Genomic DNA, 57,671 nt, shown 5'->3' with positions numbered 1-57,671 from the left:
ATCTGCTACCAGTCTCTTTAGAGATTCATTGGATGAAGGTAGGAAACAGGATATTGCCACTAGAGCGAAAAAGGATATTGCAGTGCAGGGTCCGATGGTATCTCGTGCTCCTACTCTTGGCGGTGGGAGTGACGATTAACAATAGAGGGGAATCAATTGAATTCAAACCAACTGGCGATTGGTGTATTTGACTCAGGGATGGGCGGCCTAACGGTTTTGCGTGCATTACGTGAGGGATTGCCGCAAGAATCGTTTATTTATTTAGGGGATACTGCCCGGCTGCCTTATGGGACTAAAAGCCCGGATACTGTAAAACAATATGCGATGCAAATGGTAAAATTGTTAGTAGAGCGGCGGATTAAGGCTTTAGTGATTGCCTGTAATACCGCAACTACCGCGGCATTGCCGTATTTGCAAGAAATGCTACCTGACATGCCTGTGCTTGGGGTGGTTGCTCCAGGGGCTGCAGCGGCGGTTGCGGCAACTACAAACAAACGTATTATTGTTTTGGCGACTGAAACAACGATTGCATCGAATGCATACCAACAGCTTATTATCCAAAAATTACCGCAGGCCGAAATTAATACGCGTGCGTGCAGTGTCTTGGTTGCTTTAGCAGAAGAAGGCATGGTGAACAACCAAGTGGCTCGTGAAGCGTTAAAGCATTATCTGGATGGCTTTACTCACGAAGATACGGTGTTGTTGGGATGTACCCATTTCCCAGTGTTTAAGCCTTTGTTACACAGCTTATTGCCACAAGGAGTGACGATAGTCGACTCGGCACATGCAACATCGCTTGCACTGCAGCAGCTGCTCGAAAAGCAGGATTTGTTGAGTAATGTTCCTGCCTTGCATCGCAAAATGAACTATTTAGTCACTGATTCTATCAAGCGCTTCCAGATTGTAGGTGAGATATTTTTAGGGGAACAGCTGGCATCGGCTGATATTGAGCTTGTGGATGTTAGGCCTTGACATTGTTTGTGCGATTCTGAACCCTGCACCCAGGCTACATGTTACGTTGTATCGCTTGGGTGGAGGCGGAGCCGTAACCGTGGAGAGCTCATTCATCCTTTGGCGGTCTACTCATTAGATTTTGTACCACTTGTTTTGCACTAATTTTACCTTGTAACAGCGCATTAATCTGCTCACAGATGGGCATTTCGACTTGGTGTTGTTTGGCGATGAAGCAAACTTGTGAGGCGTTGTATTTGCCTTCTACAACTTGGCCAATTTGTTTTTCGGCATCGGTGATGCTGATGTTTTGTCCTACAAGTAAACCAAAGCGACGGTTTCGTGATTGATCATCAGTACAGGTCAACACCAAGTCACCAACACCCGCTAATCCAAGAAAAGTCTCTGCGCGTGCGCCCAATGCAAGCCCCAGTCGCTCCATTTCTGCTAAGCCACGTGTTATTAATGCTGCTTTGGCATTCGCGCCATAACCCAAACCATCACTGATCCCACAGCCTATAGCCAAGACGTTTTTAATCGCACCACAAACCTGGATGCCAATCAGATCGTCACTCATATAAACACGCACATTGTCGTGATGAAGTAATTCGCGAATGTTTTTTTGATATTGCGGATCATTGGAAGCCAAAGTCATCGCCGTAGGTAAAAAATGAGCGACTTCTTTAGCAAACGATGGGCCTGAAATAATTGCTTGCGGAAAGGAAGGGCCAAAAGTTTGACTTACCAGATCACTTAATAATTGATGGCTTTGTGGATCGATGCCTTTAGTCAGCCAAGCTAAACCTTGGGGTGGTTTTTTTATTTTTGTAATAATTTCCGCAAATGCATGGGAAGGAACCGCAACAATGACGTATTGGGCTGCGTTGATGCAGTGATCGAAATCAGCTGAAACCTCCAAAGTATCAGGAAAATTGATGCCTGGTAAAAAGCGCGGGTTTGCTTTTTTTTCTTTCATCAGCGCAATATGTTGAGGATCATGTCCCCACAACAAAACATGATGCCCTGCCTTAGCCAGGTGAATTGCAACGGCAGTACCCCAAGAGCCGGCACCTAATATAGCAATGGTTGTTTGGTTCATTTTTATATTCTTAACTAGAGTTAAATGAAGCTCGAAGCTGTGTCCTATTAAGTTAAAGTTAAAGCCTTGCACGTAAATTGTCATCCCCGCGAAGGCGGGATCCAACCCTAAAGTAAGGCCAAAGCCAATTTAGGAATGGATTCCCGCCTACGCGGGAACGACACGTTATTTAAGCAAGGTAGGCTGGGCTGTTAAGCCCAGCGTTTACAGAATTAATTCTTACTTTCGAAATGCTATCATGAAACCCATTAATGTAAGCCTAATTAGCAAGTATCTTTTTCATATGCTCCTAAGGAAAAATACTTTGGCGCGTTCTTGCGTGCTGGGCTTAGCAGCCCAGCCTACGTTTATTAAGCTATTTTTGTACGCTTCAATGTAAATTTTTAAGCTTGGGTTTCTTTTTGTTTTTCTGCAACTTGTTGCATGTATAGTGCATCAAAATTAATAGGTGCCAGTACCAGTTGTGGGAAGCTGCCACGAATTACTTGTGATGTAATTGCTTCACGAGCATAAGGGAATAAAATATTGGGGCAGAAACTATTTAATAAGTGATCCAGTTGATTCTCTGGAGCGCCTTGGATGGTAAAAATACCTGCTTGTTTTACTTCAACAAGAAATGCCGTAGCTTTCTTATTGGATACTGTTGCCGTAACCGTTAATACCACTTCAAAAACGCCTTCTTCCAGTTTGGTATTGGCGGTATTGAGTTCAAGATTCAGTTCAGGTTCCCATTGTTGTTGGAATACAGCAGGAGTATTAGGGGTTTCAAAAGATAAATCTTTAACATAAATCCTTTGAATCATAAATTGGGTTTCATTTTGATTTTGTTGCGCCTGGTTTTCTTGTTCATTCATGACTTTGTTATCCTCTTAGTAATGTATCGAGTTTCCCCTGGGCGTCCAGGGCATATAAATCATCGCAGCCACCAATATGTTGGCCATTAATGAAAATTTGTGGCACGGTACGTCTACCACTTTTGCTTATCATTTCATCACGTAATTCGGGCTGTACATCCACACGAATCTCGGTAAATGAAGCGTGCTTTTGCTGTAATAACTCTTTGGCTCTGACACAGTAAGGGCAATAAGCAGTACTGTACATGATGACTTCAGCCATAATCTTACTTTCCTTTAACTAAAGGTAACTCGGCATTTTGCCAAGCAGCAATCCCGCCACTCAGTACATGGGCTTGGTACCCTTGAGCACGAATTTTGTTGGCAAGAGACTGAGCATCAAAAGGGCGTGTAGCGATCAGAATAAGGGGTTTATTTTTATATTTATCCATTTTTTGTTGTTCAAAATCCTCGCTTTTCGCATGGATTGAATCAATAATATGACCTTTGGTATAGGCCTCTTTATCACGCAGATCAATGACCACCGCATTTTCATTATTGATTAAATCAACAGCAACTTGCGGCGTGAGTTCCTTGGCCTTCTTTTTTTGTGTGATGAGCTCGTTGATAAAGACTAAGAATAAAATCACGATAAAGGCGAGCCATAGCTGCCAATGATTTATGATGAATTGACCTAAATGTTCCATGTTCTCTCTTGATATTTTATTAATGTAGCGAATTATCCCCAGAATGGGGTCTTAACGCAAGTAAGGCAACCATTTAAATGTAGTCTGGGTGCCGTGCCTATCTTTTTCTTTTAAGCAGGACATAGACTGCGCCACTTCCCCCATCTTTGGGAAGTGCACTGTGAAAAGCCAGGACCTCGTCTAACTGGGGTAACCAGCGATTTAGCAAATTTTTAATGACGGGCGGTGCACCAAGATAACCGCCTTTACCGTGAATGATTAAGATGCATCTTTTGTCATTTTCCGCTTGAGTTTGAATAAATTGACACAAGGTCTCGCGCGCATTTTCACTTTTTAAGCCATGTAAATCCAAGCGGGCTTCCCAGGGGATGTGGCCCATTCTTAATGCTTTGAATCTTTGGTTGGAAAGGCTGGGATGAACATAGGACAGGATTGTTTCGGAAAGAACCGTATCGACAATCGTATCAGATAAGTAGTATGCCTTTTTTTCTTGTGTTGGTTGTGGTGTCTTTTTTTTAGGAATTGCAGGCTTAGGTTGCAACACCTTGACCTTTGCTTGTTGAGTCAACGGTTTTACGGAACGCATGGATTCTCGAAACAGGGCTTTGTCTTCATCCGACAAAAAATCGTCAGCCATATTTTACTAAAAATAATTAAGTGATAACTGAAGTATAACCCGGGTTACGCTACGCTGCACCCCAGGTTGCGCAGTATTTTGATATGGTTTCGTTGTGGCCGCATAGGCTGGGCTGTTAAGCCCAGCGTTTGTAGCATTAATTCTTACGCTCCAAAATGTGCATCATCAAACCTGGACGGTAAGCTCAGTTATCAAGTGTTTATCCATCTACTTAGAAAGAAATATTGGCTTGGTTACATGCGGGGCTTAGCAGCAGCTCAGCCTACGTTTATTGAGCTTGGTAACCAATAACACATGCAATCCGGAGCGTAGCGGGGGGATCTCCATGCACCTGGTTACTCAATAGGCTACTTTTGTTGATTAACATAGGGTACAATTTGTACTTTTTCTGGATGAGAATTGAAGCCCCATGAGCAACTATATACTTAAGGAAACGGAAGAATTAGTCACGATTTTAGATTTTTTACGTTTTAGCGTGTCTTGCGCAACTCATGCGAATTTATATTATGGCCATGGCACCGATAATGCTTGGGATGATATGCATTCATTAATCTTGAGAAGCTTGTCTTTGCCCTATGATCTAGATGCAAATTGGCTTAACGCACGTCTCACTACAAGTGAAAAGAAATATTTATATCAACAATTGGAAAAGCGCATTAATCATCGCGTACCAGTGCCTTATCTAATTAAAGAAGCTTATTTCTGTGATATTCCATTTTATGTGGATGAACGGGTTCTTATTCCGCGTTCACCTATCGCGGAACTGATAAAAAATGAATTTTCACCTTGGGTCGAGGCGGATAAGGTGCACCGTATTTTGGATTTGTGTACGGGAAGTGGATGCATTGCAATTGCTTGTTGTTATGCTTTTCCTGAGGCACAGGTCGATGCAGTTGATATTTCTAGCGAAGCACTTGCTGTTGCTGCCATGAATCGCGAAGAGTTGGGTGTTGAAGAGCAACTTACTTTAATTGAGTCGGATTGTTTCTCCAAAGTGCCAAAGGTAGGCTATGATTTAATTGTCAGCAATCCGCCCTATGTGGGTAAGGAAGAGATGCAGACTCTACCTGATGAGTTCCGGCATGAGCCTGTTTTAGCTTTGGAAACCGGTAATAATGGATTAGCTATTGTTAAAACAATTCTCCAGAATGCGTCTGACTATTTAAGCGAAGAAGGTGTTTTGATTGTGGAAGTAGGGAACAGTGAAGAGGCTTTATGTGAGGCTTATCCCGATCTTCCCTTCACCTGGCTTGAGATGAGCCATGGTGGCCAAGGTATATTTTTATTAACGAAGCAGCAGCTAGACGAGTACTTTAATGTCCGGTAACACATTGGGAACTTTATTTACGGTAACCACATTTGGTGAAAGCCATGGGCCGGCTATTGGTTGCGTGGTAGATGGCTGTCCTCCTGGATTGATGTTGCAGGAAGAGGATATTCAACCATTTCTGGATAAGCGTAAGCCTGGACAATCTAAATACACAACACAACGCAGAGAGGAAGACAAGGTACAAATTCTATCTGGTGTATTTGAAGGTAAAACGACGGGGGCACCGATTGCCTTATTGATTCATAATACTGATCAACGCTCGAGGGATTATGAAGAAATCAAAAATTTATTTCGTCCAGGTCATGCAGATTTTACCTATCATCATAAATATGGACATAGAGATTATCGTGGCGGCGGTCGTTCTTCAGCCCGAGAAACAGCAGCACGTGTAGCGGCTGGAGCGATTGCGCGTTTGTATTTGCAGCGTCATTTAAACTTGGAAATAGTGGGTTATTTGCAGCAGATGGGCGATTTGATTTTGGACTTTGTTGATGAGGCAGAGATTAATAATAATCCTTTTTTCTGCCCTAACACGACTCAAACTCAGGATCTTGCTGATGCAATTGAACGCTTAAGACGCCAAGGGGACTCTGTGGGCGCTCGGGTTAAGGTGATTGCGAAAAATGTGCCTGTAGGATTAGGCGACCCCGTATTTGATAGACTGGATGCTACCTTAGCTTATGCTATGATGTCCATTAATGCTGTTAAAGGTGTTGAAGTTGGTGCGGGATTTGCTGCGGTGAATCAGTTGGGTTCTGTACATAGAGATCAAATGTCGCGTCAGGGATTTCTGAGTAATCATGCGGGTGGTATTTTGGGTGGTATTTCCACAGGACAAAATATAGAAGTGAGTATCGCATTAAAGCCTACTTCGAGCATTATTACTCCAGGTAAGACGCTTAATACCTCTGGGGATGAAGTGACGATCGTAACTAAGGGACGTCATGACCCTTGTGTAGGAATTAGGGCTGTGCCTATAGCGGAAGCAATGATGGCTTTGGTGTTGATGGATCACTATTTGAGAAATAAAGCGATAAGTTCTTTTCCATAATAAGAGCGCAAATAATCCCTTTCCCCTAGGGGAGAGGGTGCCCGTAGGGCGGATGAGGGTAAACGATGTAATAAAACGTCCTTTCCCTAGCCCTCTCCCGCAGCGAGAGGGGATTTTTCCTTTTCCCAATAGGGAATAGATGATGATAGAATTTAGATGAGGTCGAGAATGAGCAGAGAATTAAATGTAGCCATAGTTGGTGCCACCGGGGCCGTAGGTGAAACGTTTCTAACCGTGTTGGAAGAGCGAGATTTTCCTATAAAAAATCTTTATCCATTAGCTAGTTCTCGCTCTGTTGGTAAAACAGTGCGATTCAGAAATAAGCAATTGGATGTTTTAGATCTGGCGGAGTTTGATTTTAGCAAAGTAGACATCGCTTTATTCTCAGCAGGTGGTTCTGTATCTAAAGAATATGCCCCCAAGGCGGCTGCCAGTGGATGTGTGGTTATCGATAATAGTTCTTGTTTCCGCTATGAAGAAGACATCCCTTTAGTTGTTCCTGAAGTCAATTCTCACCGTATTGCTGACTATAAAAATAGAGGCATTATTGCCAACCCTAATTGCTCGACGATTCAGATGGTTGTTGCGCTAAAGCCTATATATGATGCAGTAGGAATTGCGCGAATTAATGTGGCAACGTATCAATCTGTTTCAGGTACTGGAAAGAAAGCCATTAGTGAACTTGTGGCGCAAGTAGGGGATCTTTTGAATGGCCGACCTGCTAATGTTAATGTGTATCCCCAACAGATAGCGTTTAATGCGATCCCACATATTGATCAGTTTGAAGAGAATGGGTATACCCGCGAAGAAATGAAAATGGTCTGGGAAACACGTAAAATCATGGAAGATGACCACATTATGGTCAACCCTACAGCAGTGAGAGTACCGGTCATTTATGGTCATTCTGAAGCCATTCATTTGGAATTAAAAAAACCGTTAACTGCAGACGAAGCGCGTAAAATTCTTTCTAAAGCTCCGGGAGTAAAGGTTGTTGATAATGTGAGCAAGGCCAGTTATCCAACTGCAATAAAAAATGCTTTAGGACATGATGATGTATTTGTGGGGCGAATTCGCCAAGATATTTCCCATCCTAATGGATTAAATTTGTGGGTCGTTGCAGATAATATTCGTAAAGGTGCGGCATCGAATGCAGTACAAATTGCTGAAATTTTACAAAGAGAGTTTTTGTAATATATTGATGTTATTGTAATTATTGTAGCCTGGGTGCAGCGTAGCGTAACCCAGGGTTATTATTTATGCCTCATTCCTGGGGGCCGCTGCACTCAGGCTACAATAAGTCATAGTTTTTAAACAATAAGCAGAACTTTAAAAAAATCCTCCTACTTTTTACAACCTAAGTTATACTTTGATTAACACGATTGGATTTTTAAAATATGCTAAATGAATATTATTTGACTGATGATATTGAAGAGCCGGTTCTTGCTAGCAGTGTTTTGTCCTATGTTACTCCCTATGTTTCTGGTAAGCAGTTTCACGAATTAAAAACAGGACAAATTTCTTGGGAAGCAAAACTGGATCTCTCTAATTTAATGCCAGAGGATGCTCGTCAGGCTTTGTTGGGATTTATTCAAAAACAGGTGAAGAAGAACAAATATTCTTTGCTTATTGTTCACGGTACACAAGGTGCTACCAATGCTCCCCCACTACTAAAGAATTTAATTAATCACTGGTTGCCGCAAATTGAAGAGGTGGCTGCTTTTCATAGCGCGAAGCCTAGTGATGGTGGTATTGGTGCTGTATATGTTTTGCTAAAAAATGTATCGAATCTTCCTGTACTAACGCGTGCAGAACAAAGCACTTCTTTTTTAGTTGTTGAAACTAAAGACATGGAACGACAAAGACGGCTTGCCGAACAGCAAGGTGAACGACGGATAGCACTCGTGAAGGCGCGTGAGCACTCTAATCAGGAGTCTCAACCTGGTCTTGAAGGTGAGTTACAAAATAGCATTTTACAACATCCTGCTTTAGATAGTCAGCGTTTTGATGGTATTGATTCTCCTTTAAATCCAGAACCTCCTTTAAATACTGATGCGCGACGTGAATACGATAATGAACGACGTAATCAGGAACAAGAAAAGCAACTGCGCTTAGGTAATATGCCGAAATTCACTAATACGCCTAAACCTAGAGGTCCCTAATGACAATTGCAAGTGACATAATCAGCCATCGAATGCCTGATTTTGAAGCTTATCTTCGAGCAGGAGAATCGTTGGATGACATTGATGAATACGGTTTTACGCCCTTAATCGAGTGCGCTATCACACGTCAACTCGAAATTGCTGAACAATTAATTGTGCGTAAAGTCGACGTAAATAAAGGCGATGTGACCGGACGTACTCCCCTGCATTGGGCCGTAGATAATAATGATGTCGAGTTGGCAGAATTATTATTAAATAGTGGCGCAGACCCTAATGCTTATACACGTAATGGACTTTCGATATTGGTTTATCCTGTATTACGCAATCAAGAACCCCTCAAACATTTACTCTATCGCTATGGGGCGAAGCTTGATTTTGCTCTTGATTTTATTAATGGCAAACTCATTGGGCATCGTTTTGAATTACAAGGAGATGTCGATATTGTTAATGCCAAGGGTGAATTTATTGAACTGGATTATGAGGGGTTTATCCTTGAGTTTACTGTTGCTGTGATAAGAGATGCGCTCAGACGTTTTATCAGCAGCTATTCAACACGTCATTTACGTGATTATTTTCCATTGGCGCATGTGATTATCGATGCGTTTGTACTTGCGGAAGAACTGTTACAATATCAACATGTGCCTATTTTAGGGGAACAACACTTTAGACGTCTCAATGAATGTTTAAAGGCCCCAATGCTGATTCTTCCGGCAGCCAGTCGCGGTCATGCCATGGGATTTATTCGCTTTGGTTTATGGTGGGCTAAAATTGATCGGGGTGAAAACAGCTTACAAGAGGGCAGTGTTAATATCTATAAAATAAATAATCCTGAAGCTTTGAATGCGAGTTTTCTACAAAATTTTCTTTATAAAAAACAACCAAGACGTTATTTTCATCAGGTGATTAATCAACAATTAGGATTGATTCCCGTTGCAAAAATGCCAATTAGTTCGCAAATTAGTGGCAATTGCTCTTGGGCCAATATACAAGCGATTATAGCAGTTGCTTATGCCATTCAAGAGTTGGAAAAAAACAATTTTTTAAATCCCGATCCCGCGATGTTCTTTTATGATGAATGGGTATCCTGGGATAAGGAACGTGCCATAGATGAATGCATCCAGCGTTTTTATTTGGCCAATCCTGTTCGTAAAGCCAGTATTGCGGCAATGTTAGGTGGTGTTTTATATCAGGCCTGTAATTATGAAAACAAACGGCATTTGGAAATGGCGGAGAAAATACTCCGAATTCTCACTTTACCTGATTATGAGTATATTTTAAAAAGTTACCTTGAAGAGTACTGCATCAAACGATTAACCAAAAAAGGTAATAATTTACTGAAAATTCTCGATGATTGCGGTATTAATCCCAATATTGGTGTTAATCCTATTGCGACAGGGTTGTAAGCGTTGCCATAGTAGGCTGTGCTGTTAAGCCCAGCGTTTGCATTAATTGTACTCGCCAAGCCTACGATTGCTTACCTCATTTTTAATCCTCAGTTCTACACCCAGGCTACGCTTGGTGTTTTTCTTCGCCCTTATTTTTTCGACTATAATCAAAGGATAATCATGTCGCTTAAGATAAGGAGATCATCATGTTAAAGTGGGCGCTCATCTTTTTGGTTGTTGCCATTGTTGCGGGATTATTTGGTTTTCGCGGCATTGCGTCCACAGCAACCGGTATTGCTAAAGTGCTCTTCTTTTTGTTTATTGTTATTTTCCTGGCATTTTTAATTTTGAGTTTATTTGGAACCGGATCACTTACCTCGGTACCGTAGTTGCAGCGTAGGTGAGCCTTCGTTATCCCGAACGTAGGTCGGGATAACGAAGGCAAATTTAGAAACTATAGAGTGGCAATGTCAATGACAAAACGATAGCGTACGTCGCTTTTTACAACACGTTCATAAGCCTCATTAACTTGTTGTATGGGAATTAATTCAATATCAGACACGATGTTGTGCTTGCCGCAGAAATCAAGCATTTCCTGAGTTTCTTTAATGCCGCCAATTAATGATCCAGACAGACTTCTGCGTTTACTTATCATGGAAAAGGGATTAATTGGGATGGCTTCTTCTGGAATACCAACTACAACCATAGTTCCATCACGTTTGAGTAATTGGATGTATTCATTCCAGTCGATTTTGGCGGAAACGGTACAGATAATGAGGTCAAAATAAGTGTTTAATTTTTTGAATGTTTGCGGATCTGAAGTAGCAAAAAAATGATCGGCACCCATACGTTTGCCATCGGCTTCTTTATTGAGTGAGTGGCTTAACACCGTAACCTCTGCTCCCATTGCATGCGCTATTTTGACACCCATGTGTCCAAGTCCACCCAAGCCTAAAATGCCTACGCGTTTTCCAGGACCAATATGCCAATGTCTTAAAGGAGAATAGAGGGTTATTCCTGCACAAAGCAGAGGTGCTGCGGCATCCATAGGTAAGTTTTCTGGGATTTTCAGAACATAATTTTCATCAACAACAATTTTGGTCGAGTAGCCACCTTGAACCAAATTACCGTTAGCATCCAGATTGTTATAGGTTAATGTCATTCCACCTTCGCAAAACTGTTCCATTCCTTCATGACAACTTTCGCATTGTCGACACGAATTAACAAAACAACCCACACCAACGTGGTCACCTACTTTAAACTTACTGACTGATGATCCTACCTTGCTGACTACTCCAACAATTTCATGGCCTGGAACCATTGGGAATAAGGAGCCACCCCATTCATCTTTTATTTGATGAATATCTGAGTGACAAATGCCACAATAATGGATATCAATGAGCACGTCATTTTTTTCAACCTCACGACGTTCAAATGAGTAAGGTTTGAGTGGTGCTTTTGCGCTATGAGCAGCATAGCCTTTTACGGGTATCATTTAAAACTCTCCTTGTTGTGTCGCGTTAGTTCACTTTCGTCAGTGAATGAGGGAAATCCTTAATTCGAGGAGTAAACATGCAGAAAAGGATGTTTCTCGAATTTTAGAATTATAGCCTAGATGGAAGGGAAGTCGTAACTAGGGAACTTTTGCTGTGTCATCTTTTATTGCATTCGGATTGTATGTGTTAGGGTAATTCGTTGACAAAAAAAGCAAGTGCAGGCTTAGCAGCCCAGCCTACGCTTTATTGAGCTATTTTTGCCAACGAACTAGTTAACACATTCGTGGATGATGGGACGCAGCCCCTCATCCACGTTACAATTTATTCTTTTACAGCAGTCTCTCTTTTTTTATTGCCTTCTCCCTTAGGCGCTGCTTTGACATTTCCTTGTTGCTGCTGGCCTGTTTTTCTACGATTCTGGTTGGAGGCTGTTGCATTATTACCTGTACCTGTACCTGTTCGTTGCTGCTGGCCACCACTGGGGCGACGTCTTCTATTTTGTGGTCTTCGGTCACCACCAGAATTAGAACCTTTCGAAGTTCTTGTCTGATTTTGATTACGTCCTGGCATTCTTTTAGATTGGCTTTGTGGTGCTACAGCCGAGGAATCTGTGTGTCCACCAAATAAACTTGACCATAAGCGTTTGATAAAGCTGGCTTGCGTGCTTTTTATAGGCTGATGTTCTATTAATGGTTTGACTGCGGGTTCATCCCGTAAAGAGCCTTCTGCGTCACTACCAGTAATATGTAATTCTGGTTGTTGGATTAAAGTATAACTAGGCTTTTTCGATTTACCTACATTGTCTTCTTTTAGACGATTGATTGAGTACTGCGGTAAGTGCATGTAAGGATTAGCGATAATCATTACGGATACACTGTGTCTTTTTTCAATGTCTTTAATGAAATCGCGCTTTTCATTCATGATGAAGGTTGCCATTTCTGCAGGAAGCTGGACTTGGATTTCAGCGGTCTTTTCCTTTAGTGCTTCTTCTTCAATAAGACGCGTAATGGCTAGTCCATGAGATTGAATGTTACGAACAGTACCTCGTCCTTCACAACGTGGACATACTTCCTGAGCACTTTCACCAAGTGATAATCGCAAGCGTTGACGCGACATTTCTAACAGGCCAAAACGGGAAATACGTCCAACCTGAATGCGTGCTCTATCTGCCTGTAATGCTTCTTTCAGACGATTTTCGACATCTCGTTGATTTTTACTTGAGCTCATATCGATGAAATCGATTACAACTAAACCGCCCAAATCACGTAGTCGTAACTGACGAGCAATTTCGTCGGCTGCTTCAATATTGGTATTGAACGCTGTTGCTTCAATATCTGCTCCGCCAGTTGCTTTGGCTGAGTTGACATCAATTGACACCAGAGCTTCGGTTCTATCAATCACCAAAGCACCTCCAGATGGCAACATCACTTGACGTTGGTATGCAGTTTCTATCTGACTTTCAATTTGATAGAAATTGAATAAAGGGATACTGCTGTTATAGAGCTTCAAGTTTGGTAAGAATTCTGGTTTTACTCGCTCGATATATTGCTTGGCTTTAATGTAAGAAATCTGGTCATCTATGATAATTTCACTGATGGATTTGCGTAAATTATCACGAATAGAACGAATGATGACATCACCTTCTTGATGAATCAAACAAGGAGCTAGTTCTGTGTTATAAGCCTGCTTGATGGATTGCCATTGATTGCACAGCATATCCAAGTCATCTTGTAATTCTTCTTGGCTTTTACCAACACCCGCTGTACGGATAATAAGTCCCATGTCTTCGGGCAAAGTCAATGCATTGAGTGTCTCGCGCAGTTCATCACGCTCTTCACCTTCAATGCGTCGTGATATCCCACCAGAGCGGGGATTATTAGGCATTAAAACGAGATAGCAGCCTGCTAACGTAATATAAGTAGTCAGTGCGGCGCCTTTACTACCACGCTCTTCTTTATCTACCTGGACTAGTAATTCCTGGCCTTCACGGATTAACGAAGTGATTGGCGGTTTCTCATCGCCAAATTCTTCAGGATTTTTGCTTAAATATTCAGGAGCGATTTCTTTAAGAGGCAGGAAACCTTGGCGTTTCGAGCCGTATTCTACAAAAACAGCATCGAGGCTTGGTTCTCGTCTGGTGACGGTTGCTTTATAAATATTCCCCTTTTTCTTCACTTCACCAGGACATTCAATATCCAAGTCAAATAAATAACGGTCTTTAATGAGTGCAACACGAACTTCTTCAGTTTGCATTGCATTGATTAACATTTTTTCCATCTGGTTACCCCATAATTTAGGGCGCCCATCATTTAAGTTGAGATAGTATAAGGCTCAAAATACCTCAGAGGTTCAATAGGATTTACTGCTATTTCTACACTTTTGGCTGATGTCTGGATTTTCTGTGCTTTATGGCACACAACAGTATGCTTTGTTGCAATGTTTGAAAATCCGAGTGTTTTGCCGCAAGTAGATAATAGGTCAGTAGCACCTGGGATTGAACAATAAGCGATGTGATCTTTAAGCGAACCCATGGCCTCATAAACAGACTTTACGCATGCTCCCTGTTCAACAGACTCTTTTTGAACCGCTAGTGTAGAGGACAACTGTGCTGTTGGCCCGGTGCGCGAACTTTCATGTACTGATGGGTACACTCTAGTTCTGCGCTCAGCGAGTTTCGAAAAAGATCTAACGAGAGGTGCATACTGTGAAATATACTGGTTACAAATCAAACGGGTTGGAATAGATAGCCAAAGGCGTGCGAAGGCCCGGAAATAATTCGTAATCGGTATAAAGCATGTCTGGCATGCGTAGGTTTCTGTCAAAAATATGGTCAATTTATCTCTGGCATTGGGTCGCTTCCTTATATCTTTATGCTTAAATGGAAGCGCTATTTTTTATGTAACTCTATTTAACAAATAATCATTCATTTAGCTTGGCCAAAGCCTAACTTCCTCAATGATTGGCATATACTTTAAAGTAAATAGTCACGCTTTTTTTATTTAAATGCGTTATAATTCGGTTGCATGGAAATTTTCCCACGCTACAGGTGATCATATCAAAAAAATCACGCTCAGCAAACAGGTTTATTGACAATGAATGAAGTAAGTTATAAAGAAATTAGTAATGAAGAAGAAGGGCAACGTCTAGATAATTACTTGATTCGTATTTTAAAGGGCGTTCCCAAGAGCCATATTTACAGAATTATACGTGGTGGTGAGGTCCGTGTTAATAAAAAAAGAGCACAAGTCAGTTCACGATTACACGCCGGAGACAGCATTCGCATTCCACCAATTCGCTTGTCCGAGTCAAAAGAGGTATTTGTAGGTGATGCTTTAGCAAAACGACTAAAAGATTGTATTATTTTTGAAGATTCCTGTTTCTTAGTAATTAACAAGCCCGCGGGTATTGCTGTTCATGGTGGAAGTGGTTTAAGTCTTGGGGTAATCGAAGCGTTGAGAAAAACCAGACAAGATTTAACTTATTTAGAGTTGATCCATCGACTTGATAAGGACACTTCGGGTTGTCTTTTATTAGCTAAGAAAAGAAGTACTTTGAGAGCAATGCATGCACTGCTTGAGGCGCGTGAGGTGCAAAAAACTTATTGGACGTTATTAACTCATCGCTGGGAAGGCAAAAAACAAGTAATCGTCCGAGCCGCACTTGAAAAAAATACTTTAAAATCAGGTGAGCGTATTGTGTCTGTTAAAGAAGACGGCAAGGCATCTGAAACAGCATTTAAACTTCTTGAAAACTATCAGCAAGCATGTTGGGTTGAGGCTAGTCCTAAAACGGGTCGTACACACCAGATTCGTGTACATAGCGCACATTTAGGACACGTTATAGTTGGAGATAAAAAATATGGGGCACTTGCAGGAGAAGTAGAAGGGATAGATAATCAGCATCATCGCCTTTTTTTACATGCGCGATCCGTGCAATTTGAATTGAATGGCACGAAGCATTTGTTTCAGGCTGATGCAGATAACCATTTTTCTACCGCACTAAAACAATTACGTGCGAGGAGCGTAGTGAGCAATGAGCAATCCATATGATTTGGTAGTATTTGACTGGGAAGGTACTATTGCGGATACTTTAGGGATAGTGTTACATGTTGTTGCTACCGAAGCGAATGTGCTGGGATTTGGTGATTTTGATCCCCAGCAAGCGAGAAAATTTGTTGATTTAGGTTTGGTACAGGCTTTGAAGAAGACTTATCCTCATTTGACAGAACCACAACATCAACAATTATTACAATCGGTGCAATTGGCTATGCATTCTCGGTCTGCAGATGTATGCTTGATGCCTGGCGTACGTGAATTGATCTTTCAATTACATGATGCAGGGATAAATCTGGCAGTTGCAACGAACAAGGGGCATCAATCTTTGTTTCGAGCATTACAGGCAGCAGGTCTTGATAAGCTATTTAAAGTAACCCGTTCTGCGGGACAAGTACCTGCAAAACCTTGTCCACAAATGTTGGAAGAAATTATTGCCGAATATAGCGGAGCTGCTGCTACGACTTTGATGATAGGTGATTCACTTATCGATATGGAAATGGCAAAAAGTGTTAAAGTAACCGCCGTAGGAATAGACATTTATCATCAACAGGAAGAGGCCGCACTTAAGGCTGCTGGAGCACTGGCAGTTTTTGATGATTATAAACAAGTAGCGGATTTTTTAAATTTGTCATAATAGAGAGTGAACCACGTACAGCTTGTTGTAATGTGGTAAGGAACATAGACCTAGAGTCAGAATTCCCGGGTTATGCTTCGCTTCACCCAGGCTACATTTTTATTTTTGCGCTACTCATAGTACGGGAGTTTATTTAGTCATCTGTAAAGGGAGTATCAAACGTTGAGTACAATAACCAGTTTACCAAATTTATTAACTTTGCTGCGCATCGTGCTGATTCCAGTGTTTGTTGTCGTATTTTATTTACCATTTTCATTTGCGCATATGTTTGCCGCAAGTATCTTTGCTGCAGCAAGTTTTACCGATTGGTTAGATGGTTATTTGGCGCGTAGACTGAAGTTGATGTCTCCTTTTGGTGCTTTTCTTGATCCTGTTGCAGACAAATTATTGGTTTCTACAAGTTTGTTGTTGCTCGTGGGTGCTAAGGAAATTAATTACATTACTATTCCTGCTATTGTAATTGTTGGGCGTGAAATCGTTATTTCGGCCTTAAGGGAATGGATGGCTGAAATTGGTCGACGTGCGAGTGTGACCGTTGGATATGTGGGGAAGATAAAAACATTTTTACAAATGGTCGCCTTATTTTTATTGTTGGCATTTAATTCGTTAGATAATTGGGGTGGGATTTTCGGTTTTGTCCTGCTATATGTGGCCGCAATTTTAACTATTTGGTCGATGATTATTTATTTGGCGATTGCCTGGCCAGAATTAACGAAAAAAAATTAATTTTATTATTGACAGGGTGTTAAATTTCGGTAGAATCACACCCCGTAGAGACGCGGGAATAGCTCAGTTGGTAGAGCACAACCTTGCCAAGGTTGGGGTCGCGAGTTCGAGTCTCGTTTCCCGCTCCAAATTAAAGCGACAAAAAAAGTCGCTTTTTTTTTAGAGCAATAGACATAGACGTATTAGAAGTATAAATGAGGCTGTGTGGCAGAGTGGTCATGCAGCGGCCTGCAAAGCCGTGTACGCCGGTTCGATTCCGGCCTCAGCCTCCATAAATAGATTGCCCAGGTGGCGAAACAGGTAGACGCAAGGGACTTAAAATCCCTCGGACCAAAAGTCCGTGCCGGTTCGATTCCGGCCCTGGGCACCAATCACCAGTTATTCTGTAGCAAATAAGACTAACGCAAGAATCGCAAAAATCATTCCTAGGACATGTTTCACAGTTAACCCTTGCTTGAGAAATACAACGGACAATAATAGGGTAATCATAGGATACATGGATGTCACGAGTACCACAGGCATTGTAGGTCCATTGCGTAATGCCAAAATGAAAAAAATACAGGCAATTCCACTTGCTAAACCGTTCAATAATCCATATGTCCCTCCTTTGGGACAAAGATCCAATTTAAAATCAAGTAATACAAGGGCGATGAGCCCTGAAATTAATACACCAATGCTTGAATAAAACGTGATGGATAAAGGATTAATAAAGCTTGATGCTCTTGTACCCCAATACCCCCAGGCACCATAAAGACATAAAGCAATGAGTGAAGGAAAATACCAAGAGCTAGGATTCATACAAATTTACCTCACCTGACAACAGGCTTTACAAAGTGTCTATATAGGATAACCGGTAGCTTATTAAAATAATACTCCCAAAGTTATCTTTGTGACTATCCTGGGTACGATTTGCACGATAACCTGATGACATCGAAACCCATTTGGAGTCCCTGTATATGTTCGATAATTCGTTTGAAAAGTAGTCAAATAAGGCTGGGTTTAATAGCCTGAGGACATCTCAGGCGTTAACAGCGCAGCCTTCAGAATAATCTTGTATGATTGTCATATCTTGCTTTTAGCTAGAGGGAGCTACAGCAGCAGCTATTGATGGACTGGATTCATGCTCTAGTGATCTTTGTTTGTCTAACCAATCAACTAAGCGGCTGCGGTATGCTTTAAAAAACAAGGAAAAGCGATTGGATGAACGAATCTGGGCACTTTCACTGCTTTCAAACAATCTCGTTACTTCTTTTGATGTAGCTAATTTCAAATTTAAGGCAATTTTATCTGCATGAAAGGCGATGTCAGTCAGCGCACAATTTCTTAATTTGAAGGAGCCCTCAATAATTTCACCTCGTTCTCCTTCGATTATGAAATCAGTAAGCGTAAATGGATGTTTTGCGAAATAAGTACTGTTTTTACCATTCGATGCGATCAGTTCTTCTTTGGCGCCAGCTGCAACAAGCTCTATACATAAATCATCAAAGTGATAAAATCTTGCCCAGTGAAGTGCGGTCATCCCGTGATTGTCAGCCTGATTTACATCACAGTGTAACTCAAGCATTTTTTGCAAAATTTGCTTTGCAGCTTCTTTATCGGCCAGCTTACAAGCTAAAATCAAAGCGGTATTGCTAAAAGAGGTTGCTAAGAGCAGTTTCGAGTTTGCCATTCTCAGTGCATAGTTTAGGTTGTAATGATTTCGGTCAATAATGGCTTGATGTAATGGGGTATTGGCTGGTTCTATATCATCATAACTTTCCATGTCTCGACGAGAAAGTTGGCAAAATAGAGCTAGTTTTTCTAACGTTTCTTGGCGTGAGCTAACTGCTTTTATCTCATCTTGGTAGATATTGAAAAAAGTTTTAATAGTGTCCAAATTAGTTTCTAATAAGGGTAGGGTGCGTTTTAGAACACCGGGTAATAGTAAATCTTGGCTCTGTAGATAGCTTAGGAACAATTGCAGTTTATCTAATTCACTTTTATATTTTAATTTAGGGAGCATTGCTTCGATTATATCTTTTCGTAACAGATCAACTTGCTTCATGAATTTAAAAAAATTATCAAGGAGTTGTAGATCTTCTGCCGAGGGATACGCTGTACTTAATAATTCTGCTATTAAAGGAATCAAATCAGGAGGTAGTGTTTTACAGAGTCCAAATAGTTCAAAAATTAAATGCCAATCACTATGTTCTTCCGTATATTCCTGGTCACCCCTGCTCATCGTAAAGCGTAGTGGAGTGACCTTGGTTATTTGGGTATATCGTTCTAGCTTATTTTTTTTGGCTAATAAGCAGATGAGTTCATAAATTTTATCGTCGCCTGCAGAGGACATCCTAATTGCCTGAATCATTGCCTTGCGTGTTTCTGGAGTTGTATCACTAGCCACATATATTTGCAGGGCTCTCATAGGGTCAGAAAAACGTTTTGTTTTAATGAATGAAGCTAAGTGAAGAAAATCAGTGAACTGATCGAGTGCTACTCCTGCCGAGACGTTATGAAGCTCTACATCTATTGCTGCATCAACCTCATCAAAACGCACGTCGGGTGAGTTAATTAAGGCAGTAAGCTTATCACTAAGAATGATTTTTTTTACCTGCAATTGTGATGATGCCATAAGATTCCCTCCAATTAGATTAGTTTGATGAATCAGTCTACGTTAAATAAATTTAATTTACAATTTGTAAAATTAATGGCTTAAAAAAATCTTATGTGCGACTAAATATCCACAAATTTTGTGGATAACTATGTGGGTTATCTGATGACGAAACAATAAAATAGCAGAACCAGCTATAGGGTATATCTCTTAGGGGATTTTTTCTCTACAATAAGACTTTAACCAAAAATCAAAGCAAATATGTATAAACCATTAGCCCTTTTTATGGGCTTACGCTATACGCGTTCTCGAAAAAAGAATCATTTTGTTTCTTTTATATCTCTGAGCTCTATGCTTGGTATTGGCATAGGAGTGATGGTTCTGGTTACTGTTTTATCAGTAATGAATGGATTTGATGAACAGATACATAACCGTTTTTTTGGTATGGCCCCTGAAATTACGGTTTCTGGACCCAATGAGCGACTCGATAATTGGTCTGAAGTAGCTAAAAAAATTCAAACGGTTCCTGAAATTAAAGCATTATCTCCTTATGTCGGTGGGCAAGGATTAATGGTGCACGAAGGACAGGTTTTACCTATTGTCTTAACGGGCGTATTGCCTGAGCAAGAAGAAAAGATGAGTCACTTGCAAGATAAATTGTTGGCAGGAAATCTCAATAATTTAAAAGATTTTGGCATAATCCTAGGTAAAGGCCTTGCAGACAATATGGGGACGATGATTGGGGATAAGGTTACAGTGATGATTCCTCAGGCAACGGTGACTCCTGCGGGAATGATTCCGCGTTTTAAGCGATTTACAGTAGTAGGTGTTTTCTCTGCTGGAACTGGATTTAATTTTGATACAAAGCTGGCTTTTATCAATATGGGGGATGCCCAAAAGTTATTGCAAATGGGGGATGATGTCACCGGCATCAAAATGAAAATAGATAATGTGTACCAAGCTCCTGAACTGTCTGTTCGCTTGTCTCAATTGTTAGGTGGAGAATACCAGGTTGGTAATTGGACGCAGCAGTATGGTGCGTTTTTCCAGGCGGTCAAAATGGAAAAAACGATGATGTTTATGATCTTATTGCTCATTATCGCGGTAGCTGCGTTTAATCTGGTCTCCTCTTTGGTGATGGTTGTTAATGACAAACAAGCAGAAATTGCAATTCTACGAACGATTGGCGCAACCCCTTCTACCATATTATGGACGTTCATTGTTCAAGGTATGATGGTCGGAATTGTGGGGACGTTTTTTGGTTTGCTTGCTGGATTAGTATTGGCTGAAAATGCGACCACAATCGTGAATCATCTGCAAGCCTGGTTTCATTTTAAAGTCTTGTCATCGAGTATTTATTTTGTTGATTATTTACCTTCTAAGATTATGTTGAGTGATCTATGGAAAGTTTGTGTTATGGCCTTATTAATGAGCTTTTTTGCAACCATTTATCCTGCCTGGCGCGCCTCAAAAACAGTGATTGCGGAGGCTTTGCATTATGAGTGATATTATTTTACATGCGACAAAACTGTGTAAATCCTACAATGATGGAGCCTCTAAGGTTGATGTTTTACGAGGTGTCGATTTGTCCATCGCGAAAGGTGAGCGTTTGGCAATTATCGGTCCTTCGGGCTCTGGGAAAAGCACTTTATTGCATCTAATGGGCGGGTTGGATAAGCCAACAAGTGGCGAGGTATTAATTAAGGATGTGAATTGGCAGAAAGTAAATGAAAAGCAACGTTGTCGATTACGCAATCAAGGCTTGGGATTTATCTATCAGTTCCATCACCTGTTACCGGAATTTACCGCGCTTGAAAATGTTTCTATGCCACTACTGCTAGCCAAAATCTCAGTAATGGATGCCATGGCAGAAGCAAGTAAAATACTGGATGATGTTGGCCTGAAAGAGAGAAAAACACATAAGCCCGCCCAGCTTTCCGGAGGAGAGCGCCAACGGGTTGCTATCGCTCGAGCATTGGTACATCAACCATACTGCGTATTGGCAGATGAGCCAACAGGTAATCTCGATCAAACAACTGCAACAAAAGTATTTAATTTAATGTTGGAGTTGAATCGAAAAATGAATACAGCTTTGGTCATTGTAACTCATGATCAACAGCTGGCAAAACAAATGGACCGTGTTTTAGTACTGGGCGAGGGTATTTTGTCCGAATTTAAATAAGCTTGTATCAACAGAGACTCTCTGAGCTATTGTTTTTGCAGGTAAGAGTGATCTATAGAGGAGTGAATAAAAGAATGCCTAAAGGTAAGGGGAGTAGTGCCCAAGCAACCCAGCTTGCGAAAAGTTTTTTAGATGGGCTTAGAAAGAATAAAGAAGCTTATGATTTGGTAGATATGGGGGTAAATCCATATCGATTTTTGAAAAATACAGTGGCTCCTCAAGTATTAGCACCTATTGCTGAAGACGATGCAGAAGAGAAAGCCGGAGTAAGTGGTCCTGGTTTGTAGATTGTAGCCAGGCTGAAGGCCTTAGCCGTAACCTGGGTTTCGCTGAGCGCTACCCAGGCTATTAAGAAATCTTTAGTAGTCTGCATGCCCTGGTGTACGTGGGAAAGGAATTACATCGCGTACGTTGGCTAAGCCAGTAACATAACTCACCAAACGTTCAAAGCCCAAACCAAATCCTGCATGGGGTACAGTACCATAACGACGTAGATCGCGATACCATTGATAGCTTTCTTTGCTTAGATTGCATTCTTCGATACGCTTATCCAGAATGTCGAGACGTTCTTCACGTTGACTACCTCCGATGATTTCACCAATTCCAGGTGCTAAAACATCCATCGCCGCAACGGTTTTTTCATCATCATTGAGGCGCATATAAAACCCTTTGATTTCCTGGGGATAGTTAGTCAGAATCACCGGTTTTTTGCAGTGAACTTCTGCCAAATAACGCTCATGTTCCGATTGCAAATCCAAACCCCAACTAACTGGGAATTCAAATGACTGTCCACACTGTTCCAAAATTTTAATGGCATCAGTATATGTCATAATTTCAAAATCAGAGTCAGCGACGTGTTCCAGTCGTTCAATACATCCTGGTGCAACAAATTGATTAAAAAATTCCATATCATCAGCACGTTCTTCGAGAACTGCTTTACATAAATAACGCAACATCTTTTGACTTAAATCGCAAATATCTTGCAACGTGGCAAAAGCGACTTCGGGCTCAATCATCCAGAACTCAGCTAAGTGTCGGCTTGTATTTGAGTTTTCAGCACGGAAAGTGGGTCCAAAAGTATATACTTTGGACATCGCCATGCAATAAGCCTCAAGATTTAATTGTCCTGAAACCGTAAGGAATGTTTCTTTACCAAAAAAGTCTTTATTGAAATCGATTTGGCCGTATTCGTTTTTAGGAGTATTTAAGAGGTCTAAAGTGGACACGCGAAACATTTCACCCGCACCTTCGCAATCACTGGAAGTAATAATGGGGGTATGGATCCAAAAGAACCCTTGTTCGTGGAAAAAGCGATGGATGGCTTGTGATAAACAATGACGAATCCGTGTAACAGCGCTAATCGTATTCGTACGAGGACGTAGATGAGCTACCTCGCGTAGAAACTCCAGAGTGTGTCGTTTTGCTTGAATAGGGTAAGTATCTGGATTATCTACCCAGCCTACAATTTGAATAGACTCCGCCTGAATTTCAAACGATTGGCCTTTACCTTGAGAGGCTACTAATTTGCCTGAGGCAATTATCGAACAGCCTGCAGTCAGTTTACTGACTTCAGTGGTGTAATTGTCCAAATTGTCTGTAGCTACGATTTGAATGGGAGCAAAACAAGAACCATCATGCAGGCTAATAAAAGACAAACCTGCTTTGGAATCACGTCGAGTCTTAACCCAGCCTCTCACTGTGACGTGTTTATCAATGTTGATTTCACCATCTAAACACTGCTTTATGGTAAAAACTTCACTCATTTTTTTACTCCTCGCTCTGAGTATACTTTGTACAGTCGCTGAGCACTGTTTTAGTGCATTTAAATTCCATCAGTCCTAGGACGCTTGTTGAAACAATGCATACGTATTGTGTTACATCAAGCATGTTCCGATTGAAGGATTTATCTGGTTAGCGAAACGGGGTAATGCCAATCCCAATTTGTGACTTCACGAAGTATAGATACCTTTAACTAAAAATGAGATGATACACCGGGGTTATCAGCATTTCTACTATATTAGTGCTAAAACACATTGATTTTCTCGCTTTATTAGGGTAATCCCAAACAAGAATGAAAGTGCTTCAGTATAATCATTGAGGAAAGATTATGTTGCAAAAAATGTTCTGTATCTCATTGTTTTTTTGTTCTTTGGGGGCGGCAGCAGATGATACGGTATTAAAATTATTCAGGCCTTATGGTGATATAACGAATCAAGTGGTTCCACAAGTGAAAAAAACACTCATGGGAGAATGTTATTCTCAATCCCAATTAATTGAACGGGAAGATGCTTGGCGTTGCCTTGCAGGCGGCAAAACGTATGATCCTTGTTTTGTTAAGGCCGGTCCAAACAGGACGGAGGCTTTATGTCCTCAATCTCCTTGGCGCGGAGACAGCGTGTTGATTATGGTGAAAGAACCTTTGAATAATGAGCAAAACAAAACATTAGATATGTCACGCGCTTATCCTTGGGGCATCGAATTAACTAATGGCGAACGATGTAAAGCGATTAATTCAGGAAAAATTTATGATCAAATGCCAGTGCGCTATAGATGCAGCAATAAAAATTATCTGATTGGTCATTTACAGCGATGCAAAACTGTGTGGAGCATGCTTGAGAAAACGCCAAAAGGTGTTGTGACTGTCGAATTAAAGAAGGCATGGTTTTAAATAAATTTATTACCATAAACTTTGTAGCCTGGGTTCCGCTGCGCGTCACCCAGGTTTCAACCAATACCTATTGAACCTCGGGAATTGCCTTTTGAAATGGTTCCAGAGTCAAACAATGGGTGTTGATTTCATTGATAAGCGGATAGTTATCCATAGCAAAATGAAAACGGTTTGCATTATAGACTTGAGGTATAAGGCAGAGATCAGCCAATGTCACTGTGTCACCAAAACAAAAAAGTTGTCGACGTTTAATATGTTGTAGCTTCGCTTCAAAAGCATCAAATCCTGCTTTAAGCCAATGATGATACCATTCCGTAACTTGTGATTCGCTGGCTTGAAATTGTTCTTTTAAGCGGTTTAAAACCCTTAAATTATTTAAAGGATGCATATCACAGGCAACAATTAAGGCAAAAGATTTTATGGTCGCCTTATCCCACGGGTCTTGTGGTAATAACGGAGGATTAGGGTAGGTTTCATCCAGATAGTCAATTATGGCAAGTGATTGACTAATCACTTGTCCATTGACTTCTAAGCTGGGAACTAATTGTTGGGGATTGATCGCTTGATACTCTGGACTATGCTGTTCTCCACCATGATTCACTAGATGAATGTTCATTGTCTCATAAGCAATATTTTTTAAGTTCAGAGCAATTCGGACACGATAACATGCTGTTGAGCGAAAATAATCATATAGTTTCATTATTTATACCTGCTTCACCACTTGATCGATGGCCCCAAACAGACTTCGGCCTTGTTTATCACGCATTTCAATACGAATTCTGTCACCAAAACGCATAAAAGATGTTTTTGCTTGACCTTGCTCTATGATTTCCAGCATTCGTTTTTCGGCAATACACGATGAACCTTTGCTGCGATCAAGATTTGAGACTGTACCTGAACCAATAATAGTTCCTGCACGAAGGACTCTGGTTTTGGCTGCATGTTCAATTAGTTTTGCGAAGGAAAACGTCATATCAATTCCTGCATTGGGCTGGCCAAATAATTGCTCATTCAGATGACTTAATAAAGGCAAATGCACTCGTTGCCCATCCCAATCAGGGCCTAGTTCATCAGGAGTGATGGCAACTGGAGAAAAGCTGCTGGAGGGCTTGGATTGAAAAAAACCAAAGCCTTTTGCGAGCTCATTTGGTATTAAATTACGTAATGAGACATCATTGACCAGCATCAGAAGTTTAATATGTTGTCCTGCATTGTCCTGACTTATGCCCATAGGAACATCATCAGTAATGATTGCAACTTCTGCTTCAAAATCGATGCCATATGCCTCATCTGCCATCAATATGGGGTCTCTAGGTCCCAAAAATGAATCAGAACCACCTTGATACATTAAGGGATCAGTCCAAAAATTCTCTGGCAATTCCGCACCACGCGCCTTACGCACCAGCTCGACATGATTCACATAAGCGCTGCCATCTGCCCATTGATAGGCGCGAGGAAGAGGTGAGTCACATTGTTGTGGATCAAAACTAAAGGCATTTTCTAAATGTCCTTCATTAAGTTGTTGAGACACTTTTTGCAATTGTTCTTCTACTACATCCCAATGATCTAAAGCATATTGTAAGTTGGGTGCGATTTGAGGTACTCGTACGGCAAGAGTTAATGTTTGATTGACCACACATAACTCTCCGTCGCGTGATGATGCTGATTTTAAACTGGCAAGTTTCATAAGCTCCTCGTTTAGTTGTAGCCTGGGTGTTTTGTAGCCTGGGTGAAGCTGAAGCCGTAACCCGGGTTATGGGCGTGTATTTTTGATCCGAACCCCTGGGTTCAGCTGCGCTTCACCCAGGCTACAATGATATTTTTTTAAGCTGATTTTTCTTTCAAGGTGCCACGTTTGATTTGATCTCGCTCAATGGCTTCAAATAATGCTTGAAAGTTACCCTCACCGAATCCTTGATTTCCTTTACGTTGGATAATTTCAAAAAACACAGGGCCAAAAATATTTTCAGTAAAGATTTGCAGCAATAAACCATGTTTTGGATCGACGTCACCATCAATCAATATTTTCTCTTCTTGTAGTTGCTGAACTTGCTCTTGATGCCAAGGAAGGCGATCATGCAGCATTTCATAGTACGTATCTGGAACATCAAGGAATTTAACGCTTTGTTCTCTTAATGTATGCACTGTATGGTAAATGTTGTTAGTAGTTAATGCGATATGCTGGATGCCTTCACCTTTGTATTCATGTAAAAACTCTTCAATTTGAGATAAATCATCTTTGGATTCATTCAAGGGGATTTTAATTTTTCCGCAAGGGCTGCCTAGAGCACGACTTAATAAGCCCGTCATTTTTCCTTTAATGTTAAAATAACGAATTTCCTGGAAGTTAAAAATAGACTCATAAAACTGAGCCCATTTATCCATGTTGCCACGAAATACGTTATGGGTTAAATGATCAATAAGTACTAAGCCATTTCCTTCTATTTTTTTATTGGGTTGATGCTCCCAATGAGCAGAGAAGGGTTGGTGTTGATCGTCAACAAAATAAATAACACTACCACCTATGGCTTGGATACCCAGTAAACCATGATGTGCATGTGAGCAATCTTCAAATGCACTGGCTCCGTGCTGAAGTGCATATTCGAAAGCGGCTTGGGCATTTTTCACTTTAAATCCCATGGCACAAGCACCCGCGCCATGAGTTTTGGCATGTTCTTCTGCTTGGCAATTTGTTGTTGCATTAACTATAAATTGAATCTGGCCTTGCTGGAATAAAGTGATGTCTTGATTTTTATGATGCGCAACAGCTTGGAAACCCATGTCTATGAACTGTTGATGCAGACGTTTTTTATCTGGGCCTGAAAACTCTAAGAAAGCAAAACCATCTAGTCCACAAGGGTTGTTGTTTGTTTGCATTGTTGATTACTCCTTTAAAATGATTCAGTACTTATAAAAAACCTTCCTCTACAAGAAATGGCAGAAAGCAAGGTCAGTAATCTGGGTGAAGTGCAGCGGAACCCAGGGTTAAAGACACGAAGGCCAACAACTTAAACCAGGGTTACGGTTTCGCTTTCATCCAGGCTACAAGATACTTAGGCATACAGTATGCGCTAAGATGGTTGTACTAAAAATAATCCATCAGCTATTGGCAATAAACTAATAAACACGCGTTGATCATTTTTAATCAAATCGTTAAGTTTTTTTATTTCTCTGGTTTGTCCACCTGTTTCATTTTTATCAATTACTTTACCATCCCAAAAAATATTATCTATAGCGATTAATCCTTTTGGTTGAATTAGTTTTAATGCCAATTCATAGTAATGCACATAATTGGTTTTATCGGCATCAATAAAAATGAAATCGAATTTTTGCTCCCAACCTTCGGCGATGAGTGCATGTAAGCTATCTAAGGCACGGCCGAGTCTTAATTCGATTTTATGGTCTTGCTGTGCTTCCTGCCAGAAGGGATGTGCTTTGCTCGTCCACTCGGAGCTGATGTCACAAGTGATGAGCTTGCCATCATCCGGCAAAACTAAAGACATGGCTAAAGCACTATAGCCAGTAAATGTTCCCAGCTCCAAAACATTTTTTGCACCGATAAGGCGCAGAAGTAATTGCATAAATTGAGCTTGTTCCGGCGCAACTTGCATGTTCGCCAGGTCCATAGTCGACGTCACCTTACGTAAACCAGTTAGAGATGGATGCTCACGCAAAGATTTGTCCAGCATGTATTCATAAAGTTCGGGGGTTAGGCTTAAATGTTTCATAGATTCCTAAAGTTCTGCTATTTTGGCTAAAGTGGCACGAATTTTATGTTTTCTGATACCGCACATACTAGTCCGTCATCCCTCGTTATACTCGGGATGACGCCTTAACAACCCTAAGATAATTTTTCTTTTGCTAAATTATCTGCAATTTCACTTGTAGGTAAGTTTTCTTGAGCGGAGCGCGCAAAAATTTCAGTCAAATGAGTATAAATTGCATCGATTTGTTCGTTAATTTTTTCTTCAGGAGTATGTAGATACTTAGATGCTGCAAAAATTAATCCTCCAGCATTAATGACGTAATCTACTGCAAATAAAATACCTTTATCATGTAATTTATTACCATGATAAGTATGCGCTAATTGGTTATTTGCCGCACCTGCAACAATGGTTGTTTGCAATTGAGAAATGGTGATGTCATTGATAATTGCGCCTAAAGCACATGGAGCAAAAACGTCGCAGGGAACTTTATGAATTTGATCCGTACTTACCGCTTTAGCACCTAATTCGGTCACAGCACGTTCTACCGCAGCCGGAGAAACATCGGCAACAGTCAATGTCGCACCTAACTCATGCAAATGTCTGGCAAGCAAAAATCCAACATGGCCTAAACCTTGGATGGCCACATGAACTCCATTTAGACTTTCTTTTCCTAGTTTAAAAGCCACTGCAGCTTGAATACCACGTAGAATACCTCTGGCAGTAGAAGGTGATGGGTCACCATCGTATTTGGATAAACTGGCTACATAGGGGGTATGTTCTGCAATAATGTCCATATCTGGTAATTCGGTGCCACTATCAAGAGCAGTAATGTAGCGACCATTTAATTCATTAACAAATCGACCAAACTGGTGCATGTATTGGGCACGATCAAATGAGCCTTTGGGTTTTATAATTACAGATTTGCCGCCTCCCAATGGCAAGTTGACCGATGCCGCTTTAAAGCTCATTCCTCGGGCAAGACGCATTGCATCTTGAATCGCTGCATAAGTATTTGGATACTCAATGAAACGGCAACCACCTAAAGCAGGGCCTAATTTGGTATTGTGGATGGCAATGATTGCTTTCATTCCAGTTGCTGGGTCTACTTTGAAGTGCAAGTCACCAAAACCGTGAGAGAGAGCGTAATCGAGGAAATCATCATCGGTTATTATTTGGTTAGTATTTGATATATTGTCCACAGAAATCATTATTTATGCTCCTCTTTTGCAAATATTTTTGCAGAAGTTATATTCCTATTTTTTGATTAAATCAATGGTATATACCCAAGAAACTCCAAAATGCTATTTTTAGCAAGTCGTCTAAAACCAGCATTTTGGCGTTTCTTGGGTATAGTGAATAATTTGGTATCTGAAGGCATGCTGGTATACACTAATTTGTTTATTCATCAAAAATCGGAGAGGGTTATGCGCCAAATAGCTGTCAGAATACTGGCTTTAATGGTTATCACATCGTTCGCTTTTGCTGAAGGCGTCTTACCACCTCCACCACAGCCGCAGTTAGTTCTTGATAAAATTGATTTCCAACTTTCAGCAAAACAATGGGTCACAACACAAACTGCTTTACTAGGAGTTAATATTAATGTGACGTTAACCAGTGCTGACTTGGTAAAAGCGCGTGCTGACATCATTGAGCGATTAAATAAAGTTGCGAAAGGAGATTGGCACCTAATCGAGTTTGATCGCTCTCAGGACAATTCTGGACTTGAGAAGCTTTATGTGCAAGCACAAGCGCGAGTCAACCAGGAGGCGTTAACTGATATTTATAAAAATGCCAAAGAGGTCAGTTTGCCTGGTGCTAAATATGAGATATCCAGTGTGGATTTTAAACCAAGTTTTGATGAAACTCAGAATGTTTTAGGTGAAATTCGCCAACGGTTATATCAGCAGGTGAATGATGAGCTCGCCCGTATTAATAAGGCTTATCCAGGACAAAATTATAGCTTAAGCAACTTGACGTTTATGGAAGGCTCTAATCCGTCTCAGCCACGACCTTTGCAAGCAAAGGTGATGAACACGATGATGGCTGGTGAAGCAGCAGCTGCAGCGCCCGCATTAACAGTAAGTAATGAGTTGATATTGACTGCAATCGTTGAGGTAGCCTCAAATCGTAAGCAAAATATTATGAAGTAGGTTGCTCAATAAGTTAAAAATCTCCCTCATCCGCCCTAATGGATACCTCTACCCCAAGGGGCGAAGGGAGATTTACTTCCTGGCAGTTTGTAGCCTGGGTGCAGCCTAGTGTTATAATTTCACTTTCACCCACATTTTATAAAAGGGGAATGAATTTTGTTGGTTGTTGAAAAAATTATTGGACATCGAGGAGCTGCAGCTTATGCTCCTGAGAATACATTAGCTTCATTCGACAAGGCGTTGGCTTTAGGATGTCATTTCATTGAGTTTGATGTCATGTGCAGTGTTGATGGAGAACCTTTCGTTATTCATGATGATAATTTAAAGAGAACAACAAATGGACGTGGTGATGTAGGCAAGGTTGAGTCTGCTTATGTGCAATCTTTGGACGCAGGCTCTTGGTTTTCACGACAATTTAAAGGCGAGCGTATTCCTCATTTTAAAGAGGCATTGAAGTGGCTGTCTTTTTCGGGTGTACAAGCAAATATAGAAATTAAACCCTATCCTGGTACTGCAGAACAAACGGCAGTAGCCGTGATGAGCCACATTCAACGTTATTGGCCACAGGGAAAAGATTTGCCCTTGGTTTCTAGCTTTTCTTGGGATGCTTTGGTTTTATGTCGCAGTATTGCTCCGGAAATGCCATTGGGTTTACTTCTGCATGCTTGGGATGAACAATGGTTACAAAAAGCCAAGCAATTAGAATGTTTTTCAATTCATTTTAATCGCAGAGTTTTAACAGAAGAGCGTGCTAAAGCAATTAAAGCAGCAGGTTATGTTCTCTGTGCATATACGGTGAATCGCAGACGCTTGGCTAATAAGCTATTTGCTTGGGGTGTTGATGCGATTTTTAGTGATTATCCAGACTTATTGGCATGAAAAAATTAATTCTTCTTTTAGTCGGCATCTTCTTTACTCTATCAGCCCATGCAAAACCGGTTGAACTGCTGTTGTGGCATGGAATGGCTGGACATTTGGGTGATGAAGTTCGCCTACTTGCCGATGATTTTAACCGAAGTCAAAATGAATACATAATTAAACCCGTTTATAAGGGCCATTATGTAGAGACATTAACGAGCTTTGCCGCTGCATTCAAAGCACATCATCCACCTGCCATGGTACAGGTTTTTGAAGTGGGAAATGCCATTATGGAGTCGCCTAAGGGCGTAATCAAACCAGTAGATGAGCTGATGCAAGAGCAAGGAATAAGCTTGCCTAAAGAAGATTTTATTCAATCTATTCGTGAGTTTTATAGTAAAGATGGGCAATTAATGGCTTTACCTTTTAATCTTTCGGTTGCAACCTTGTATTACAATCAAGATATTCTTGCCAAGGTAGGTTACTCCCAAGTGAATTTCCCACGCACTTGGTCTGAGATGGAAGTATTGGCAGAGAAGTTAAAAAAAGCAGGCTATGATTGTACTTATACAACCGCGTACCCAGGTTGGGTGCTTTTTGAATCCTTTTTAGCAATTCATGGATTGCCATTAACTCAAGAAAATCCCGCACGCGCTGTGTTTAATACCCCGCAATTAGGCAGTCATTTTAAGCGTTTAAAACGGTGGCATACATTGCATTATTTTCGCTATGCAGGAAGGGTAGATGATGCCACTATTTTATTTACCAGTGGTGTTTGCCCTTTGTTGAGCCAATCATCTGGTGCTTATAATAGTTTGTCCGCTTTAGTTCCTTTCCGGTTAGGAATTTCCAGCATGCCTTTGGATACAAAAGTGAGTAAGATACGACATGCAAATGTTGCTGGCGGTGCAGCATTATGGGCCGTAGCGGGACAGACCAAGGAACAGTATAAAGGAATCGCTCAATTTTTTGCATTTATCGTGAAACCCGAGACCCAAAAGCATTGGCATGAGCATACAGGTTATGTCCCCATAGGTTTACAAGGTATCTATGCTAATATTTTGCGAAGCAGTCATCATCCAACTTTATTGATGGCGCGTACGGATTTAGCCGGGGACTTGCAGGAAAAACCGTTACCACGTTTTGGTCCGCAAAATCAGATTCGCGGTATTAACGATGAGGTTTTGGAAGCGATGTTTGCAGGTTTTCTAAGCCCAAGTGAGGCGTTACGAGAATCCTCAGTACGTACCAATCATGTATTGTCACGTTTTGTGAGAAATACGACAGGACCATAATGATAAGAATATCGAAGATACTTTGTATTGTAGCACTTGCTTTTTACTGTTTTCTTGTTGTCTTAGGTAATATTACCGATTATAAGGCGAACTATGTTCTGGTAGAACATACATTGGCGATGACGGACATCTTTGCGGACTCGCGAATTGGTTATCGCGCAATTTTCAATCCTATAGTGCAGCACACAATCTATCTTATGATCATTGGCTTAGAAATCCTAACCATGGTGCTTTGTGCTGCAGGCGCTTGGAAGTTATTTAAAGTGCGGCATGAAAGTGCATTGATTTTTAATGGAGCTAAAAATTGGGCGGTAGCCGGCCTCACATTAGGCTTTTTAACTTGGCAAGTGGTTTTTATGTCTATAGCAGGTGAGTGGTTTGGTCTATGGATGTCTTCATTGTTTAGAGGGGCTCTAACAACGGCTTTTCATCTATTTATTACTTTTTTAGTTCTTCTAATCTACTTGGTTATTAAGGATGAGTGAATACTTGTGAATGGTGTTGGATTAAATTTGTAGCAGAAATCCAGTTCGTAGAAATAAAAAACCTCCGCCTAGGCGGAGGTTTTAATGAAGTACAACTTAAAGCTATTTAAACTTGGAATTGTCTGTTGAGCTCTTGCATTTGTTCTAACAATCGAGCTTCTTGCTCTTTCAGTTTACTCAACTGCATAGTCCCTTCTTGGATAGCTTGCTTCAGTTCAACTATAGATTTTTCTAGTTGTTCTACTTCCTCTCCAAGTTCCTGAATAGTTTGCTTGACAACGGTTGTTGACGTTTCGAGCTCTGCTTGTTTAAGTTTTATTTTAACCCACGTTAAAAACAGAACCGGATTGCGAGCATATTCAGTTGGAAGTTGGGCGCCTTTTTTTCTTCCTGGTACAATTTCTAATTCCTTTTCAAGCCTATCAAGTTCCCTAAGAATAGATTCTGATTCACTAGCACCTACTTCGGCAACTTTAGCCTGAAGTTCTTTTTTCGTACTCTTGTTTTTTTCTTTGTCCTTTAATAGGCCATCGAGTACTTCCAGTTTTTGAGAAAGCTCCACAATCTTTTGATGTAAAGGGACACTTTGTTGGAACAAGGTAAAAGTTTGGAACCCTCTTATTACACTTTGCAGTGTAACAATCGCTTTCGCCTCTTTTTTTGCTTGTTCCTCTCGATTCAGCATCACTTCTCTTGTTTTTGCGGCTGAATCTTTAGGATCAATGATATCATCTACAGTAAGAACGAGACCTTTATCTTGATATCGCTTATCAATGTATTGTTGAGCACGAGCTGAAACATCTTTATTTCGTACGCAACGTCCAGTTGCCTGAGGTCCTGACAGTATTCCGTTAATCGCATTGATATTCGACTCAACAACTGGCGAATGACTATTGATAACTTGCACATTTAAGATATCTCGAATACTCACACCTGTAGCAATTACTTCATCTGCAACAATATGTGTTCTCAGACCAACTTCAATTTGCGCAAGCTGCTCGTCGATTATAGACTGTTTCGTCTTCATATCAATTGCACTGGCATAACCTTCAGTTGCTTTTAAGGCAACTAAATCAACAGGAGTAGCATGAGTTACCACATCAGAAATAGGATTTGACGTTTTGATCTTAGCTACCATTGCTTCTGCTCTGTCCAAAATTAATTTAACCATTGCTTCTTTTTGCGCAGTAGGCAATTTGGAAATAGGTGGTCCTAATTTCGTCAAAGCTGTATTTAATTTTATCCTATCTGCGTCTTCACAGGCTTTAAGCTTGCTTAAAAACGGAGGAGGTATCTCACCATCTTTTGTTTTGTATTTCTTGATATGCTCATCGCATTCTTTTAAATATTCATCAAGCTTGTGAGATCTGTCTTTCTCAGCAATATCAGTGAACTTTTCATTAAAGATAAGTGCAAGAGCAAAGCTATTGACCGTTCTTTGAATGTCTTTTTGTTGTTCAATATCGATATCATTTTTTAAATTCACTGCACGTAAAGGAACTTGTCTACGTAATTCCAGTTCATCGACAGCACCAAATTTTTTGGCCAATTGCACTCTTGCTTGAGATTCAGACTCTTTGCGGAGCTCTGCTACTTTCCCTTGATATTTTTCCAGGGTAGGTCTATCTCCATTCGCAAGCTTCTGATAGGTTTCAGCTAATTTCTCACGAGTTGCTTGGTCATCAGAAAAACCCATGTTGCGTTGAGCACGAATGCGGTTCAACTCTAAAGCTTGTTCAATGGCTTGTTGTTGCGCCACAGCGTCTTCAATTCCCATTGTCGCTTTTTTAATTTGTGCTTTTAATTCGACCGGATCAACATAACCAACCATTCCCTCTTGGAGATAATAATCATCAAAGTAATGAATCACTGCTTGATCAATCAAATCTTTTTCTTCTAAATAAGCTACTTCAGGCTTAATCGGACGAATTGTTCCTAACTCAATTGCAGCACCAAGACTTAAATCATCTAAAGGCGTACCAGTAAAGAGATCATACAATTTCGAAGTTGGTGTCGCTGTTAATGCTAGAATTGAATTGCGAGCTTTCAATCTTTGCAAAATTTGTGTATCTTCTTCAGTAAATGTATGGCGATGGCTTTCATCAATTAACACCATTGAATCTTTTATTTCGCCAGCGATGATCTTGAATAATGGATGTTCCGCCTGCAAAACAACTTGATCAAAATGCTCAGTACCTGCAATTACTTTGGCAAAATATGCTCTAATTTTTTGTTTGTCTTCCTCTTCCATGTCACTTAAATCGTCCTTCAAACCGTCCCAATCCACATCAACGTTGGGTTTAATCGTTTCCAAAGTAAATACGGTAGGAACATGTGTGCTGCCTCCGACCTTACCTGCACCTAACATTTTTTGGGTTTCAGATGATTGCTGATCAACTAGTGTCTTATCAGGAACAATCATGACCGTGCGCCCAACTGCCTGTGCAATACCTGCCATTACAATACTTTTGCCTGAACCTGTTCCCATGACGGCAAGACGTTGTTCTTTTCCTGCGGCCAAGCTATCAGAAAATTTGGCTAATATTTCATTTTGATATGCATGAGGAACAAACGATTTAGTATCAACAGCTAAACCTTTCTTAGTTACTGCGTGAAGATCACCTACTCTATCATAGGTTAATTTAACAGTGGCGGAATGGTCATGATCGAAGAATAATTTACCTCTGCTCACTTCTGCATCTAATTTGCTGGTTATTTTAACCGTGTATTCTTGTTGCTCGTCTTTGATACCATCGTAAGTAAAATCTACTGTATATACAGCACCACCAATTGTAATCGCAGCTTCAAGATGTAACTTTTCGTCTGCTTTCTTAGTCCATTGGCTTCTTTCTTCTCCGGGCTTGCCTGCTTTTGCCAAAATTGCTTTGACAACATTTCCAATCTTAGGATCCTTTTTTGAGTTTTCTACAGCAATAATCTCTTTTGCTGAACCTACTGTAACCACTGCTCCGTTGGTTACAACTTCTTTTAATAAATGAACTGCTGCAACTGTGTCTGTGTAATCCCTAAGATCTGCAATCTGTTTTCTAACAATTTCGCTGTTGGCGCCCATAAGAATCTCCCCATAGAATATTTTTTAAATATAAAAATATAATCAAGGTCCTTATAAATTATATTTAGAAACATAGGTGATTATCGAACCTAATGTTTTCCGATTATACATAATTAATATTAAGCAACCATTAAGTACTTTTATTGTTTAATTGGATAACCTAGTACACAGCTTACTTAATGTTGGCAATTATACAAAAAGAATATTAAGTGACTATTAAGCGTCTTTATTGAATGTAAATTGATCACTTTGTGGTGTGAGTGTTGCAGGTAGCTAGATAAATAGGGTATAGGACTATGCTTCTGACAGCGGGCCATTGTCGTTATTTCTTCATATAGGGTATTTAAAATATATTTATTTGATAATATTTTGACCTTGGTGCCCCTTTTGATGATAAAATCAGAAATAATAGATAAAGATTTTTTATAGCTGTCAAACGACACAGGATAGTGAGGCGGTATATGGCATATATTAAGTTTAATCAAGTAACTGAAGCGAGAAGTAAAATCATGGCACGCTTAAGTCAATTAGGTTTAGAGCCTGATGAAGACATGATGCACACTCTTGAAGCGAATCCTCAATATCTGAATCGATTGACTTCTTTATTCAAGGCATTAAAAAAATATAATATTGCGCTTAATGATAAACTCCATAAGACTATTGCAAGTAACGCTGCTAATGCGGGCTATGTGGTTCATCTATTAGAGTTTATGCATGAAGCTGGCATTGACACTGCAATTATTGCACCCGAGGTTTTGTTTCAAGTTGCAAAGTCAGAAACCACTCTCATTCATGGGATTCGTCAACTTATCGCTCATAATGCAATTGGTACAGCCAATTTAAAACTAATGTTTTCTTATCCTGAGCAATCGTACTTACTTGCTGATTTAATCATTAACTTTCAAGCACATGCTTATCCTACTGAAAAAATAGTTGAAAAGCTGGGTAAATTTCATTCAAAAAAAATGAATACAGTGATTGAGTTGCTTACTCTACTTTTAAATAAAAATCTCTATTACAGCGAATGTTTGGACATTTTTTTAGCTCAGCAAGAGCATATAAGTAATATTTATGAGGGAGCGAAAAAGCTTGCCGTAGAAAATAAGTTGGCAGCAAGTTATTTAGATACCATCGGAAAAGCGCCAAAAAATGCCAATATTCTCGCTAATATTATTTTGCTACTACATAGCACCTCACTCATTGATTATAAAAAAACAGAGGATCTTTTAATTGCAAGTAGATTGGGAGCTGGCGCGTTTCATTTGTTGATGCACTTGCAGCAAGCAGGTATCTTAGATGCAGAGCATTATAAAAAAGTGTGCCAGCATAATCCGATACTGAATAAACCTGAAGTCATCGAATCTTTAAGTAATCTTCCTCTATTCGTTGCATTTGAGAAAGGCGAGTTAGAACAAATGTTGATTTTAATAACTAAAGAACCTGGTTCTGATACCGATTGCAATGAATTGATCGAAATGATCCAAAAGCATGTTTTAACAATTACACCCCATTTGTAACCCATGCAAAATTGCTTTAATACACTCATTTGTGTTATATTTATGCCCTTAGAGATCAATTAAGGGACAGTTATGACTGTGACAGACAGTAGTACAAATAGAATGATTACCAGCTTAAAACCTGGTACCGCCACAGCAATAACTAATTCACCTGGTGCTTCCTTTGTGGAACGTTTGAGAAAATTAAATCTAGGAAATGATCCACAAATGATAGCTCTTCTTGAAGCAAACCCTGATTATGGTAACCGTTTGATTTCTTTATTTAAGGTCCTTAAAGAGCTCGAAATTGACTTGACTGATGGACTTGCTCGACTCATTGCAAATAATATTTCTCAAATTGGTAGAGTGGTCAATTTGCTGGAATTGATAAAAAAAGAAGTAAATATTGATCCCAGAACTCTTTCAATGCCGCTTTTATTTAATGCGGCTCCATTTGATGAAGCTGTTGCTCAAAGCGTACGTGATTTAACACAGGGAGATTTGCTTGATCCTGATATTTTTAAATTATTGCTTGCTTATCCTGCACAAGCACACAAGATTTCGCAATTGTTGATTAATCTTCAAGAACGCGCCTATGAGAGCTCCGCTTTAGTAGAGAAACTTAATGCTGTCTCAATTACGGCAGAGCGTATGGATACGGTTATTAATTTGCTTGATTTAGTATTGGAAAACAACCTCTTTTACCCTGAGATGGTAGATATTCTTCTAAGACAAGAAGCATATATCGATAGAATTTATGAAGGAGCTACAAAGCTTATTGCAGAACACTCGCTATTCCCTGACTATTTTGCGATGCTCGAAGCAAATCCGAAAAATGCTAATATCTTCGCTAAAAATATTTTGTTATTACGTGATGCACAATTTATTAATTTCTCTAATCCTGAATGTTTAGCCATAGTAAGTCAATTAGGTATTGGTGCATTTCACTTTATGAAAATTTTGCATCGTGCGGATCAGTTAAATGAAGAAAATTTTGAAATAGTCTGTCAAAAAGATAATATATTAAATCGTGAAGAAGTCATTGACGAATTAAGCCGACTTCCTTTGCTTACTGAGTTCGATGAGGATGAATTGGAAATGATGTTGTGCTTAGTGGCTCAAACAGAATTGTCTGATGCAGATGTTGAAGGGTTCAATAGCATAATACGTTACCATCATATTTTTGAAAATCAATGCGCTGCATCTGTAAGTCTCTCTTAATCCGCAAGCAGTGTTTCTGTTTGCATCCTAATTTATCTTAATGATTGCAGCTGCCTCTATTTATCGAGGTAGTGCCATTATATTCATTTGTTGTTGAATTGCTTGCTGTTGTGCGGCCGCGTTTTGCTGTTGTGTAATGGCAATAGAGTCATTCATGGCGTTAATCGCATTTTCCTGTTGGACAATCGCATTGCTATCTATTGAGGTGTTGGCATCTAAGGGGACATCGGGATAAGCTGCTTGTGGGGGATTATATCCACGAGTAAATGTGTAGTTGGCTGGTGGATTTGAGGTTCCAACAACATAAGCGGTTGGAGCGCATCCGTTTAAAATAAGCATTGTTCCTAAGAGACACATAGAGCAGGTAGTCTTTATCATAAAAATCGCCCTTAAGGCATACAATAATTGTATTACCAATTCCATCTTAATTGTATAATTATAGATCAAATTATTCATTATTTGATCGATTATTGGGCGGTAAAGAGAAGATATTGTAATCAGGACCCAGTAGAATGGGACTTGATAGGTAGACACTAACTTACTAATTTCTTGTGATACAATAAATTTTTACAGCGCTCTCTATGTATCGCGCTTTCTAGCCTGGGTAGAGGCGAAGCCGTAACCCGAGGATTCGAATAAGAATCATGCTTTCATAACCCGGGTTTTCGCTATGCTTCACCCAGGCTACAAAACATCATCATTATAATGGCTCTAAGAAATTACCCATATTAGGTTTTTGACCCAGACGATATTGGTACACTACATAAAAAGCCATAATATTTTTTAGGTAATTCCGTGTTTCTTGCCAAGGTAGGGTTTCTATCCATACATCAATTTCTTTAGGTGGGTGCGTCCTTAACCAATAAACGACTTGTTTGGGCCCTGCATTGTATGCTGCAGCAATGAGGATCGGGTGATTGTCGAATCGTTTTTTAAGTTGTTTTAAATACGCCACGCCAATATTGATGTTCTTTTGGGACAGAAATAACTGCTTTTGATCATTATATGGAATTTTATCTGCTTTGGAGACCACCCTGGCAGTATAAGGCATGACTTGCATTAAACCGCGAGCGCCTACTGAAGATGTTGCGTCATCTCTAAAGCCACTTTCCTGACGAATAATGGCGTAAATAAACTCTGGAGCAACAGCATATTTTTTAGAGTAGAGGGAAATGCTGTCTTTATAAGCCAAAGGAAATCTTAACGACAGTTGATTATTTAGGGTCTCGTTATTACTTAAGTAAACAGATTTCCCATGCCATTGCAGCTTCTGATCAATCCAATAAACCAGAGCGCTTGCCTCATCTTTAGGCAGCTCACTAATAAAATCATTAAGTAAGCGCGATGCTTGTAGCGTTTGTTTGTTCAAGTAGAGTGTCTGAATTTGATCAATAAATGCTTGGTAGGGCTTCAATACATCCAGATTTGTTGTTGGATTTTCATTGGTAAAACTGGGCGTTTTATTGAGGCGAAGACTGGCAAGAAAGCCATAATATTGTCTGTTTTTCGCTAAAGGCTCATAAATTGCTTTTGCTTCTGCTTTTTTTCCTTGTTCTTCTAAAGAACGTGCTAGCCAATATTGCCAACACGGTTCATCTTTATGTTTTGAATCATTAATTAATGCGGTAACTTGTGCCCAGTTTTTGCGTTTTAATGCAAAACGTATTTGCCAGTCCAGTAAAACATCATTGTAATATTGAGGTTTTACTTTGGCGAACCATTGCAAAGCGTCTTCGTGATTGCGCATGGCTCTATAAAGTGCTACATGGGCTAAAAAAGCTTGTTGTTGTGCTTGATTAAGCATTTTTTGCGTTTTACTTTGTTGCCATAGCGTCAGTGCTTTATCCATATTAATAGAGACCATTCGTTTAAGGCCATAAAGGTAGATCTCACTATTTAATCCGCCTGGATTTAGCTTGCTGATGTTTGCTGGGTTTTGATACACAACGTTTAAAGCATTTAACTCAGATGCATGGGGTGTTTTGTATTGCTTTAACAAATATCGGGCGAGTTGGATATTGCGCCTATCTAAAGCCAAGTTAATTCGGTGTGTAATTAAATTTTGATTAAAATTATTATCTTTCAAAAGCAAGTCAAATAAACTATTGCATGAAGGAGGCATTGAATCACCGCTTAACCACAGTGGAATGGACGCTTTTAATGCCTCTTGCTGCTTGCCCGTGTTGTAGTTTGCTATTTGTTCATAACAAGCAAGATTCAAATCATTAGAAGGTTGGTAGTATTGGCTAAAGCTCGTCCAATCCTTGTTTCTGGCTAATTCATACAACCATTTTTCGCGTAGTTTCGTGGATAAAGGAGTGGTTCCTTTAATAAAATCCAAAAATGCGGTACTGGGCGTAGTTGTAGGAAGATTTTGGCTAAAAGACAAATAAGTGTTAAAACGTTCCATGTACGCTTCACCTGAGAGCGCAATGCACGTCTGGGAACTAATAATGCTGCAAAAGAGTAAAATAACTTTTTTCATAACTTATCTTCATTAAGGTCCATTGATATTTGCTACCATGTCATCCCTTGCTGTGCTCGTGATGACGTGGGTTTAGATTCGTTTAAAATCATTCATATTGGCTCAATCTAACCTTTGGTAACAGAGTCCAATTGTTGGCGCATGGAGTCAATTGTTTCTTTATAATTTTTGCTTTTGAATACCGCAGCACCGGCTACAAATTGGTTTGCTCCTGCACGGGCTAAAGTAGCAATATTTTCTATGGTTACTCCACCATCGACACACAGATCAATGTGGGGATAGAGTTTACGAATTTGAGGGATTTTATCGATAATTTCCGTGATAATTTTTTGCCCGCCAAAACCAGGATTTACGGTCATTACCAATACAAAATCGAGTTTATGGGCGCACCATGTCAGCACCTCAATAGGGGTTGCTGGATTTAATACAAGTCCTGCCTCACATCCTAAATCTTTTATCAATTTTAAGCTGCGATCCAAATGTATTGTTGCATCGGGGTGAATACTAATTCGTTTTGCTCCTGCTTTCCCAAATGCCTCAATTAATGTATCTACAGGTTCAGCCATGAGATGGACATCGATGGGAAGTTTAGGGAAACGTTTGAGCAAGGCCTCACAGAAAGCAGGGCCAAATGTTAGATTGGGAACATAATGATTATCCATTACATCAAAATGTATGAAATCAGCTCCTGCATTCATAACGGCTTCTACTTCGTTGCCTAGGCACGTGAGATCAGCAGACAAAATCGAGGGTAAAATATGATAAGTCATAGAGTATTTTTCTAATTTGGGCGAATAGGTATATCATATGCTGTCTTGGAAAAACATTCCATGATGTTAAACTAAAGAGTTTGCATTCAAATCGATTTTTTTAAGATTGTGGTTCTTAATAAGCTCACGTTCAGGTTTTCCAGAATGCTTTGTATCTTGAAAATTTGGTCAAAATATGAGACAATGTGTCTTTATTTCAGCACTTGTAATTTGGAGGTTATCTCAATTATGATAGCCAAATTACAGAAAGCTAATCATGCTTTTTAGGAAGAATAATATGAGTCAAAACTGGCCTACCAGAGACAAAGATTTACAAGCTGCCCGCGTGATTATGGAAGAGTACGCTAGTGAACGTGAAAGTGATTCGTTAGGTCTTTTTGAAATTGTTGTGGATCAAGCGGAGAAAAAAATGGATTTTCGTTTGTCTGGTTGGGTTATCGTTTTAGCAAAGCATTTTAATTCAATGTATGGCGTGAGCCAGGGTGACTTTGTAACTCGGCAAATTATCACGCGTTGTTTGACTCAGGGACAAACATTGCATTAAATTTTCTCGGTCCCTTAGGGGATAATCTACTAAATGCTCTATTCATAAATCTACTTCTAGCCTGGGTGCGGCGCAGCGAAACCCGGGTTTCGGCCTCGTTGGCTTTGCACCCAGGTTATTTTTTAGAATTCAAACAAATACTTATTGTAATTTTGTTTGTATTCATCGGAATTTTGAAATTGGACTAGTGCTTGGTTTAGCTGCGTTAATAAGTCTGCATTAGCAGGATTAATGACTATTCCATAACCATATCCATACATATAGGGCGGTCCCATTAATTGAAACATATCTCCAGAGTTAGATGCCCAATAAATAGCGGTCGCATTGTCCATTAGAATGATGTCTACAGCGCCATTGCTCAAGGCTGCGAGTTGGTCCTCAATACCGGAATATTCCTTAACATTAGGATTATTAACGCCCATTTGCTTTAGTTGTTCTAAAAATACAGTACCGGTTTCTAATCCTATTCGTTTCTTGTTTAAAAGATCCAGGCTAAACGGTTCTTTTGAATTGGATCGTTTTCCTAAAAATCGAGAGTAACTGAGTAGATAGGGTAAGCTGAAATTGACTATTTTTGCACGTTCATTAGTAATCGTGATTGAGCTGACTGCAACATCTAATTTATTGTTAGCCACTGCATCAATTAATTTATCAAAACGCATGACATGAAAGACGCACGTTCTATTCATAATTTTGCATAGATTGTTCATCATATCCACATCAAAGCCATAGGCTTCTTTGTGGGTTCCTTGCATGACGAATGGCGGGTCAAAACTTTCAATCCCTACATTGAGTGGTTCGCCTAGGGCAAACAGTGATGATGTGAAACAAATAAATGCAATGAGAATTAATCGAGTCATTTTTAATATGAAATTATTATTGATTTTTATAGATTATAACGAGAGTATTAATTTTGGGAATGAAAAATATAAAATTTATGCAAATGGAAATCCCTAAGCTATTGGAATCAAAAGCATGGTTCATTGAAAAACATCTGGCGGATTTACAACACCCCCTGCATGACAAGGTCATCGAGCTACTCCTTGTTAGTGATTATGCATGTCGACAGATTCAATTATTAAAAACATTACTCCAAGATGATGAATGTCGTTCTTTGTTGTCTCGAGAGGATTATTTTCACTGTTTGCAGGCCGTGTCATTTAGTTTGCCTCAGGCGGCTTATTTTCGTACATTGCGGCAATTTCGTAACACCCATTTTTTGCGGTTACTTCTTCTTGAACTAGCAGATATTGCCAGTACGGCACAGGTTATGCGTGCATGGTCTGATTGCGCTGATGCGCTTATTTTGCATGCAATCAATTATTGCAAACTGGAATTATCCCGGCGTTATGGTGTTCCACGCGATGAAAAAGGAAATGAAGTCGAATTATTTACTCTAGCCATGGGGAAATTAGGAGGTAGAGAGTTAAATTACTCCTCAGATATTGATCTCATTTTTGCCTATACAGTGGTGGGAGAAACTGATGGTGAGGAGCGCATCGATAATCAGCACTATTTTAGTCGCTTAGTACAACAGTTCGTGCAGACGTTACAAAATGTAACTCCTGATGGCTTTGTTTTTCGAGTCGATATACGCTTACGCCCCAATGGAGACAGTGGCCCACTGGTTTCTAGCTTGGCTGCAATGGAAACTTATTACCAAGAGCAGGGTCGTGATTGGGAACGCTATGCTATGGTGAAGGCACGGGTTATTACTGAAACAGCGGATGAGGTGCTCCCCTGGTTTGAGCGTTTGATTGTACCATTTGTTTACAGACGCTATGTGGATTTTAGTGTGATTGAATCATTACGTAGTATGAAGGCTATGATTGAGCGGGAAGTGCAATTAAATCCACGATTAGATGATATAAAGCGTGGCAAAGGCGGGATCAGGGAAGTCGAGTTTGTTATTCAAAATTTTCAGTTAATTCGTGGTGGTCGTTTACCGCAATTACAAGTACAAAATGCTCTGCTCGCACTTACTGTTTTAAAGCGAGAACAATTATTACCGCACACCGATGCTTTAAAACAAGCTTATTTGTTTTTACGTAAACTCGAAAATACACTTCAGAGTTTAAATGATCAGCAAACCCACTCTTTACCCGAAGATCTGGTGAAACAAGAACAAATTATTTTGGCTATGGGCTATTTGTCTTGGGAGGATTTGCTTAATAAATTGCATAAATATCAACGCATTATTAGTTATGCGTTTCATTCAGTGCTTGGTAAGGTCAAAGATTATGAAGATGAGAAAAGATTATTAGCAAATCAATTAGCTAGCCTTTGGCAAGGGCATGTCGAAACCAGTATGGCAATTAATTTGCTTACTAGTTTAGGTTTCGCAAATGCGTCACATTGCTATCAAATGATTCATTCTTTCCGTCACAGCCCTCGCTGCCGACGTCTTACGCAAGGCGCGCGTATGCGTTTGGACCGATTTATGGTGATGTTGCTTGCGGAACTGACGCATGTTGAAAAAACGGATGAAGTGTTATTGCAGGTGATGCATTTACTCGAAAATATAGTAGGTCGCAGCGCTTATCTTGCTTTGTTAACGGAGAATCCTCAGGTTTTAACTGAATTATTATTTTGGTTTGCGCAAAGTCCATTTATTACCTCTTTATTAGTGAACCAACCTTTTTTGTTGGAAGTCCTGTTGGATCAGGACGAAGAATGGCGCCCGCAATCATTGCATCAGTTACAAGGACTATTAGTTGAAAGATTAACCCATCATCATGATGTTGAAGTACAAGAAGAAATACTGCGTCAATTTAAGTTAACTAATTGGTTAATGGCAGCACGAGCAGAACTTTATGGCTTTTGCAATGCCGTACGCATTGGTCAATTTTTGTCTGATGTGGCTCAAGTCATTGTCAACCAGGTATTAATCATTGCCAGTGAGCAATTGTGTATGCGATATCCGGAAATGCAGCAGGTAAAAACCCTCTTTGCAATTATTGCTTATGGAAAATTAGGTAGTCGTGAAATGAATTATGCTTCTGATTTGGATTTGGTGTTTTTGCATTCGGCACCACTGTCTGAGGAGGCATTGATTACTCGTTTAACGCAAAAAATTTTACATATGCTAACTACTCGCTCTCAGTCTGGGGTTTTGTATACGGTAGATACGCGTCTTAGGCCTTCTGGAGCAGCCGGGTTATTGGTAAGTCATGTTGATGCCTTTGTCGAATACCAAAAAAATCAAGCATGGACATGGGAACATCAGGCCTTATTAAAAGCACGCATTCTCAGCGGACATAGTCGGATTAGACATACCTTTATACAGTTAAAAAAATCAGTTTTGTTGTTGGCGCGTGACAAACCGACACTACTGCAAGATGTATTGGCGATGCGATCCAAAATGGAGCAATACCAAGATAGGAATCCTATTTCTGAAGGGTTACTGGATTTGGAATTTTTAGTACAGTTTTTAATCCTACATTTGGGTGATCCTTCTTTAGCTCGTTATACACATACATTAAGCCAACTCCAGCATTTGTTATTAGCAGGCGTTCTAAGCAAAGAACACTATAGCCTTTTAAAGAAAGCATATAAGAAACACCATAAATTATTGCATCAGAATTTACTGCGTCCAGGAGTGATGAGCCAAAAAAATATGCAGGATGAGATATTGAGCGTGTGTAAAGAACTTTTTAATCAATTGCAGTAAATCGATATAAAGAACCCGGGTTACGGCTTCGCTTGCACCCAGGCTACAATAATAAATGTAGCCTGGATATATCGCAGCGAAACCCAGGTATCAAGTTAACTGGCTATATTTGTGAATTCTGCATAGAGATCATAATCATCACTATCGGTAATAACGACCTCAGCAAAAGAGCCCACTTTAATGCCAGGAGTTGGTGGCAAAATAACGAGACCATCGATTTCTGGTGCGTCGCTTTGACTGCGTGCAATAATTTGCTCTGAATTGACCTCATCAATTAATACGGTTTGCACACCGCCAATTTTATTCTCTAATTTATCACGGCTAATTTCTGCTTGTAATTGCATGAAGCGATGGTAGCGCTCTTCTTTAACTTCCTCTGGCACTGGGTCGCTTAACTCATTCGCTTTCGCGCCTTCAACAGGAGAGTATTTGAAACATCCCACGCGATCTAATTGAGCTTCCTCAAGAAAGTCGAGTAATTCCTCAAACTCTGCTTCTGTTTCTCCAGGAAAGCCGACAATAAAGGTCGAACGTAATGTAATATCCGGGCAAATTTCTCGCCAGGAAGCGATACGCAGCAAAGTATTTTCACTACTTGCAGGTCGCTTCATTGCTTTAAGCACTCGTGAATTAGCGTGTTGTAATGGGATATCTAAATATGGAAGAATCAGCCCATCTCGCATTAAAGGGATAATCTCATCTACATGTGGGTAAGGGTATACATAATGCAGACGGATCCAAATACCTAATTCCCCTAATTGTTCGCATAAATCGTAAAAACGTGTGTCAACGTCTTTTCCTTTCCAGTTTATAGGTTGATAACGGGTATCCACACCATAAGCGCTTGTATCTTGGGAAATCACTAAAATTTCATTAACACCTGCATCTTTTAATTTTTGAGCTTCAGTTAATACTTGTGCCATTGGGTAACTTTGCAATTTTCCACGCATGGTAGGAATAATGCAAAACGTACATTTTTGATTGCAGCCTTCAGATATTTTTAAGTAGGCATAATGGCGTGGCGTTAATTTAATGCCCTGTGGTGGAATCAGTTGCGTAAAAGGATCTGCAGGGGGAGGCAGGTGCTGATGAACTGCATTAACGACTTCTTCATAGGCATGTGCGCCGCTAATATGCAGCACATCAGGGCACGCCTCTTTGATGATCTCGGCTTTGGCACCTAGACAACCCGTAACAATAACACGTCCGTTTTCGGCCATTGCTTCTTTAATAGTATCCAGAGACTCTTTAACGGCGCTATCAATAAACCCACAGGTATTAATTACTACAACACCTGCATCTTGATAACTGGACACTAATTCATATCCCTGTGCACGCAACTGGGTAATAATGCGTTCGGAATCTACCAGCGCTTTGGGACAACCCAGGCTAACAAAACCTACTTTATGATTCATAAAACTCTAACTGTAAAAAAAGTGAACGAATTATACCTCTTATTGAGTATTTTTGTCGACAGGATTAGGGATAAAATTATTGGAGTATCATTTTTTTACGTGAACATATGCCTGACTGTAAGCATGCTCGAAAAATAACGGTAGAAGAGGCCCTGGTTGCAAGCAATCAGGCTAGGGGGGATTGATAAATAATATGGACGTTTACACAATGGCAAACAGCCAATATTTTGGAGGCAGCCCGAAAATGGAGGCTCTGTTTCATCAAGATAAAGAACCTAAATTGCATAGCAATTAGAGGGTACAAAGTAATAGTGCTAGACCATGGATGGATTCCCTGCCTGCGTGGGGCATGACAGCTGAGCCAGGGCGTTTTAGCTGTTTCATTTCAGTCTATTTGTTTTAGCGTTTTTAAAAATTTATTTGCAGATACTTCTCCAACCAACTTGAGATTATTCAGTTCTTTGCCTTGCGCATCAAAAAATATAAACGTTGGCGGTGCCACAACATCAAAGTACTTGAGTAGGGCTTTATTTTCCGTTGTGTTTGTTGTGACATCTACTTTAATGACTGTAAAACGAGCTAAAGCTTTTTGTACACGAGGGTCTTTAAACGTTGTTGCTTCCATAACTTTGCAGGATGTACACCAGTCAGCATAAAAATCAAGCATCACCGGTGTGCCTTCAGCATCAGCTAAAGCTTCTTTTATGATGCTTAGATTCTGTTTTTGTAGTGTTTTAACAGGAGCGTTAACTGGTACTGCATTTGCTGATTGTGCCGTGGTTAAAGGTTGTAACGGATTGCTTGCCCCCATACTGGCGCCAACCAAAATCAAGAAACCATAGACTAGTAGAATGAGCCCCATTCCTTGATTGAACTTTTCGCGATGTGTTGCTGAATAAGTGAGCGCACCGCAGTAAATTCCTGAAAAAATAAGCAAACTGGCCCATAAGATCATTCGGACTAAGGGGGGCGCAATTCGCGAAATGAGCTCAATGGCAACAGCAATAAAAATAATACCAAACAGCGCTTTGATGGTATTCATCCAACTGCCTGTTTCAGGCAACCAACGACCAGCAGAAGTACCAATGAGAAGTAAGGGGGTTCCCATTCCCAGGCCTAAAACAAATAAGGTCAGACAGCCTAAAAGAATATTTCCGGTTTGGGCAATGTAAGTTAATACCCCAATTAATGGTGCTGTAACACAAGGTGAAAGGATTAGGGTAGATAAACAGCCCATGATTGCGGCCCCAACATAGTGGCCACCTCTTTGGTTGCTGGAACCATGTATTTTTGCTTGCCAGGAATGCGGTAACTTGAATTCATAAAATCCAAACATGGATAACGCCAATAGCAAAAAAATCAGGCTAAATACACCTATAGCCCATGGTGATTGCATGCTAATTTGCAGATTGGCGCCCAGTAAAGCAACTACAGCACCAATGATTGCATAGGTAATTGACATGCTGAGCACATAGCTTAATGAAAGGAAAAAAGCTTTTCTCGTCGTAATGGTCTTACCATGACCAACAATAATTCCAGATAAAACTGGAACCATAGGTAAGATACATGGCGTAAACGATAACAGCAAACCAAAACCATAAAAAGTAATCAAAATGAGGAGCCAGTTGTTGCTTGAGAAGACTTTTGTGATTCCATCGTTTTGAGGTTCTTCGGTGACAGCTGGCTGAGTATTGCTTGGTTGCTCCAGGCTCGCTTGTGTTAAAGCCAAACTGTCATCAATAGTTAGCTGAATCGTTTTGATTTCCGGTGCATAACAAAAGCCATCATCTGAGCATCCTTGATAGTGTAAATCAACTAAAGCTTTTCCAGGTTTATTTCCTAAAATACCTACAGGAATGGTGATTTGATTGCGATAGACGGTATACACATGTCCTTGCTTATCTACTTTTTTCTCTGTAGGAGGAAGCCGAAGAGTACCTAATTGAATTGCACTGTTGGGTTTGGTACTTAATTTAATACGTTCACTATAAAGAAAATAATTGGGTTTTATCTGAAAATTGATGGCGAACGTATTAGGATCCACCGTAGTGACATTGACATGAAATACTTCTGCAGCAGGAAGCGGGTTTGCATGCAGAGCAAATGTGGTTATAAAACAAAGCAACAATAAAAACCATTTTCTCATTATGAAACCTTTATAATAAATGTAGTCTGGGTGCAGGAGGCTTAATATATATTGTAACTATATCAGAACATTGTATGGTGTGAAAAAAATTAAAGCTAAAATTTTTTTTATTTTTACCCTTGAAACTCCTTTCCTAGCCCCCATATGTCAGTCAGTAACATTGCAAATTGACTTTAAAGATTAATTAATCAGGAGATAGAAGCATGAAAATTCGTCCTTTACACGATCGAGTTGTTGTTCGTCGTATGGAAGAAGAACGTACTACAGCAGGTGGTATTGTTATTCCAGATAGCGCTACTGAAAAACCAATGCGTGGTGAAATCGTTGCTGTTGGTGCTGGTAAGATATTAGACAACGGTGATGTTCGCGCTTTAGCAGTAAAAGTGGGTGATGTTGTTCTATTTGGCAAATACTCAGGTACTGAAGTGAAAATCGACGGGAAAGAACTGGTTGTGATGCGTGAAGACGACATCATGGGTGTAATTGAGAAGTAAATTGTTTCATTAGGAGAGAAAGAGAATGGCTAAAGAATTACGTTTTGGGGATGATGCCCGTTTACAAATGTTAGCTGGTGTTAATGCATTGGCTGATGCGGTACAAGTGACTATGGGCCCACGTGGTCGTAATGTGGTATTAGAGAAAGCTTACGGCGCGCCTACTGTAACTAAAGACGGTGTATCTGTTGCAAAAGAAATCGAATTTGACCAACGCTTCATGAATATGGGTGCGCAAATGGTTAAAGAAGTTGCATCTAAAACTTCTGACACTGCTGGAGATGGTACTACTACTGCAACTGTATTGGCACGTGCGATTGTTGTTGAAGGGTACAAAGCAATTGCTGCTGGTATGAATCCTATGGATCTGAAGCGCGGTATCGACAAAGCAGTTACTGCAATCACCAAAAAATTACAATCTATGTCTAAGCCTTGCAAAGACAATAAAGCAATTGCTCAAGTAGGTACTATTTCTGCTAACTCTGATGAAGCAATTGGTTCTATTATTGCTAGTGCAATGGATAAAGTAGGTAAAGAAGGTGTTATTACTGTTGAAGACGGTAATGGACTTGAGAATGAATTATCTGTTGTTGAAGGGATGCAGTTTGATCGCGGTTATATTTCTCCATACTTCATCAACAATCAACAAAACATGACTTGCGAGCTTGAGCATCCATTCATCCTGTTGGTTGACAAGAAAATCTCTAGTATTCGTGACATGTTGTCTGTATTGGAAGGCGTTGCAAAATCAGGCCGTCCATTATTGATTATCGCTGAAGATGTTGAAGGCGAAGCTTTAGCAACTCTAGTTGTTAACAACATGCGTGGTATTGTTAAAGTGTGCGCGGTTAAAGCTCCTGGATTTGGTGATCGCCGTAAAGCAATGTTACAAGACATCGCAATTCTGACTCGTGGCGAAGTGATTTCTGAAGAAATTGGTAAGAGCTTAGAAGCTGCTACTTTAGAAGATTTGGGTACTGCAAAACGTATCGTAGTAACCAAAGAAAACACTACAATTATTGATGGTGAAGGTAAAGCTGCTGAAATCAACGCGCGCATTACTCAAATTCGTGCTCAAATTGAAGAAACTACTTCTGATTATGATCGTGAGAAATTACAAGAGCGTGTTGCTAAGCTTTCAGGCGGTGTTGCGGTTATCAAAGTCGGTGCTGCTACTGAAGTCGAAATGAAAGAGAAGAAAGCTCGTGTTGAAGATGCATTACATGCTACTCGTGCTGCTGTAGAAGAAGGTATTGTAGCTGGTGGTGGTGTTGCTTTAATTCGTGCACAAAAAGCTCTGGATTCTTTGAAAGGCGACAATGACGATCAAAACATGGGTATCAACATTCTTCGTCGTGCGATTGAAGCGCCAATGCGTCAGATCGTATCAAACGCTGGTTATGAAGCTTCAGTTATTGTAAACAAAGTATCTGAAAACAAAGATAACTATGGTTTCAATGCTGCGACTGGTGAATTTGGTGACATGGTTGATATGGGTATTTTGGATCCAACTAAAGTAACTCGTATGGCATTACAAAATGCTGCTTCTGTAGCTAGTTTAATGCTGACTACTGAGTGCATGATTGCTGATTTACCAAAGAAAGATGAAGCTGCTGGTGACATGGGCGGCATGGGTGGAATGGGCGGTATGGGAGGCATGGGCGGCATGATGTAAGCCTCTCTCATTCCTATTCCTTTAAAAACCCGCCTTAATTGGCGGGTTTTTTATTTGTAAGGGCTGTATCGACTCATGTCATCCCTACACCTGCCATTTTTGCTAACGAATACCTAACATGTACAGGGATGGCGAGAATTGTAAACAGCGCCTGGAATTTTTGAAACGTATCATCCACAATAAATGAGAACTATAAAGTCAGGAGTTATAATGGGAACAATAATTAAAAAAATGGAAGTAGTTTTGGCCGATACTTATGCTCTATACCTTAAAACGCAAAATTATCACTGGCATGTTAAGGGGGTACACTTTAAAAGCCTGCATGAATTGTTTGAAATGCAATATAAGGAATTGGCAGAAGCTGTGGACGCTGTTGCAGAGCGCATTTTAATCATGGGGCATAAGGCTCCCGCTACATTTACTGCACTGAATCAATTAAAAACGATTAAGGATGGCGATTCCAGTGCTGATGCGAATCGAATGGTAAGTGATTTAGCCCAAGATCATGAGACTTTAGCGAAAGATTTGAATGCAGCAATTAAACTGGCTCAGGAACACGGTGATGAAGGGACAGTTGCTTTGCTTAGTGAACGCATTGCTGCTCATGAAAAAGCACGTTGGATGTTGAACGCCTCTACGATTTAGTGTTCTGTTTGATATGTGTAGCCAGGGTGAAAGTCCGAAGGGCCGAAACCCGGGTTTCACTTCGCTGCACCCAGGCTACTTCTTAATTATTTTATTTTCGATTGCATTATTTTTCATTACCTTATTTTCCGCCCCTGGTTTTAAGACGATAATGCTAATGCGTCGGTTTTCAGGACTAAAGGGATCTTTTGCATTAAGAAGCTGGGTTGATGAAAAACCAGATACCCGTAAGACTCTATCAGGATCCAAGCCTGCTTTAACCAGAGCGCGACGAGCGGCATTGGCTCTTTGAGTGGATAATTCCCAGTTGGTATACTCAAGCTCCTCCGGATTATGGTAGGGATGGGCATCAGTATGTCCTTCAATAGTAATTTTATTGGGCACATTTTTAAGCAGTTTAGCAATCTGGGCAAAAATTAATTCCATTCCTGGATTGAGCTTGTCTGAGCCCACATCAAACATAGGTTTATTCTGATTGTCGATTAATTGGATGCGAAGTCCATTGTCTACTACTTCCATCAATAATTGACTCTTTAGGCCAGCAAGTGAAGGATCTTGTTGGATGCTTAAATTAATTTGTGATTTTAAATTTTCGAGTTTTTGAGTTTGCTCTTTATTTGATTGAATGACTTGAATGTCTTGAGCTACTTTACTCTGGGCGGATGCTTTATCGGTTGTGGAAACCTGCCCATTGGTGTCTTTGATATTGGGTCCGCCACCTTTAAGGTTAATTTGTTGATTGCCGACGTTTTTACCACCAAAGAAAGTGATTTTCATTGGTTGTTTAAAATATTCAGCAATACCGTCTTTTTGTGCTTTGTTTAGTGACGCAATCAACCACATCAACAAAAAGAATGCCATCATTGCAGTTACAAAATCGGCAAAAGCAATTTTCCATGAGCCGCCATGATGTTTGTGTTGATTTTTTTTGACTTTTCGAATTATTGGGGTTGAATTCGATTTTACTTTACTGGCGCTTTCACTCATCCTGTAACCTCATTAACTCGGAGTAGGTTCAGCAGCAGAGCTCTCCGAGCTGGATGAGGATGCCGCTGGTTTGAAATTTTTAATTTCGTCATTGAGCTGAGAAAAGGAGGGGCGTTGTGCCGAAAACAATACCTTACGTCCAAATTCAACTGAAATAATAGGAGGATTATTGTGCAGACTCGCCAGTATGGTTGCTTTGATACAGTGCAGCATCAACTGAGTTTGATTGGCATGATGTTCCATTGCTGATGCTACGGGACCAATAAATCCATAACCGATTAAAATACCTAAAAAAGTACCCACAAGTGCATGCGCAATCAGTACTCCCAGTTCAGGAGGAGGTAAATTAATCGATTCCATCGTATGAACTACACCAAGAACTGCAGCAACAATACCAAAAGCAGGCATTGCATCAGCAAGTTTCGCTAAGGCATTGGCTGGGATCATTTCTTCTTCATGATGTGATTCAATTTCCATGTCGATTAAGGCTTCAAGTTGGAATGGTTGCAGGTTCGATGAAACGATCAATCTGAGGTAATCACAAATGAACTCAATAACATGATGGTTTTTCATGAGAGAAGGATAGGAGTTGAAAATAGGGCTTTCTTCAGGTGAATCAATATCGGCTTCCAAAGACATTAATCCTTGTTGTCGTGATTTATTCAGCAGGTTGTATAACAGGCCTAATAAATTACTGTTGTTCTCTTTAATTGACTTTTCACCACGAAATACTTTCGGTAAGGCCTTTAACAGGGCTTTTAGTACAGAGGCACTATTCGCGACAATCAGCGAGCCTATGGCTGCTCCTGCGATAATGAGCAGTTCAATGGGTTGAAAAACTGCTGCAAGATGGCCGCCACCAAGAGCAAATCCGCCAAAAACACAGAGTAGTATGACTATATAGCCTATTATAATTAACATGTTTATTCGTTCTCCAAACCTTTATTTAAGATAATCGTGAACAACTCGACCATAAGGTAAAGTGAGATCTGTTAATAAATGCACACCATTTACTATACGTCGTATGGGAAGATTGGCTACTGGGGCTAATGCATGGTGTGATAATTGCAGTTGAGCTGGTCCTTGCCAAGCCCCTTTAATAACAACATCTTCAAGAAAATACTCAACCAACTCACAAATACGCACACTGCCGTCAACATGTGGAATTATCTTAAGTAAATAATTTGGTGCCTTCATGGATTCAGCTACCTTTTTGACATCGAGTGCTTCATATTTATAGCCCATAGTGGCGGTAGCAATGCGACAAGGTCCATATTCCAGGGTGCCTAATAGCGTTTCATGCACAACTTCCAGTTTGGGTTGGGCCAGTTTTTTAGGGAATCCCCAAATTTCACGACCACCTGCTATGGGGGGGAGATCATCCAAAAACATTGCATGGGTATAACTTCCCATTTTGCCTTTATATCGTACCGGTATGACTTGTCCTGATTCTGTATAGTCGCCAAATCCCGTTGAATCAGGCATACGAATGAATTCGAATTTAACTAAAGGCTCTACTACTTCTAATGGCGCTGGAACTACTTCGCGCAGCAAATCCATATCGGTTTCATAGGTAATTGTTAAAAATTCTCTATTAATAAAGCGATACGGGCCACGAGGATAAGATGGGCTGACGAGTGGCATGGCAAATGCTTGTTTTTTTACCTCTGCTTCATTCATTTTCAGACTCCTCTTTTAAATGTTTATTAGGGGACATATCGTAAACAGCAATACCTGTTGTTTGAGATACTTTCTTGTTCCAGGGAGATTTTTTAATTGCTCTTGTTCCATCAAAGTAGCCCCGGTTTATACGCTCTAAAATACTTTTTTGTGAAAACTCGTAATCTTTTGAAGAAAGTTCAGTTTCATCGTGCTCGCATAAAAAACGTACTACGGAGATCGTAGACTGATGCCCACGTGCGATACAAAGCTGCAGTTCGGGGTTTCCACGTTCTTCTTTGGGAACATAATGAGAAAGTATATGAATGGTGTTTTTTAATGCATGAATCTGTTGATACATTTCAATCGCTTTCGAAAAGCGGCTGGAATACTCTATATCTTTTTTACGCTTTATTACTTCGTCTATTGTTGTAGGATACAAGCCATAAGAGTCAAATAAATGAATCGCAAAGCAGAGCAGATTTTTGGGGCATCGATGTGCTGATAATACATAAGTTGCTGGCGAGTTGCTGGAAATCCCACCATCCCAATAATATTTTCCCTCAATTTCAACGGCCGGAAAACCAGGAGGTAATGCACCACTGGCCATAATGTGCTCAGGCTCGATTTTCGTATCTTGTGAATCAAAGTACACCATCTCTCCTGAGCATATTTCAACGGCGCCGACGCTTATGCGTGTTGCTTTGGAGTTGAGGCGATCAAAATCGACAAATCGCTCCAGGGAGGATTTTAAGTGTTGGGTATCGTAAAAACTGATGGTATTGGGTTTGTTATAATATCCCATGAGTAAGGGAGGAAAGCGGGGGGAAAAAAAGCCTGGTTGGCCCCATAATAAGGTAGATTGAGCTGATAGGAAATGCTCTGCCTTTCGACTTCCTTCATCATCGGGAAGTAGCTTGTTCTCGATTAGCGATGTGCTGGCAATGGTTTCCCAAAATTGTAACATTTTTTCAACGCGCACCCCTGGTGGATTGCCGGCTGCGATTGCTGCATTGATCGCCCCTATTGAGGTGCCAGCAAACCAATCGGGCTCATAACCGGCTTCATCCAAAGCATGCATAACGCCTACTTGATAGGCGCCTAAAGCCCCACCACCTTGAAAACAGCACGCAACGTGTTGGTGTTGTTTTATTTTACTTTTTTTCGTCCGGGCCATAGGACTTACTCCATGAACCATCCGTGACTTACGATCAGTGATTGACCGGTCAAAGCATTTGATTCAAAAGACGCAAAAAACAGCGCAGTTTGTGCCACGTCATCGGTGGTAGTAAATTCTCCGTCAACGGTATCCTTGAGCATGACATTCTTAATGACTTGCTCTTCAGTGATCCCTAATTCTTTAGCTTGTTCGGGAATTTGTTTGTCAACTAATGGTGTACGTACAAAGCCTGGGCAAATGACGTTCGCTCTAACATTATGAGCTGCGCCTTCTTTGGCAACGACTTTACATAAGCCAATTAAGCCATGCTTTGCAGTCACATAAGGTGCTTTCAGTTTAGACGCTTCTTTGGAATGGACTGAGCCCATATAAATGATACTTCCTCCATTACCAGAGGCATACATATGTTTTAATGCGGCACGAGTTGTTAGAAAAGCGCCATCTAATTGAATGGATATTAATTTTTTCCAATCAGAAAAAGCCAATTGATCTACAGGGCTGATAATTTGAATTCCCGCGTTACTGACCATCACATCAACGCCGCCAAAGTATTTTGCGACATCATCAACGCCTTTGATGACTTCATCTTCATTGGTGACATTCATGGCAACGGCCATGGCTTCTCCACCTTTAGATTTTATTTCTTCAGCAGCACTATTGGCTTGATCGAGATTCATATCAGCAATGGCAACCTTAGCTCCTTCTTTGGCGTATACTAGGGCGATTTCTTTACCTATTCCACTGGCCGCACCAGTAATTATGGCTACTTTATTTTTTAAGCGCATGATTACAATCCTTGTATTATTTTGAGTTAATGATCAATCGGTTAGGATTAATCTGAAAATTCTTCTAAAAAGTATAGCAATGGAAATTTGATATTGCTTTATATTCATTAAGATTTTTTCTTTGTTAAAGAAATTTCATAAAATGTGTTCTCGTTTTTTACATGAAGCCATGCAATTTACTAAATCCAGGCTAACCATGAGAGTAAAGACACCCTTAACTCAAAAAAGTTAAGGGTGTTTAATTTTGTGTATTTTGTATTAGTAGTAATAATAATTGTAGCCAGGACGATAGTAACGATGATGATAGTAATAGCGTCGGTCTTGTTGTTGGCCGATTGAGTTTCCTATTAATGCACCAGCTCCTGCACCAATCACGGTTCCAACGGCACTGCCTCCAGTTACTGCATACCCTAGGCCAGCTCCTG

General features: G+C 40.2%; 54 protein-coding genes and 3 tRNA genes (2 of these 57 cut by a window edge). 29 read left to right on the top strand and 28 right to left on the bottom strand.

What is annotated here, in order from left to right; all coding sequences use genetic code 11:
- Both BGO44_RS00695 and murI read left to right on the top strand, forming a co-directional pair.
- On the top strand, positions 1–139 hold the 3' end of the coding sequence (locus tag BGO44_RS00695; RefSeq protein ID WP_273197619.1) for an interaptin. It extends 3,506 nt beyond the left edge of the window; 139 of the gene's 3,645 nt are visible here — the last part of the coding sequence; its start codon lies beyond the left edge, outside the window; its stop codon occupies positions 137–139.
- Positions 140–156: 17 nt separating this feature from the next.
- On the top strand, positions 157–972 hold the full coding sequence (gene murI, locus BGO44_RS00690) for a glutamate racemase (protein WP_273197617.1): 816 nt from the start codon (positions 157–159) through the stop codon (positions 970–972).
- 88 nt (positions 973–1,060) lie between these two features.
- Here the strand turns inward: murI and BGO44_RS00685 are convergent, their stop codons facing one another.
- The 5 genes from BGO44_RS00685 to BGO44_RS00665 all read right to left on the bottom strand — a co-directional run bounded on the left by BGO44_RS00685 (position 1,061) and on the right by BGO44_RS00665 (position 4,227).
- Positions 1,061–2,050 (bottom strand): NAD(P)H-dependent glycerol-3-phosphate dehydrogenase, encoded by a 990-nt coding sequence (locus BGO44_RS00685; RefSeq protein WP_058511865.1) that lies wholly within the window; start codon positions 2,048–2,050, stop codon positions 1,061–1,063.
- Positions 2,051–2,433: 383 nt separating this feature from the next.
- Entirely contained in the window at positions 2,434–2,904 is a 471-nt protein-coding gene (gene secB / locus BGO44_RS00680; RefSeq protein WP_058511866.1) for a protein-export chaperone SecB, read from the bottom strand.
- Positions 2,905–2,911: 7 nt separating this feature from the next.
- Complete coding sequence (grxC, locus tag BGO44_RS00675; RefSeq protein ID WP_058511867.1) at positions 2,912–3,166, bottom strand: glutaredoxin 3; 255 nt, start codon at positions 3,164–3,166, stop codon at positions 2,912–2,914.
- 4 nt (positions 3,167–3,170) lie between these two features.
- Positions 3,171–3,590, bottom strand: coding sequence for a rhodanese-like domain-containing protein (locus BGO44_RS00670; protein WP_058511868.1), 420 nt, complete (start codon positions 3,588–3,590; stop codon positions 3,171–3,173).
- 97 nt (positions 3,591–3,687) lie between these two features.
- Entirely contained in the window at positions 3,688–4,227 is a 540-nt protein-coding gene (locus BGO44_RS00665) for a Smr/MutS family protein (RefSeq protein ID WP_273197613.1), read from the bottom strand.
- Between the two features lie 409 nt (positions 4,228–4,636).
- On the opposite strand from BGO44_RS00665, the gene prmB reads away from it, so the two are divergent.
- The 6 genes from prmB to BGO44_RS00635 all read left to right on the top strand — a co-directional run bounded on the left by prmB (position 4,637) and on the right by BGO44_RS00635 (position 10,541).
- The gene (gene prmB, locus BGO44_RS00660; RefSeq protein WP_058511870.1) at positions 4,637–5,554 is read left to right on the top strand and encodes a 50S ribosomal protein L3 N(5)-glutamine methyltransferase; all 918 of its coding nucleotides are present in this window, start codon (positions 4,637–4,639) and stop codon (positions 5,552–5,554) included.
- Entirely contained in the window at positions 5,544–6,608 is a 1,065-nt protein-coding gene (aroC, locus tag BGO44_RS00655) for a chorismate synthase (RefSeq protein ID WP_273197610.1), read from the top strand. The genes prmB and aroC overlap by 11 nt, the downstream gene beginning before the upstream one ends.
- A 168-nt stretch (positions 6,609–6,776) precedes the next feature.
- Positions 6,777–7,799: an aspartate-semialdehyde dehydrogenase gene (locus BGO44_RS00650; RefSeq protein ID WP_273197608.1), complete on the top strand. Its 1,023-nt coding sequence runs from the start codon at positions 6,777–6,779 to the stop codon at positions 7,797–7,799.
- A 203-nt stretch (positions 7,800–8,002) separates the two neighbouring features.
- Positions 8,003–8,767 (top strand): Smr/MutS family protein, encoded by a 765-nt coding sequence (locus tag BGO44_RS00645; RefSeq protein WP_273197605.1) that lies wholly within the window; start codon positions 8,003–8,005, stop codon positions 8,765–8,767.
- A complete protein-coding gene (ankH, locus tag BGO44_RS00640; protein WP_273197603.1) occupies positions 8,767–10,170 on the top strand; it encodes a Dot/Icm T4SS effector AnkH/LegA3 in 1,404 nt (467 codons plus the stop codon). Before BGO44_RS00645 ends, ankH begins: the two co-directional genes overlap by 1 nt.
- A 188-nt stretch (positions 10,171–10,358) precedes the next feature.
- Positions 10,359–10,541, top strand: a complete 183-nt coding sequence (locus BGO44_RS00635) for a DUF1328 domain-containing protein (RefSeq protein ID WP_273197601.1) — start codon at positions 10,359–10,361, stop codon at positions 10,539–10,541.
- 65 nt (positions 10,542–10,606) lie between these two features.
- Here the strand turns inward: BGO44_RS00635 and BGO44_RS00630 are convergent, their stop codons facing one another.
- A complete protein-coding gene (locus tag BGO44_RS00630) occupies positions 10,607–11,647 on the bottom strand; it encodes an NAD(P)-dependent alcohol dehydrogenase (RefSeq protein ID WP_273197599.1) in 1,041 nt (346 codons plus the stop codon).
- Positions 11,648–11,969: 322 nt separating this feature from the next.
- Positions 11,970–13,925, bottom strand: a complete 1,956-nt coding sequence (locus BGO44_RS00625) for an Rne/Rng family ribonuclease (protein ID WP_273197597.1) — start codon at positions 13,923–13,925, stop codon at positions 11,970–11,972.
- Between the two features lie 815 nt (positions 13,926–14,740).
- Between BGO44_RS00625 and BGO44_RS00620 the strand changes: the two genes are divergently transcribed.
- From BGO44_RS00620 to BGO44_RS00595, 6 genes are all read left to right on the top strand, one after another.
- Positions 14,741–15,697 (top strand): RluA family pseudouridine synthase, encoded by a 957-nt coding sequence (locus BGO44_RS00620; protein ID WP_058511879.1) that lies wholly within the window; start codon positions 14,741–14,743, stop codon positions 15,695–15,697.
- Positions 15,681–16,337 carry an HAD family hydrolase gene (locus BGO44_RS00615; RefSeq protein ID WP_058511880.1) on the top strand — a complete coding sequence of 219 codons (657 nt, stop codon included), beginning with the start codon at positions 15,681–15,683 and terminating at the stop codon, positions 16,335–16,337. Before BGO44_RS00620 ends, BGO44_RS00615 begins: the two co-directional genes overlap by 17 nt.
- Before the next feature lie 162 nt (positions 16,338–16,499).
- Positions 16,500–17,063, top strand: coding sequence for a CDP-diacylglycerol--glycerol-3-phosphate 3-phosphatidyltransferase (gene pgsA, locus BGO44_RS00610; protein ID WP_273197594.1), 564 nt, complete (start codon positions 16,500–16,502; stop codon positions 17,061–17,063).
- Between the two features lie 52 nt (positions 17,064–17,115).
- Positions 17,116–17,191, top strand: a tRNA-Gly gene (locus tag BGO44_RS00605).
- A 70-nt stretch (positions 17,192–17,261) separates the two neighbouring features.
- Positions 17,262–17,335, top strand: a tRNA-Cys gene (locus BGO44_RS00600).
- 10 nt (positions 17,336–17,345) lie between these two features.
- Positions 17,346–17,433 (top strand) — tRNA-Leu (locus BGO44_RS00595).
- 8 nt (positions 17,434–17,441) lie between these two features.
- On the opposite strand, the gene BGO44_RS00590 is transcribed toward BGO44_RS00595, so the two are convergent.
- Together BGO44_RS00590 and ankQ are read right to left on the bottom strand one after the other, a co-directional pair.
- A complete protein-coding gene (locus BGO44_RS00590; protein WP_058511882.1) occupies positions 17,442–17,861 on the bottom strand; it encodes an EamA family transporter in 420 nt (139 codons plus the stop codon).
- Positions 17,862–18,138: 277 nt separating this feature from the next.
- Positions 18,139–19,677, bottom strand: coding sequence for a Dot/Icm T4SS effector AnkQ/LegA10 (gene ankQ, locus BGO44_RS00585; protein ID WP_058511883.1), 1,539 nt, complete (start codon positions 19,675–19,677; stop codon positions 18,139–18,141).
- Between the two features lie 240 nt (positions 19,678–19,917).
- On the opposite strand from ankQ, the gene BGO44_RS00580 reads away from it, so the two are divergent.
- The 3 genes from BGO44_RS00580 to BGO44_RS00570 all read left to right on the top strand — a co-directional run bounded on the left by BGO44_RS00580 (position 19,918) and on the right by BGO44_RS00570 (position 22,125).
- A complete protein-coding gene (locus BGO44_RS00580; RefSeq protein ID WP_273197591.1) occupies positions 19,918–21,162 on the top strand; it encodes a lipoprotein-releasing ABC transporter permease subunit in 1,245 nt (414 codons plus the stop codon).
- Complete coding sequence (lolD, locus tag BGO44_RS00575) at positions 21,155–21,838, top strand: lipoprotein-releasing ABC transporter ATP-binding protein LolD (protein ID WP_058511885.1); 684 nt, start codon at positions 21,155–21,157, stop codon at positions 21,836–21,838. The genes BGO44_RS00580 and lolD overlap by 8 nt, the downstream gene beginning before the upstream one ends.
- A gap of 74 nt (positions 21,839–21,912) precedes the next feature.
- Positions 21,913–22,125: a hypothetical protein gene (locus BGO44_RS00570; protein WP_273197587.1), complete on the top strand. Its 213-nt coding sequence runs from the start codon at positions 21,913–21,915 to the stop codon at positions 22,123–22,125.
- Positions 22,126–22,197: 72 nt separating this feature from the next.
- Here the strand turns inward: BGO44_RS00570 and asnS are convergent, their stop codons facing one another.
- On the bottom strand, positions 22,198–23,601 hold the full coding sequence (asnS, locus tag BGO44_RS00565; protein WP_058511887.1) for an asparagine--tRNA ligase: 1,404 nt from the start codon (positions 23,599–23,601) through the stop codon (positions 22,198–22,200).
- A 344-nt stretch (positions 23,602–23,945) separates the two neighbouring features.
- Between asnS and BGO44_RS00560 the strand changes: the two genes are divergently transcribed.
- Complete coding sequence (locus BGO44_RS00560) at positions 23,946–24,506, top strand: hypothetical protein (protein WP_058511888.1); 561 nt, start codon at positions 23,946–23,948, stop codon at positions 24,504–24,506.
- A 67-nt stretch (positions 24,507–24,573) separates the two neighbouring features.
- Here the strand turns inward: BGO44_RS00560 and maiA are convergent, their stop codons facing one another.
- From maiA to BGO44_RS00535, 5 genes are all read right to left on the bottom strand, one after another.
- Entirely contained in the window at positions 24,574–25,206 is a 633-nt protein-coding gene (maiA, locus tag BGO44_RS00555; RefSeq protein ID WP_273197582.1) for a maleylacetoacetate isomerase, read from the bottom strand.
- Positions 25,207–25,209: 3 nt separating this feature from the next.
- Entirely contained in the window at positions 25,210–26,193 is a 984-nt protein-coding gene (locus tag BGO44_RS00550; protein WP_058511890.1) for a fumarylacetoacetate hydrolase family protein, read from the bottom strand.
- A 137-nt stretch (positions 26,194–26,330) separates the two neighbouring features.
- On the bottom strand, positions 26,331–27,383 hold the full coding sequence (hppD, locus tag BGO44_RS00545; protein ID WP_273197579.1) for a 4-hydroxyphenylpyruvate dioxygenase: 1,053 nt from the start codon (positions 27,381–27,383) through the stop codon (positions 26,331–26,333).
- 194 nt (positions 27,384–27,577) lie between these two features.
- Positions 27,578–28,234, bottom strand: a complete 657-nt coding sequence (locus BGO44_RS00540) for a class I SAM-dependent methyltransferase (RefSeq protein WP_058511892.1) — start codon at positions 28,232–28,234, stop codon at positions 27,578–27,580.
- A 113-nt stretch (positions 28,235–28,347) separates the two neighbouring features.
- On the bottom strand, positions 28,348–29,421 hold the full coding sequence (locus tag BGO44_RS00535) for a Leu/Phe/Val dehydrogenase (protein ID WP_058511893.1): 1,074 nt from the start codon (positions 29,419–29,421) through the stop codon (positions 28,348–28,350).
- A gap of 216 nt (positions 29,422–29,637) precedes the next feature.
- Here BGO44_RS00535 and BGO44_RS00530 point away from each other — a divergent pair, with 216 nt between their 5' ends.
- The 4 genes from BGO44_RS00530 (at position 29,638) to BGO44_RS00515 (ending at position 33,001) form a co-directional block, all read left to right on the top strand.
- Positions 29,638–30,363 (top strand): hypothetical protein, encoded by a 726-nt coding sequence (locus tag BGO44_RS00530; protein ID WP_273197572.1) that lies wholly within the window; start codon positions 29,638–29,640, stop codon positions 30,361–30,363.
- Between the two features lie 159 nt (positions 30,364–30,522).
- Entirely contained in the window at positions 30,523–31,242 is a 720-nt protein-coding gene (ugpQ, locus tag BGO44_RS00525; RefSeq protein WP_273197841.1) for a glycerophosphodiester phosphodiesterase, read from the top strand.
- The gene (locus tag BGO44_RS00520; protein WP_273197570.1) at positions 31,239–32,516 is read left to right on the top strand and encodes an extracellular solute-binding protein; all 1,278 of its coding nucleotides are present in this window, start codon (positions 31,239–31,241) and stop codon (positions 32,514–32,516) included. The genes ugpQ and BGO44_RS00520 overlap by 4 nt, the downstream gene beginning before the upstream one ends.
- Complete coding sequence (locus BGO44_RS00515; RefSeq protein WP_157070775.1) at positions 32,516–33,001, top strand: DUF2165 family protein; 486 nt, start codon at positions 32,516–32,518, stop codon at positions 32,999–33,001. Before BGO44_RS00520 ends, BGO44_RS00515 begins: the two co-directional genes overlap by 1 nt.
- Positions 33,002–33,107: 106 nt before the next feature.
- On the opposite strand, the gene BGO44_RS00510 is transcribed toward BGO44_RS00515, so the two are convergent.
- Positions 33,108–36,074, bottom strand: coding sequence for a DEAD/DEAH box helicase family protein (locus tag BGO44_RS00510; RefSeq protein WP_058511897.1), 2,967 nt, complete (start codon positions 36,072–36,074; stop codon positions 33,108–33,110).
- Positions 36,075–36,535: 461 nt separating this feature from the next.
- Between BGO44_RS00510 and BGO44_RS00505 the strand changes: the two genes are divergently transcribed.
- Entirely contained in the window at positions 36,536–37,591 is a 1,056-nt protein-coding gene (locus BGO44_RS00505; protein WP_058511898.1) for a hypothetical protein, read from the top strand.
- A 72-nt stretch (positions 37,592–37,663) separates the two neighbouring features.
- Entirely contained in the window at positions 37,664–38,791 is a 1,128-nt protein-coding gene (locus BGO44_RS00500; protein ID WP_273197566.1) for a hypothetical protein, read from the top strand.
- Positions 38,792–38,851: 60 nt separating this feature from the next.
- Here BGO44_RS00500 and BGO44_RS00495 read toward each other — a convergent pair whose 3' ends face one another.
- From BGO44_RS00495 to rpe, 3 genes are all read right to left on the bottom strand, one after another.
- On the bottom strand, positions 38,852–39,169 hold the full coding sequence (locus BGO44_RS00495) for a hypothetical protein (RefSeq protein WP_058512457.1): 318 nt from the start codon (positions 39,167–39,169) through the stop codon (positions 38,852–38,854).
- 322 nt (positions 39,170–39,491) lie between these two features.
- The gene (locus BGO44_RS00490) at positions 39,492–41,276 is read right to left on the bottom strand and encodes a transglycosylase SLT domain-containing protein (RefSeq protein WP_273197562.1); all 1,785 of its coding nucleotides are present in this window, start codon (positions 41,274–41,276) and stop codon (positions 39,492–39,494) included.
- Positions 41,277–41,383: 107 nt separating this feature from the next.
- Positions 41,384–42,046 carry a ribulose-phosphate 3-epimerase gene (gene rpe / locus BGO44_RS00485; RefSeq protein WP_058511901.1) on the bottom strand — a complete coding sequence of 221 codons (663 nt, stop codon included), beginning with the start codon at positions 42,044–42,046 and terminating at the stop codon, positions 41,384–41,386.
- Positions 42,047–42,323: 277 nt separating this feature from the next.
- Here rpe and BGO44_RS00480 point away from each other — a divergent pair, with 277 nt between their 5' ends.
- On the top strand, positions 42,324–42,590 hold the full coding sequence (locus tag BGO44_RS00480) for a hypothetical protein (protein WP_058511902.1): 267 nt from the start codon (positions 42,324–42,326) through the stop codon (positions 42,588–42,590).
- Positions 42,591–42,712: 122 nt separating this feature from the next.
- Here BGO44_RS00480 and BGO44_RS00475 read toward each other — a convergent pair whose 3' ends face one another.
- Entirely contained in the window at positions 42,713–43,450 is a 738-nt protein-coding gene (locus BGO44_RS00475) for a transporter substrate-binding domain-containing protein (protein WP_058511903.1), read from the bottom strand.
- A gap of 59 nt (positions 43,451–43,509) precedes the next feature.
- Between BGO44_RS00475 and glnE the strand changes: the two genes are divergently transcribed.
- Entirely contained in the window at positions 43,510–46,260 is a 2,751-nt protein-coding gene (gene glnE / locus BGO44_RS00470; protein WP_273197557.1) for a bifunctional [glutamate--ammonia ligase]-adenylyl-L-tyrosine phosphorylase/[glutamate--ammonia-ligase] adenylyltransferase, read from the top strand.
- Between the two features lie 95 nt (positions 46,261–46,355).
- Here glnE and rimO read toward each other — a convergent pair whose 3' ends face one another.
- Both rimO and dsbD read right to left on the bottom strand, forming a co-directional pair.
- Complete coding sequence (rimO, locus tag BGO44_RS00465; RefSeq protein ID WP_273197552.1) at positions 46,356–47,675, bottom strand: 30S ribosomal protein S12 methylthiotransferase RimO; 1,320 nt, start codon at positions 47,673–47,675, stop codon at positions 46,356–46,358.
- A gap of 385 nt (positions 47,676–48,060) precedes the next feature.
- Entirely contained in the window at positions 48,061–49,821 is a 1,761-nt protein-coding gene (dsbD, locus tag BGO44_RS00460) for a protein-disulfide reductase DsbD (RefSeq protein ID WP_273197549.1), read from the bottom strand.
- A 203-nt stretch (positions 49,822–50,024) separates the two neighbouring features.
- On the opposite strand from dsbD, the gene groES reads away from it, so the two are divergent.
- The 3 genes from groES (at position 50,025) to BGO44_RS00445 (ending at position 52,635) form a co-directional block, all read left to right on the top strand.
- Positions 50,025–50,315: a co-chaperone GroES gene (groES, locus tag BGO44_RS00455; RefSeq protein ID WP_058511907.1), complete on the top strand. Its 291-nt coding sequence runs from the start codon at positions 50,025–50,027 to the stop codon at positions 50,313–50,315.
- Positions 50,316–50,340: 25 nt separating this feature from the next.
- A complete protein-coding gene (gene groL, locus BGO44_RS00450) occupies positions 50,341–51,990 on the top strand; it encodes a chaperonin GroEL (RefSeq protein ID WP_058511908.1) in 1,650 nt (549 codons plus the stop codon).
- A 210-nt stretch (positions 51,991–52,200) separates the two neighbouring features.
- On the top strand, positions 52,201–52,635 hold the full coding sequence (locus BGO44_RS00445; protein ID WP_058511909.1) for a Dps family protein: 435 nt from the start codon (positions 52,201–52,203) through the stop codon (positions 52,633–52,635).
- A gap of 75 nt (positions 52,636–52,710) precedes the next feature.
- Here the strand turns inward: BGO44_RS00445 and motB are convergent, their stop codons facing one another.
- The 6 genes from motB to BGO44_RS00415 form a co-directional block, all read right to left on the bottom strand.
- Entirely contained in the window at positions 52,711–53,622 is a 912-nt protein-coding gene (motB, locus tag BGO44_RS00440) for a flagellar motor protein MotB (protein WP_273197543.1), read from the bottom strand.
- Between the two features lie 12 nt (positions 53,623–53,634).
- Positions 53,635–54,543 (bottom strand): flagellar motor stator protein MotA, encoded by a 909-nt coding sequence (motA, locus tag BGO44_RS00435; protein ID WP_273197541.1) that lies wholly within the window; start codon positions 54,541–54,543, stop codon positions 53,635–53,637.
- 21 nt (positions 54,544–54,564) lie between these two features.
- Complete coding sequence (locus tag BGO44_RS00430) at positions 54,565–55,302, bottom strand: acetoacetate decarboxylase (protein ID WP_058511912.1); 738 nt, start codon at positions 55,300–55,302, stop codon at positions 54,565–54,567.
- Entirely contained in the window at positions 55,295–56,458 is a 1,164-nt protein-coding gene (locus BGO44_RS00425) for a patatin-like phospholipase family protein (protein WP_273197539.1), read from the bottom strand. The genes BGO44_RS00430 and BGO44_RS00425 overlap by 8 nt, the downstream gene beginning before the upstream one ends.
- Before the next feature lie 5 nt (positions 56,459–56,463).
- A complete protein-coding gene (locus BGO44_RS00420) occupies positions 56,464–57,246 on the bottom strand; it encodes a 3-hydroxybutyrate dehydrogenase (RefSeq protein ID WP_058511914.1) in 783 nt (260 codons plus the stop codon).
- A 258-nt stretch (positions 57,247–57,504) separates the two neighbouring features.
- Positions 57,505–57,671, bottom strand: the 3' portion of a protein-coding gene (locus tag BGO44_RS00415) for a YMGG-like glycine zipper-containing protein (RefSeq protein WP_058511915.1). Its footprint extends 100 nt past the window's final position; the window shows 167 of its 267 coding nt (coding positions 101–267); its start codon lies off the right edge, out of view; it ends in the stop codon at positions 57,505–57,507.

It is taken from the genome of Legionella sp. 39-23 (assembly GCF_001897665.1).
GTDB lineage: Bacteria > Pseudomonadota > Gammaproteobacteria > Legionellales > Legionellaceae > Legionella > Legionella steelei.
This window is presented reverse-complemented; position numbering and strand designations above follow the sequence as displayed.

What these genes read in the sequence shown, in the direction of transcription:
- BGO44_RS00495 (WP_058512457.1), bottom strand. Translation starts at nt 39,169, where the DNA reads ATGATAAAGACTACCTGCTCTATGTGTCTCTTAGGAACAATGCTTATT.
- BGO44_RS00475 (WP_058511903.1), bottom strand. Translation starts at nt 43,450, where the DNA reads ATGACTCGATTAATTCTCATTGCATTTATTTGTTTCACATCATCACTG.
- maiA (WP_273197582.1), bottom strand. Translation starts at nt 25,206, where the DNA reads ATGAAACTATATGATTATTTTCGCTCAACAGCATGTTATCGTGTCCGA.
- grxC (WP_058511867.1), bottom strand. Translation starts at nt 3,166, where the DNA reads ATGGCTGAAGTCATCATGTACAGTACTGCTTATTGCCCTTACTGTGTC.
- BGO44_RS00665 (WP_273197613.1), bottom strand. Translation starts at nt 4,227, where the DNA reads ATGGCTGACGATTTTTTGTCGGATGAAGACAAAGCCCTGTTTCGAGAA.
- glnE (WP_273197557.1), top strand. Translation starts at nt 43,510, where the DNA reads ATGAAAAATATAAAATTTATGCAAATGGAAATCCCTAAGCTATTGGAA.
- BGO44_RS00430 (WP_058511912.1), bottom strand. Translation starts at nt 55,302, where the DNA reads ATGAATGAAGCAGAGGTAAAAAAACAAGCATTTGCCATGCCACTCGTC.
- secB (WP_058511866.1), bottom strand. Translation starts at nt 2,904, where the DNA reads ATGAATGAACAAGAAAACCAGGCGCAACAAAATCAAAATGAAACCCAA.
- aroC (WP_273197610.1), top strand. Translation starts at nt 5,544, where the DNA reads ATGTCCGGTAACACATTGGGAACTTTATTTACGGTAACCACATTTGGT.
- asnS (WP_058511887.1), bottom strand. Translation starts at nt 23,601, where the DNA reads ATGAGTGAAGTTTTTACCATAAAGCAGTGTTTAGATGGTGAAATCAAC.
- motA (WP_273197541.1), bottom strand. Translation starts at nt 54,543, where the DNA reads ATGTTAATTATAATAGGCTATATAGTCATACTACTCTGTGTTTTTGGC.
- prmB (WP_058511870.1), top strand. Translation starts at nt 4,637, where the DNA reads ATGAGCAACTATATACTTAAGGAAACGGAAGAATTAGTCACGATTTTA.
- BGO44_RS00540 (WP_058511892.1), bottom strand. Translation starts at nt 28,234, where the DNA reads ATGAAACATTTAAGCCTAACCCCCGAACTTTATGAATACATGCTGGAC.
- BGO44_RS00510 (WP_058511897.1), bottom strand. Translation starts at nt 36,074, where the DNA reads ATGGGCGCCAACAGCGAAATTGTTAGAAAACAGATTGCAGATCTTAGG.
- rpe (WP_058511901.1), bottom strand. Translation starts at nt 42,046, where the DNA reads ATGACTTATCATATTTTACCCTCGATTTTGTCTGCTGATCTCACGTGC.
- BGO44_RS00420 (WP_058511914.1), bottom strand. Translation starts at nt 57,246, where the DNA reads ATGCGCTTAAAAAATAAAGTAGCCATAATTACTGGTGCGGCCAGTGGA.
- motB (WP_273197543.1), bottom strand. Translation starts at nt 53,622, where the DNA reads ATGAGTGAAAGCGCCAGTAAAGTAAAATCGAATTCAACCCCAATAATT.
- BGO44_RS00580 (WP_273197591.1), top strand. Translation starts at nt 19,918, where the DNA reads ATGTATAAACCATTAGCCCTTTTTATGGGCTTACGCTATACGCGTTCT.
- hppD (WP_273197579.1), bottom strand. Translation starts at nt 27,383, where the DNA reads ATGCAAACAAACAACAACCCTTGTGGACTAGATGGTTTTGCTTTCTTA.
- BGO44_RS00445 (WP_058511909.1), top strand. Translation starts at nt 52,201, where the DNA reads ATGGGAACAATAATTAAAAAAATGGAAGTAGTTTTGGCCGATACTTAT.
- ankH (WP_273197603.1), top strand. Translation starts at nt 8,767, where the DNA reads ATGACAATTGCAAGTGACATAATCAGCCATCGAATGCCTGATTTTGAA.
- BGO44_RS00500 (WP_273197566.1), top strand. Translation starts at nt 37,664, where the DNA reads ATGACTGTGACAGACAGTAGTACAAATAGAATGATTACCAGCTTAAAA.
- BGO44_RS00630 (WP_273197599.1), bottom strand. Translation starts at nt 11,647, where the DNA reads ATGATACCCGTAAAAGGCTATGCTGCTCATAGCGCAAAAGCACCACTC.
- rimO (WP_273197552.1), bottom strand. Translation starts at nt 47,675, where the DNA reads ATGAATCATAAAGTAGGTTTTGTTAGCCTGGGTTGTCCCAAAGCGCTG.
- BGO44_RS00570 (WP_273197587.1), top strand. Translation starts at nt 21,913, where the DNA reads ATGCCTAAAGGTAAGGGGAGTAGTGCCCAAGCAACCCAGCTTGCGAAA.
- BGO44_RS00550 (WP_058511890.1), bottom strand. Translation starts at nt 26,193, where the DNA reads ATGAAACTTGCCAGTTTAAAATCAGCATCATCACGCGACGGAGAGTTA.
- BGO44_RS00615 (WP_058511880.1), top strand. Translation starts at nt 15,681, where the DNA reads ATGAGCAATCCATATGATTTGGTAGTATTTGACTGGGAAGGTACTATT.
- BGO44_RS00560 (WP_058511888.1), top strand. Translation starts at nt 23,946, where the DNA reads ATGTTGCAAAAAATGTTCTGTATCTCATTGTTTTTTTGTTCTTTGGGG.
- BGO44_RS00620 (WP_058511879.1), top strand. Translation starts at nt 14,741, where the DNA reads ATGAATGAAGTAAGTTATAAAGAAATTAGTAATGAAGAAGAAGGGCAA.
- BGO44_RS00635 (WP_273197601.1), top strand. Translation starts at nt 10,359, where the DNA reads ATGTTAAAGTGGGCGCTCATCTTTTTGGTTGTTGCCATTGTTGCGGGA.
- BGO44_RS00515 (WP_157070775.1), top strand. Translation starts at nt 32,516, where the DNA reads ATGATAAGAATATCGAAGATACTTTGTATTGTAGCACTTGCTTTTTAC.
- BGO44_RS00650 (WP_273197608.1), top strand. Translation starts at nt 6,777, where the DNA reads ATGAGCAGAGAATTAAATGTAGCCATAGTTGGTGCCACCGGGGCCGTA.
- BGO44_RS00490 (WP_273197562.1), bottom strand. Translation starts at nt 41,276, where the DNA reads ATGAAAAAAGTTATTTTACTCTTTTGCAGCATTATTAGTTCCCAGACG.
- groL (WP_058511908.1), top strand. Translation starts at nt 50,341, where the DNA reads ATGGCTAAAGAATTACGTTTTGGGGATGATGCCCGTTTACAAATGTTA.
- lolD (WP_058511885.1), top strand. Translation starts at nt 21,155, where the DNA reads ATGAGTGATATTATTTTACATGCGACAAAACTGTGTAAATCCTACAAT.
- BGO44_RS00670 (WP_058511868.1), bottom strand. Translation starts at nt 3,590, where the DNA reads ATGGAACATTTAGGTCAATTCATCATAAATCATTGGCAGCTATGGCTC.
- groES (WP_058511907.1), top strand. Translation starts at nt 50,025, where the DNA reads ATGAAAATTCGTCCTTTACACGATCGAGTTGTTGTTCGTCGTATGGAA.
- BGO44_RS00645 (WP_273197605.1), top strand. Translation starts at nt 8,003, where the DNA reads ATGCTAAATGAATATTATTTGACTGATGATATTGAAGAGCCGGTTCTT.
- dsbD (WP_273197549.1), bottom strand. Translation starts at nt 49,821, where the DNA reads ATGAGAAAATGGTTTTTATTGTTGCTTTGTTTTATAACCACATTTGCT.
- BGO44_RS00590 (WP_058511882.1), bottom strand. Translation starts at nt 17,861, where the DNA reads ATGAATCCTAGCTCTTGGTATTTTCCTTCACTCATTGCTTTATGTCTT.
- BGO44_RS00520 (WP_273197570.1), top strand. Translation starts at nt 31,239, where the DNA reads ATGAAAAAATTAATTCTTCTTTTAGTCGGCATCTTCTTTACTCTATCA.
- BGO44_RS00480 (WP_058511902.1), top strand. Translation starts at nt 42,324, where the DNA reads ATGAGTCAAAACTGGCCTACCAGAGACAAAGATTTACAAGCTGCCCGC.
- BGO44_RS00625 (WP_273197597.1), bottom strand. Translation starts at nt 13,925, where the DNA reads ATGGAAAAAATGTTAATCAATGCAATGCAAACTGAAGAAGTTCGTGTT.
- ankQ (WP_058511883.1), bottom strand. Translation starts at nt 19,677, where the DNA reads ATGGCATCATCACAATTGCAGGTAAAAAAAATCATTCTTAGTGATAAG.
- BGO44_RS00535 (WP_058511893.1), bottom strand. Translation starts at nt 29,421, where the DNA reads ATGATTTCTGTGGACAATATATCAAATACTAACCAAATAATAACCGAT.
- BGO44_RS00505 (WP_058511898.1), top strand. Translation starts at nt 36,536, where the DNA reads ATGGCATATATTAAGTTTAATCAAGTAACTGAAGCGAGAAGTAAAATC.
- BGO44_RS00685 (WP_058511865.1), bottom strand. Translation starts at nt 2,050, where the DNA reads ATGAACCAAACAACCATTGCTATATTAGGTGCCGGCTCTTGGGGTACT.
- BGO44_RS00425 (WP_273197539.1), bottom strand. Translation starts at nt 56,458, where the DNA reads ATGGCCCGGACGAAAAAAAGTAAAATAAAACAACACCAACACGTTGCG.
- BGO44_RS00530 (WP_273197572.1), top strand. Translation starts at nt 29,638, where the DNA reads ATGCGCCAAATAGCTGTCAGAATACTGGCTTTAATGGTTATCACATCG.